Consider the following 55,872-nt stretch of genomic DNA (forward strand, 5'->3'; position numbering starts at 1 on the left):
ACTCGCGACTTCAACCTTGGCAAGGTTGCACTCTACCGCTGAGTTATTCCCGCTCTTGATGGAGGCGGCATCCGGATTTGAACCGGAGGATGGAGGTTTTGCAGACCTCTGCCTTACCACTTGGCTATGCCGCCTCGTCTATTGGAGCGGGAAACGAGATTTGAACTCGCGACTTCAACCTTGGCAAGGTTGCACTCTACCGCTGAGTTATTCCCGCCCAACAGGGGGAACCTTCTACCTGTGCCCCCATCAAGTGTCAAGCCTTGGCGAGCATGTTTTCCATATTCTTCAAAGAGACCGCCAGAATGGGGGTGAATTCGCGCAGGGCATGAGCACAAGGAACTGATATTTCAGATATGGCCTCCGTCAAGACAACCACGGCGCGGCTTTTAAGCCCCTTTACAAGACCTTTGCTTTTGGTTTATCAGGCGCATTCGCATTGCACTCGGAGCGGAGCGGACCCGACGGACGGCCCACCCGCTCCTGTCATTGAGGAGAGTTAGCATGGAAGCCAAAGACATTCAGTTTTTCCGGGAAATGCTCAACGCCATGCTCGATGAAAGCCTCCAGAAAGGACAGGCGACCATCGACGACATGACGGAGACCGTTGAAGTCTACGCCGACCCGGCTGACAGGGCCACGGCTGAATCCGACCGCGCTTTCACCCTGCGCCTGCGCGACCGTGAACGCAAACTCATCAAAAAGATCACGCAGGCCATCCAGCGCATTGAGGACGGCGAATACGGCGTGTGCGTCGACTGCGGCGAAGATATCGGCATCGCCCGCCTCAAGGCTCGGCCCATGACCACGCTGTGCATCAACTGCAAGAGCAAGCAGGAAGAAGACGAGATGGTCCGGGGCGACTAGCCCGCACGCCAGGTTCGTTTAACAGTCCAGCCTGGGAGGCACAGGTGGAAGCCAATTTCTTCCGCTTCCTGGCCGTCGACTTGGCCGCGACGCTAACCGGCCTGCGTTTCGAAAAAATTCATGGCCCTGCGCAAGGGGTCCTCGTTTTCACTCTCCACGGACAAGGCCGCACCGAACACCTGATCTTCAGGCCCGCCAAATCGGCGGGTCTGCTTTTTTTAAGCCCAGAGCGGCCCGCCAATCCCCCAGCCCCCCCGACACGAGTCATGTGGTTGCGCAAGCGCCTCACCGGACGGCGTCTGCTCGAATCTCGCATTGACTGGCCCAACCAGCGCCTGGGCTTTCTGCTTTCCCCGCGCGAATTGCCCGCGGCAGGCAACTGGGCCGTGTTCGACCTGCGCGCCAGCCAGTCTGACGGGCTCACGCTGGACGGCGACTTCACAGCCAGGCCGGATCCCGCCTGGCCGCCGCTGGAGCGGATTCTTGACTCGCTCCACGCAGACGCTGAAATTTGGCGCGAATACCCGCAGATCACCCCGCTGCTGCGCAAACGGCTGAGCGCCTTGGCCATGGAGAACCCTCCCCAGGCGGCACGCCTGCTGGCGCGCCTGGCTCAGGGCGTGTCCGACAGCTTCTTTCTGCCGCCAGCACCTTTGCGTGGAGAGACCCAGGCCATTCCCCCCCTGGCCTGGGATCCCGGGCTGCCGGGAACCGAGCGTTTCGCCAGTTCCATTGAGGCGGCAACTGCTTTCGGGCAGCGCACCTTGTTCCCGCAGATCGCCCGCGCAGAGGACCATGAGCAGGTGGATCAGGCCGTTCAGCAGCGCAAACGGCTGAAACGCCAGGAGGCTCTGCTCGACCAGGACGAGGCGCGACACCAGAAGCTCGCCGGGCTGGCCAAGGCGGCGGAGGCGCTTCAGATCGCGCTCTCCGGGCTCAAAACCACGCCGCAGCAATCCATCATGCAGCTGGAGCATCCAGAGCACGGGCTGGTCGAGGTGCCCCTAGACCCGCGGCTGACCCCCGCAGAGAACATGGCGCACCTCTTCCGGCAAGCGGCAAAGGGCCGACGCGGCCTGGCCCACGTCGAACGCAGGCGCGCCGAGCTCGCCACCGGTACAGGGCCGGAACTGCACGCGGCGAGTTCCACCCGGCAGAGCCCCCCTTCCCCCCGAACGGCGCCGGTGGTGGTGCCCAAGCGCTACCAGGGCCTGGCCGTCGCGCTCTTCCGCACCTCGGACGGCTTTCTCGTGTTGCGCGGCAAGAGCAGCCAGGCCAACCACGACATGCTCACCAAAGCGGCCGGGCCTTACGATCTCTGGTTCCACGTTTCTGGCGGCCCCAGCGCGCATGTGATCCTCAAGCGCGATTTTCCCGACCAGGACGTGCCGGAGCAGAGCCTCCTTGAGGCCGCTGGGCTGTGCGCGCTCAAAAGCTTTCGCAAGGACGACGCCAAGGCCGAGGTGCTCTGCGCCAAGGTCCGCGACGTGCGCAAGGTCAAGGGCGCGGCCATCGGCAGCGTGGCCGTGGACCAGGTCGACAGGACGCTGCTGGTGAGCCTGGACCCCGGCCTTGAAACACGGCTGGCGCTGAAGTGACGTAGCGAGTCGATCAGAAGGGCGTGCAAGTCACGCCCGGCAGAGGCTCTCGTCGTTCTCAACGCACCAGGTAGATGACTCCGACCACAGTGCCGATGCCGATGACCACGCCACGCAGGACCTTCGGGCTGATGCGACCGGCAAGCCTTCCCCCAAGCACTCCACCTGCGACAGCCCCCACGGCCATGACCAAGGCAGCCGACCAGACCACCTGGCCGGAGAACAGGAAGTAGATCGCCGCTGCGATGTTGATGGCGAAGGACACTGCCTGCTTCAGGGCGTTCAGGCGAGCCAGGTTGTCGTGCAGGACAAGCCCCAGGACAGCGATGACGATGATGCTGACGCCCGCCCCGAAGAAGCCGCCATAAATGGCCGCGGGGATGATGGGCACAAGCACCCAGGCGTCGTGCAGCGTGGCGCCAGCGGTCTTGCCGGCAGACCGCAGGATCAGCGCGCGCAACCGGTCCTGCGCCGCCATGAGCGCAACAGCCATGAAGATCAAGTATGGCACCACGGCCCGAAACACCTGCTCGCCAGTGTTCAGGAGCAGAAACCCTCCACCGATGCCGCCAAGGACTCCCGCAGGCAAAAGGAGCCATAGGCGAAAGGACTGGCCCTTCAGGTCCTTCAACTGGGCGAAGGTTCCCCCGAGATAACCGGGACAAAGGGCCACCGTGTTGGTGATGTTCGCGGAGACGGCCGGGACGCCCACGGCCATGAGCACCGGAAAGGTTATGAGCGTGCCCCCGCCAGCCAGGGCGTTCACCACGCCACCGGCCACAGCGGCAAGACCCACGAATATCAGTTGAATTATGTCCATCTAGGGCAACTCCTCGCAAACGAATCGTCTCGGCGCCCCCGCTTCTTTGCGTCTATGCGCAAAGAGAGGTTCCTGTTTTCTGTTTGCCAATTACGCCATTGCAGGTATGGTCGTCTATCGCACACAAGACAATTCATGTCGCCAAACGGACACTCCATGGAACGAATCCTGCCCGGCCTGACGACCCTGCCCCGACCTGTCTTTGCGCGGGTGGAGACGCTTGCCAAACCTTCCTGGGTGCGTGAGCACCAGCACCAATGGGTGCAGCTTTCCTACGCGACCAGAGGCGTCCTTGGCGTTCGCACCCGGTCCGCCAGTCATCTGGCGCCGCCGCAACGTGCCATCTGGGTGCCTCCCGGCGTGGAGCACTCGGTCGTCACAACGGAACGCACCGTCATGCGCAGCCTGTACATCGAACCGAAAGCCGTGGAGGGTACGCCACTTCAGGAGTACAAGGACTGCAGGGTGCTGGTCATCACCCCCCTGGTGCGCGAACTCATCCGCGCGGTGACCAGCGCTCCGGTGGAATATGACGAGGCCGGCCCGGACGGACGCCTCGTGGTCGTCCTGTTGGACCAGTTGGCCAGGCTTAAGGAGGCGCGCTTCTCCCTTCCGCTGCCGGTGGACAGCCGCTTGGAACGATTGAGCGTGAGGCTGGAGCAACACCCTGAGGATGAGCGTGGCCTTGTGGAACTTGCAGCAGAGGCGGGCCTATCCACAAGAACCATGACACGCCTGTTTCTGCGGGAAACCGGCCTGAGCTTCCGCGCCTGGCGGCGCAGATTGCGGCTGCTCAAGTCGCTGAACGGCCTGGAGGCAGGCGAAAGCGTCACCGCCGTGGCGCTTGACTCCGGCTACGCCTCAACCTCGGCCTTCAGCGCGGCATTCCGCAAGGAGTTCGGCATCACCCCGCGAGAGGCTGTGCAGAACGATCCACCCCAAGCGGCGCCCCGCTGCCCCAAATAGGAAAAGGCGCACCAAGGTGCGCCTTCCAACAAAATCAGGATGGTGCAGTCTCCCCAGATCACACAATCCTGTTCATGCCCTTCTTGTCCAACATGGCCAGGACCATGTCTTTCTCCTGCTTGAGCCGACCCCGCACGCTCTGGCGCACGGCCTCGGTGGAGCCCCCGAACTGGTTCTGGCGCTTGTTGTAAACCTCGCTCACCAGCGCCTGCTCGAAGCTTTTGCCCTCAGCGGCGACGGCCTGCGCGGCCTCCGGCTTCTTCAGGAACTTGTCGATGGCCTCGTTGAAGATGCGCGCCGCGCCGCTTGCTCCGTGCTGCACGGCAGTGCTGAACAAGGCCTCGCGCAGGGCGGGCTTGCTCGCCTCGATGTCCACACCGGTCATTTCGCGAATTTTCTCCCGCGCGGGCTGATAGTGGTCCTTCTTGATGAACTCGGTTTGCAAACGCTCAAAGCGCTCTGGACTTTCGGCTGCGATCTTGGCCCACTCAGCAGGCATGCCGCCCTTGGTCGAGCCGGTGTTGGCCGGTCCGGCCTTGCGCAGTCGTTCGGCCATGGCCGGATCCTGTTCGGAAAGGAAATTCAGGAAGCGGCTCATGGTTCCAGCGCGCGAGGAAATCTGGAACTTGCCGTAGCTTGTGCCGCCGGTGCGATCATAGCCGATGGCCGCCACGCCCTTGTCGCCTGATTCGAACAAAGCGGCGATGGAGCCCAGGCCCTTCACCTCGGGATTGCGAGTAAGGACGTTTTCCAGCGGCATGGGCGCGGCAGGAGCCATGAGCCCAGGCATCCGCTGTCCGGTGAGGCGGGCGATGGTGCTCAGCGCGTCCATCATCATGCTGTCGTTGATGATGTTCATGTCGAAATTCATTGCGGTGGAGTCAGGCTGCTGACCATCGGTCTTGAGGCTGTCGATGCCCATGGCCTGCTGGGCCATCTGCATCTGGGCCTCAAAGGCGATGGTCTTTGGGTCAATCGCCTTGGCGCCTGACTGAGACAAGCCGCGCAGGCCGGGATTCAGCCCTTTGCCCATGTCGACGCCCTGGCCGGACTGAGCCTGCTTCAGAATACGGATGGCTTCCGCTATGCTGTTCGAGTCGTTGGACATCGCACTCCCTCCGCCGTCGAAAAATTGACCACGGCACGGTCTTCGAAACCGATAAAGCACATTCCGTGCCTGTCACAAGTACTTGTTTGATGTCAAGAAGATACGCTGTCAGTCAACAGCGCTGAGGAGTGTCTGAAGGCGTACATCCTCCAGCATGCGGGAAGTCAGGCGGGCATGCCCCGAGGGGAAAGCGAAGGTGAGGAGGTCAGTAGGGCTGACAAGACGGGCTTCCACGGCCTCATGCAGGCGGTGGTCGCGCTTCGGGTCCTGTCCGGGCTCCGCTCGGCAGAAGAACCCATGCAGCGTAATGCGGTACCTGGTGTAGCTGGTGCGAACCACCGCGATCTTGCCCTCTGGCCTCACCGAAAGCTCCGTCTCCTCGCGGAACTCGCGCACCATGGCCTCCTCGGGCGATTCGCCCGGTTCGAGCACCCCGCCCGGAAACTCCCACAGTCCTGGCCACACGTCGTTGGGCCTGCGCTTCTGGATGAACACCTGGCCCTCTGTGAGCAAAATGCCGCAGGCCATGTCCACGCGAACGACCTCTGGCTTCGGCTTGGGCACCGGGCGCAGGTTCACTGTACCTCGCGCGCGCGCCAGGCAATGGCGCGAAACGGGGCAACGCTGGCACTCGGCGCTGCGCGGGGCGCAGATGAGCGCGCCCAGTTCCATGAGCCCCTGGTTGAAGGCCCGGGACTCCCCTGGCGGAAGCAACTCCCAGGCAGCGGCCAGGATGCGGCGCTTGACCTCCGGCGCCGACACTGGACGGTCGATGTCGAGCACACGAGAGAACACACGCTCAACGTTGGCATCCACGGCCGGGCGATGAGCGCCGTAGGCAACGCTCATGACGGCACCGGCGGTGTACGGTCCGACTCCCGGCAGCGCACGCACGGCCTCGAAATTGGCGGGAAACGTGCCGCCGTGCTCTTTCAGCACTACGCGCGCAGCACGCAGGAGATTCTTGGCGCGTGTGTAATACCCCAACCCCTCCCACAGCTTGAGCACCTCGTCCTCATGGGCCTGGGCCAGGCTCACAATGTCTGGGTAGCGCAGCAGGAACCGCTCGAAATAACTGACGGCACGGTCCATCTGGGTCTGCTGGAGCATGATCTCCGAGAGCCAGACGTGGTAGGGTTCCAAGGTTTTGCGCCAGGGCAGGTCGCGGGCGTTTTCGTTGAACCAGCGCAACAACTCCGAGCGGAAACCTCCAACATCAAAGGCTCCGGCCAGGGGCGCCGGAGCCTCGACAGGTGCCTTTGCCACTGGCGGCTACCCCTTGGCGCCCTTGGCCTGGTCCGCCACAGCCTGGGCAGCCTTGGCAACGGCCTCGGGATCGCCAAGGTACTCGCGCCCAAGGGACTTCAAGTTCTTGTCCAGGCGATAGACCAGCGGCACGCCGGTGGGGATGTTCAAGCCAGTAACTTCCTCTTCGTTCATGCCATCGAGATACTTCACCAAGCCACGCAGGGAGTTGCCGTGGGCGGCGACAAGCAGGCGCTTGCCAGAGCGTATCTGCGGGTCCAAAACGTTGTGCCAATAAGGCATCACGCGGTCGATGGTCATCTTGAGGCTCTCGCAGCGCGGGAGTTCGTCGGCGGAAAGGGAGGCATAGCGAGAGTCATGGCCGGGAAAGCGCTCGTCCGAGGGGTCCAGTGCGGGTGGCGGCACGTCGAAGCTGCGCCGCCACTGAAACACCTGCTCGTCGCTGTACTTGCGCGCGGTCTCAGCCTTGTTCAGCCCCTGCAGCGCGCCGTAGTGGCGCTCGTTGAGCCTCCAGGTGGTCTCAACCGGCAGCCACATGAGGTCCATGCGATCCAGCACGATCCACAAGGTGCGGATGGCCCGGCGCAGATAGGAGGTATGGCAGGCGTCGAACACATACCCGGCGTCCTTGAGCGCCCGGCCGCCCTCCTCCGCTTCGCGGATGCCCTGGTCAGAGAGGTCCACGTCCGTCCAGCCGGTGAAGCGGTTCTCCAGGTTCCAAACGCTCTGACCGTGCCGGATGAGAACCAGGGTGTGCATGGCTGACTCCTGCCCTTGCGGGGTGTTAGAGTGCTTGGGCGAAGCTACTTCTTGCCCTTGGCGGCCGACTTGGCCGCAGGCTTTGCGGCGGGCTTGCCTGACGGCTTGGCCTCCGCCTTTGCGGGGGGCTTGGCCGAAGACTTCGCTGCGGGCTTCACGGCGCTTTTCTTGCTGGCTGCACGGCGTTCAGCATCCGCTTCGAAAAGCTCCTTTTTCTTTTTCTCAAAGGTCATGACGCTGCGAAGCGAAGCCAGCCCAAGCGAAAAGACCGTGACCAGAAAGATGAGCCCCTTCTGGAAAGCCCATTTCTGGGCCAGGATGCCATCCACGAGCCAGTTGTTGGCGACCTTTGCAGAATAGAAGAGCAGCACGGGAATGGTCAAGAGGGCCAGGGCAAGCCCCACCACTTCCATCCAGATGAAGTTCTTTCCCAGGAGCATGGCGAAGAGCGTGCTGTCGCGCACGATGCGCAACGAGACAAGGCGCTTGGACAGCCCCTGGAGGCGCTCCTCAAGCTCGGGCAGGTTCCTGCGAGCGGTGCGGAAGTTCCCGGCCATGCGCAAAGGCTGGGTCATGACCCAGTTGATGCGCTTGACGCAGTAGTTGAAGTCGCGGTTGAAATCGCGCAGGAGCTTGGGAAAGGGGAACCAGCCCGCTTCGTACTGCACGTCGCGCAACCGGTCGGCGTAAAGCATCACGCGGTCCTTGATGCGCTTGATCTCCTCATCGATCTGCTTCTGCATCTCCTGGAAGAATCCGTCCATGCCGCGCACGACCTCTCGGAAGGCCACGTAGTTCTCCGTGCCTGCCAGGTCGTTCATGCGGTTCAGGTGGTCAAGGCCTGGCTTGCGGAAGTCATGATCCTCATCGAACCACTGCGGCAGCTCCTTGAGTAGAACCTCAACGCGCTTGCCCACCTCCTCCGCCTTGGCCTGAGCGTCCCGCCAGCCGTCGCGCAGGCCCGAGAGCACATGCACGCGCCCACGGTCGATTTCCGTGTCCAGCAGAATGCGGTTGAAGATCTGCGGATCACGCATGACGAGGTCGGCGAAAATTTCCAGGGACTGGCCGGTGAAGCCCATCTTCACCATGCACACGCCCTCGCGGTAGGCAGGCTCCAGCCAACGCGGCGAACCGGTGCGCACTTGTCGATACAAACCCAAGGCCTCCTTGTACTCCCCGCCGATCTCGTGCAGACGCGCCAGGAGGAACAAGGTATAGCCCTGCTGCACGTAGGAGGGACCAAGCCGCCCGGCCTCCTGCCAATAGAACTGCGCCATGTGGGGGTCGTCGGACTCCAGTGAGACGAAGCCCTCCAGGCAGGCGCCCTCGAAGCTGCGCCCCTGCTTGTTGCTCACCGCGCGCAACGATTCCTTGGCCTTGTCAAGATCGCCTGAGAGAAGCGTGTTGTAGGCATCCTTGACGGACAAAGGTTCCTCGGGGTTGAGCTGTTCCGCCTCCACCGGCCACTCCCGGTTCTTGATGCGCGGCAACACGGGCAATAGACCCAGCTGGCAAGGGGTGACGGTGGAAAACATCGCGCGCAGCAAGACAGACTCGATGCTGTTGTTTCCCTTGATGAGAGCGGTGGTCTGCTGAACGAAGCGGGCGCTGTCCGTCGGCTCGTCCAACCCCTTGAAGGCCGTGGCCATGTCGTCCAGGTTGACGTTACTCATGTCGCGCCAGACATCCGCCCGGAACGGCGGCATCGTCCGGCTGGGACACTGGGTGGCGGCATGGTTCTTCAGGCCGCAATAAAAGCATTCCTTCCCGGTTCCGGCCAGCCAGCGGCGTGGCAAAGGCACCTCGATGGATGCGCCGGACTGGGACTCCTCGCCCCGGAAGCTCACGTAGCACCAGGAATCCAGGGTCTCCTGGTCGCCGCCGTAGCTGATCTCGTTGACCTTGAAGCCGTCAAGCAGGGTGAAGGCATCGCGGTAGCGCATGTGCAGGAAGTCCGGTGTCAGCCGGTTCCAGTCCAGGCTGAAGCGATTCGGCAGGTCCATGGAAAAAGGCATGCCTTTCTGATCGGTGAGTGCGAAAACGCAGGGCCAATATGCGCGCTGAGTAGCCTTCAGCTCATTCAGCAGCGTCGATATCTCCACGCAGTACATCCGCAATTGGCGGTAGCTTTCAAGCGGAAAAATGACGAAGCCCAGGGCGTCGTCAGACAGGTAGCGTATGCCCAGACGCTGAAACATGGCCTGTACTTCGGCGAAAAATGCGCGCCAGCCCGCGATGGCTTCGCGCTCGCCGAGCCGCCCCAGCGGACGAATGACCGCGTACCAGTTCGCAGGCGATTCGTAGTCAAGCCCATGGTCGACCTCAAGAGGCATCCACCCGCAGCTGGACAGCCCCTGCATGGTGATCATGCTGCCGAGCGAAAGTCCGTTCACATTCTTGACGGACTCGATGAACTTGGGATGTACCAGTGTTTCAAGGTCTTCGGCCACGCCAGCCTGCTGGCGCGTCAAGTCACGCGGGACGGAAACGGAAAGATTCAGGTCATACCCGACCATGGCGGTGATGGGCACCACCTGGCAGAACAGCGGAAGAGGATTCAGCTTGGACCAGATGTGCAGCTTGGCCAGGGCGCGGTAGATCTCCGGAGTGAACGACACCCAGAAGCTCTGGCAGGGGTCTTCCACAAGCTGAACCAGGCCGTGGTCGCGCAGGGTGTGGCCGATGGCGTTGTTGAACGAGCCGGACCAGACCATCCAAAGGCCGTACCCGGAACTGATGAGCCGCGCCTGGGAGACACTCGGCAGCCTTTCCAACAGCGTCGAAAGAGTATACATTTCTTCTCCAGGTGCAAATTATACCGGAGGTCATCAATGGACATAAGCCAGACCATCGCAGAACTCAAGAAAACACCAGGATTTTCCGAGAATGTGGGCATGATCCTCGTGCACAACGGCGTCATCCGCGGCTGGTCGCGCAAGGACCACAAGAACGTCAGCGCCGTCGAAATCACGCCTGACCACGGGAAAATTCAGGCACTCTGCGAAGAATTCCAGAAACGTCCTGGCATTTTCCGTGCCATCGCACACGCCGAGGGCGGAATCAAACAACCCGGCGACGACGTCCTGTTCATCATTGTGGCCGGGGACATCAGGGAGAACGTCAAATCCGCGCTCTCCGACCTGCTCGATCGCATCAAGAACGAGGCCGTCAGCAAGCGGGAAGTCTTTGCCTAGCAAGGCAGTGACTTCGGCACCCCCGTCCAGTCAAGCGCCCCGCCCAGGGGCGCATCCATAAAGGTCGCGCATGGTCGTCTTTCAGGTCGTCAACGTCCGCTGGTTCAACGCCACCGCCTGGTACGGTCTCTATTTGAGCCGCCTGCTGAAAGAGGCCGGGCACACGGTGGTGGTGCTGACCCAGGGCGGCACAGACACGCATGCCAAGGCCCTGGAATGGGGGCTTGACGCGCAAGCCGTGGACCTGAACAGCGCGAACCCGCTGCGTTTGGCCGCGGCGCTCGCCCATCTCGTCCGGCTCCTGCGCAAGCATCGCCCGCAGGTGGTCAACTGCCACAGGGGCGAAGGCTTCTTCCTTTGGGGACTGCTGAAGGCCGTGGGCTTTTCCTACAGTCTGGTGCGCACGCGCGGCGATCAACGCCCGCCCAGGGCGGACTTCCTGAACCGCTGGCTGCACGCAAAAGTTGCCGACGCTGTCGTGGTCACCAACTCGCGCATGGCCCGCCACTTTCTGAAAGCCATGCGCACACCGGAAAAAAAGGTCTGGCTCATCCACGGCGGCGTGGACCTTGAGCGCTTTCAGCTTGATCCTGAAGGCCGCAACCGCGTTCGGGCGGAGTTCGGGTACACGGACAGGGAAACCGTCCTCACCCTGGTTGGCCGTTTCGACAAGGTCAAGGGACAGCGCGAAACGCTGCAGGCTGTCGCCAAGCTGATCCACAAGCAGGGCTACCGCAAATTGAGGCTCATGCTGCTGGGCTTTGGCAGCGCCACCGGACAGGATGAGGTCGAGGGCTGGATACGCGAGTTCAAACTGGAACGCTTCGTCACCATCACCGGCAAACGTGACGATGTTGCCGCCTGCCTCTCGGCCGCAGACCTCGGTATCGTGGCCTCGCTCTGGTCTGAGACCATAGCCCGCGCTGCCCTTGAGATCATGGCCGTCAAGCGTCCGCTCATTTCGAGCAACGTGGGCGTCATGCCCGACCTGCTCCCCCCCGAGGCCTTGTTCGATCCGGGCGATGTGGACGCGATGGTCCGACTCATCGCAAAAGCCATGGACGAACCGGACTACCGAAAGGAGCTCCTGCGAGCGCAGGACCTCACCCTCACACAGCTTTCCGGCCGCGATTTCCTGCAGCGCACCCTGACGCTCTACGAGGGATTCCTGGACTAGAAGACACGCGCGTTCGGCGGATATGTTCGCGCCGGACTAGAAGCCGCCGCTGGTGCTGCGCAGAAGATCCGCCACGGCCATGATGGTGCGCGTGTAGGTGTGCGAGTGGTTGTAGCGATAGAGAACGGCCAGCTGGCGCTCGCGCGTCAAATTCGCCTTCCAGCCATTGGCATTGAGGAAACGTGCGGTGCTCAACAACGCATCCGCCACGCTGAACAGGTCCACACGCCCGTCACCGTCCAGGTCCTCACCATAGCGCACCGCGTTCGTCGGCATGAATTGGCAGATACCGATGGCTCCGTAGACCGAGCCGGGGATGCTGGCGGGATCAAGCCCGGCAGAGTCGGCGTACACAAGCAGGGCCTTGAGCTCCTTGTACGCCCAGGCGGCCTTCTGGGCCGTCCGCCAGCGAAGCCACAAGGCCATCTTGGACGAAATGTCGCGGCGCTCGATCAGTGGGGCAACCAGGGAGAAATCACCCGCCAGGGCCATGCTGGCCAAGGTCGTCAAGGCGCCCCTGCTGCCAACGTTTCGTCCAAGCTTGGTTTCCACAAGCAGGAGTGCCACAAGGATCTCCTCGGGGACCCCATAGCGCTTGCGAACCTCTCGCAAGGGGCCGCTTTGGCTTTCCAGAAAACTACTGGCCTGCAAGATGAGAATCGGGTTCAAATAGCTCAGGTAAATTTCCGGCGCCTCGGCCTTTGGCTTGCCCTGGGAGAGCTTCACGTCGAGCAGGGCGTTCATCTTGCGAGCCATCACCTGCGGATCGAAGCGCACCTCGGAACGGGCGAAGAGGGACTCCATACGCGCGCGCTCGAACCCGTCCGTCTCCAGTCGGCGCACCAACGGGGACCACTCATTGGCAGCGCAGGCAAGCACAGGAGACAACAGCAACATAACGAAAAACGCGGCCCCGAGGGACCGCGCTCCAGTGGAATACTTCCGCCAGGGATTTCCCAGGGCAGCGAAGATGCCATGCGGCATGTCGCCGTGCTGCTTACAGGCGATCAAGCGGCACAAAGGCCACCTCCTCCTCAAAGGCTTCGTCCAACTGCTCAGAGAAATTTCTCACAGGATGTGTGGCGCCGCAAACCTTGCAGCGAAGCGACACCTCGCGTCAGGCCCGGTTGACGAACATTGCCCCACCGCAAGACGGACAACGCAAACCCTCAAGGGCCTGCGGTTCCGTCCGCCTGCGGTAGGATGACATAAAACCCATGCGCCGCCCCTTACTTCGCGGTGGAAAGATCTGGGTTCTTCTCGCCCATTGCAACGTAAAGGCCGGAGATGGCCGTCTGGTAGTCGGAGAGAGCCTGTGAGAGCTGAGCCTCGCTGCTGCTGACCTTGGCCTGGGCGTCCAGCACGTCGGTGTTGGTGCCGACCTGAGCCTGATAGCGCGCCAGGGCCATGCGATAGGATTCGCGGGCGGCGTCAACGCTCTTCTTGGCCACGCCGATGCGGTCGGCGGCCTCACGCTGGGACAAGAGCCCCTGTTTGACCTCGTAGCCTGCGCTGAGGCGGGTGTTGTCCAAGGCCGCTCGAACCTTGTTCACGGTCTCGTCGGCGCTTTTGTACTTGAAGAAGGTGCTGCCCCACTGGAAGAAGGTCCAAGAGGCGGTGGCGCCAACGGTCATGTATGATTTTCCGGTGTTGGAGAGGTTGGGACTACCGGAAAGACCTGGATGGTCACCCTTTTTGTAGAAGTCGACGTCTGCCCCAACCTGGGGATAAAAGTCGCTGGCCGTGATGCCCGCGTCCTTCTCGGCGATCTGCACGCTCTTGATGCCGACCAGGATGTCCGGACGGCTCGTGAACGCCCGCTTCAGGCACTCGTTCAGGTCCAGGTTGAACGGAGTGAAAGTAAGGTCGCCGACATACTCCACGGGAGCCTCAAGGGGCAGGTTGAGCAGGGAGTTGAGCTTGGCCCTAGTGGTGTCGAGAGAGTTCTTGGCCTTGAGCTGGGCCTGCTCCGCGGTGGCAAGGTCAACCTCGGCCTGGAGCACGTCGAGCTTGGGCTTCAGGCCCACGTCGAAGAACGCTTGCGTGACCTTGAGCTGCGACTTGAGACGCTCCACCGAATCCTCTGCGCTCTTCACGTCCATCTTGGCCTTAAGGTGGGCCAGGAAATTGGTCTGGATGGTGCTGATGAGGGAGAGCTCCGCCTGGGTCAGGTTGGCCTCGTTCTGTTCCTTGGTCAGCCTGGCTTTCTGGTGTGTCTTCAGCAGCTTGAAGCCGACAAACACGGGCTGATGGATATTCAGTCGTCCCGTCCAGGTGGTCTGGTCACCGGAATCGACGCCTGCAGTCGTCTTGGGCTGCGAGCCATAGCGGGAGAAGCCGTAGGAAGCCGTGGCCGTGGGGAAGAAATCCGCCATGCTCGACTTCACCATGTAGTCGGAGCCCTGCAACTGGGCGCGCGCACCGACCATGGTCGGGTTGGCCGCCAGGCCGCGTTCCACGCTCTGCTTCAGGTCAAGGCTTGCAGGGACGGGCTGTTCAGCCGCCTGGGTCTGGGCGGCCATTGCGGCAGCCTGCGAAGCGACCGGGGCAGCGGCCGGGGTTGAGTCCTGAGCGGAGGCCGGGCCGGCAAGGCACAGAGACAGGCCGAAGGTCAGGGCAAATTGAAGTGCTTTGGTACGCATGGTCTTTTTTCCTCTTATCAGGATGATGAGTAACGGGCGAAGTGGGCCCGTTGTTGTTTCGGATGCTTTCAAACAAGTGTTTATACCCGATGGCCGCGAAAACCGCAAGTTGCAGAGGATTACACGCTCGCGCACTCCGAGGGGTCGCCCTGGAGTTTTTCGATAGTGTGGGACAAGGCGGGCAGCACCGCGCCCAGGCACTCGCGCACAGCCTTGGGGCTGCCCGGCAGGTTCACGATGACCGAGCCGCCAAGGGTGCCGCACACAGCGCGAGAGACTGCTCCGTGCGGCGTCTTGGCCAGGCTGGTCATGGTCATGGCCCGCTCAAAGCCCGGCAACCGCTTCTCTATGACGGCCAAAGTGGCCTCAGGGGTTACATCCCGAGGAGCCACGCCAGTGCCGCCCGTGGTGCAAATGAGGTCAAAGGCGTCCTGCAAAGCCAACTGCATCAGCAGTGCGCGGATACCGCGCTCGTCGTCCGGCAGCACGAACCCGCGCGCCAGGGAAAGCGGCATGGCCGTGCGCACCATCTCCTCGACCAGTGGGCCGGAGGCGTCGACTCGCTGTCCCGCCGCGCCCTTGTCGGACAGCGTAATCCAGGCAAGGGCAAAGCCGTTGCGCGAGGCCGACAGCAGGCGCTGATCGTCCAGGCCAACGGGCGCGGGCACAAGGGTCTCCAGAAGCCAGCACTGGGCGTCGGGCAATTGGGCCTGCCCCGGCCACCACATCCGCCCAAGCACCCGATGCTCCTCCTGCTCGCCCTGCAGCACATGGCCGGGCCGCAAGGCCAAGGGACCATCCGCAAAGGCGCAAGGCACGCCGGGATTGAGCGCCTGAGTCGAAGAATAGACCAGAAAACGCTGGCCAGGGGTCTGGCCCGTGTTTTTAGAGAACCGCAGGCAGATGTCGCTCATAAGGGCACCGTTTTCCTAAGCCAGAAGTACGGCGATGATGCCAGCAAGAAAAATGCCATCAAAAGTCCCTGCCCCGCCGATGGACAAGAGCGGCGCGTCAAGCATGGCCCAGGTTCGGCGATTGGCGAGATGCAGAATATCAGCGCCGATGAGCGTGCCGAGCGTTCCCGCCATGTACGCCGCGCGCGGAGCCAGCGACTCGTGCCCTGGCAGGGTGGAAACATCAGGCGACAATAGGATCGCCGTCAGCGCGGCCACGGCGGGCGGCAGCAGCACCGGCACGGCGATGCCGACACCTGGCGTCGGACGCGCTAGCAGGTAGCAGGCCAGGGCCGAAATAACCACACACAGTGCCAGCCAGCCGCCAAGCATCCCTGTGGCGTGGATCTGCCAGAGAAACCAGGCCGAGAGCAGGCAGGGCACCACGCAGCCGCCCACGTTCACCGCCACCACCTGCTCCGAGAGCATCAATTCCTCATCCTGCGCTTGGCCGAAATTCGCCTGGCCAAAATTCATTTGACCAAAACCGACTTGCCCGGGCCGAACGCGCTGCATGCGGAACAGGCGGCTGGCCGGAGCTGCAAGTCCTCGCACAAGACGCGTGCCCTTGTGCAACGGAATGTTCACGCTGCTGCCGAAAATGGTGGCCAGGAACACGGCCATGCCTTGAAACCCGGTGAGCCCGAGCTTGCCGAAGGCCGTGGCCAGAATGCTCATGGGCAGGAAAACGAACAGCCCGAAGAGCACGATGATCACCACGAAGACCAAAAGCAGCGGCGGGCCAGAACGAAAGACAAACATGAGAACTCCCTGCGCGGGCCGGAATCGCAACCGCACGGCTTAACCCATGCGGAATCACGAACAAAGGTGCCGACCAGGCGCGGTCTGTGCGGCCGGGACAGTTGCCAGGGCCGCAGGAATCAGGATATCGACCTGAAAGAATATCAACCCGGACAGGCGTTGTAAACCACGCCAGCCGTTTTAAACACGAGGAAGTGAACACATGAAGGGCATCATACTGGCGGGCGGTTCCGGCACGCGCCTGCACCCGCTGACCAAGGTCATCAGCAAACAGCTCCTGCCCGTGTTCGACAAGCCCATGATCTACTACCCGCTGTCCACCCTCATGCTGGCGGGCATCCGCGACATACTCGTCATTTCCACCCCTTCCGACCTGCCCCGCTTCCGCGAGATGCTGGGCGACGGCTCGGACCTGGGCTTGCGCTTTTCCTACGTGGCCCAACCGAGCCCCGACGGCCTTGCCCAGGCCTTCATCCTCGGCGCGGACTTCATCGGAAACGACACCGTGTGCCTGGTGCTGGGCGACAACATCTTCTACGCCAAGGGCTTGAGCGAAGTCTTGCAGCGCTCGGCGGCGCTGACCAAGGGCGGCAGGATCTTCGCCTACCCGGTGAAAGACCCCGAGCGCTTCGGCGTGGTGGAGTTCGACCGCGACCACAAGGTGCTTTCCATCGAGGAGAAGCCCAAGGAGCCGAAATCGCGCTATGCGGTGACGGGCCTGTATTTCTACGACAACGACGTGGTGGACATCGCGCGGAACTTGAAGCCCTCGGCGCGCGGCGAGCTTGAGATAACGGACGTGAACAACGCCTACCTGGGGCGCGGCGACCTGACGGTGGAACTCACCGGGCGCGGCTGGGCCTGGCTCGACATGGGCACGCACGAGTCGCTTCTGCGCGCGTCCAACTTCGTGCACATGATCCAGGAAAACCAGAGCCTGCGCATCGCCTGCGTGGAGGAGATCGCCTACCGCATGGGCTACATCGACGCCGCGCAACTGGAGAAGCTGGCCTGCTGCATGCTCAAGAACGATTACGGGCAGTATTTGATGGAGGTTCTGCGGGGGTAGAGCCTACCGCCGCCCCTCTCGGCACGCCCGCAGTTCTCCCTCGCACTCCCTCTCGCAGTGCCGCAAGTACATCATGTCGCCGTTCTCGGCGTAGTCGTCCTGGCAGCGGATGCGGCAGACGGCAAGTCTGTCGGCGCAGCAATGCGGATCGGACGGGTCGCGGCCAGGGCGGCAGTCGCTGCGGTAGTTCTTGAGCGAAGGCGAAGAATCTCGCTGGTGCAGACGCCCCTCGGCCGCCACCGGCACGGGGTCGCAGCAAGTGAGCAGAAGTCCCAAGGCAAGCCAGAACAGCAGACGCATGGACGTCCCTCCCGCCTAAGGTTGCGGCCCTACCCCACCAGCCGCCGCGCCAGATCAAGCGCAGCGACGAAGCTCGTCAACTTCGCCTTGCCCGTGCCCACCAGATCATAGCCCGTGCCGTGGTCCGGCGAGGTACGGATTATGGGCAGGCCGAGGGTCACGTTCACCGCCTCGCCGAAGTGCAGAAGCTTTAGCGGCGCGAGCCCCTGGTCGTGGTACATGGCGACCACGGCCGGGTAGCGCCCGCGGGCGGCAAAGTGGAACAGGGTGTCCGCCGGAATGGGGCCTTCGACGTTCAGGCCCTGGGCCCGGGCCTCGCGCACCGCCGGGCCGACGATCTCCTCGTCCTCGCGGCCAATGCGCCCGGACTCTCCCGCATGCGGGTTCAGGCCGCACACGCCGATCGGCCCCGCAAGGCCCAGCCGCTCCACAAACGCGGCGGTGTGGTTGAGCGCGCGAAGAATGCCCGCGCGCGTCACAAGGCGCGGCACCTCGGACAGCGGCGGATGCGTGGTCACAAGGCTCACCCGCAGCACCATCTGGCTGTCGTCGCTCGGCATCGGCCCGCAGAGATGCATGGTGACGTTCTCGCGGCCGACGCCCAGCCCTTCGGCAAGAAACTCCGTGTGGCCGGGAAAGGCGAACCCGGCCTGCTGCAGGCTGGACTTGTTCAGCGGGCAGGTGACAAGCCCCCGGATGATTCCCGCTCTCGCCAGCCTCACGGCAAGGTCCAGGCTGCGACCCGCAGCCAGCCCACCGGCGACCGCGGGCGCCCCCGGCGGATAGTCCAGGTCGGACAGATCCTTGGGCTCCACAAAATACGCGCCCGGCGGACGCGCGGCGAGTTGCTCGGACACGGGCGCGGTGTCGTCAAGCACCTCGAAAAAACGCGGGCGGCCTTCCAGCGCGCGCACCAGCGCGGACAGGGGCCCAATGAGAAGCAGGCGTTCGCCGCGTTCCTGATAGTGCTGCGGGGCGTCGGCCAGGGCGCGCACCACAAGTTCCGGCCCAAGCCCGCAGGGATCGCCCAGAGTGATGCCCAGGGTGGTGGCTGGAATGTGCGAATCCACGAATCCCCCTGCTAGCCCGGCATGAAAGCCATGGCCGACAACGGCGGCAAACTCAGGGTCAGGTGCGTGCCGCCGGGGCTGTCCCAGGCCTGCGCGCCGCCGGCGTTGCCCACGTTGGATCCGCCGTAGATGGCTGCGTCGGAGTTGAACACCTCTCGCCAATGCCCGCCGCCAGGACAGCGCACGCTGTACTCCTGGCGCACCACGGGCGTGAAGTTGAAGACCCACAGGACCGGCGCGTGGCCTGGCGCAAGCCGCGCGAAGGCCAGCACGGAGTTGCTCCAGTCGTTGACGCTCATCCACTCGAAGCCCTTCCAGCTGGTGTCGGCCTCGAACATGGCCGGGGTCTCGCGCAGGATGCGGTTCAGGTCGCCGACGAGGCGCGAAACGCCAGTGTGCGTATGGAATTCGTGCAGGATCCAATCAAGCTCGCGCTTGCAGTTCCACTCGTTCCACTGGCCGAACTCGCAGCCCATGAACAGCAGCTTCTTGCCCGGATGCGCCCATTGGTAGGCCAGCAGCAGGCGCAGGTTGGCAAACTGCTGCCACATGTCGCCGGGCATCTTGGACAGGAGCGCGCCCTTGCCGTGCACCACCTCGTCGTGGGAGATGGGCAGCACGAAATTCTCGCTGAAGGCGTAGAGCATGGAGAAGGTCAGGCTGTTGTGGTGGTAGGCCCGGTGCACGGGATCGTGCGCGAAATAGGCCAAGGTGTCATTCATCCAGCCCATGTTCCACTTGAAGGTGAAACCAAGGCCGCCAGTGTAGGTGGGGCGTGACACGCCGGGCCAGGCCGTGGACTCTTCGGCGATCATCAGCGCGCCGGGATAGTGGGCGTGGACGACGGTGTTCAGCTCCTTGAGAAGCTCTATGGCGGCGAGGTTCTCACGCCCGCCGAACTCGTTTGGTATCCAGTCACCTGCCTCGCGCGAGTAGTCCAGATAGAGCATGGAGGCCACGGCGTCGATGCGGATGCCGTCGATGTGGAATTCCTTGAACCAGTAGAGCGCATTGGCCAGGAGGAAGTTTTTCACCTCATGGCGGCTGTAGTTGAAGATGTAGGTGCCCCAATCCGGGTGCTCGCCCTTGCGCGGGTCTTCGTGTTCGAACAGGGCCGTGCCGTCAAAGCGTCCCAGGCACCAGTCATCCTTCGGGAAATGGCCTGGCACCCAGTCCAGTATGACGCCGATGCCTTCCTCGTGGCAGCGGTTCACGAGATAGCGCAAGCCGTCCGGTTCGCCGAAACGCGAGGTGGGCGCGAAATAGTGGCTGGTCTGATAGCCCCAGGACTCGTCCAGGGGGTGCTCGGCCAGGGGCATGAACTCGATGTGCGTAAAGCCCAGCGACTTCACGTATTCGATGAGCTCATCGGCCAGCTGGCTGTAGGACAAGAAATTGCCGTCGCGCATGCGCCAGGACCCGGCGTGGACTTCATACACCGACTGAGGACGGTTGAGCGGCGGGTCGAAACGCTTGCGGGCGTCCAGCCACTCGGCATCGCTCCACGTAAAGCCGTCAAGGCTCCAGGCCCGGGCGGCGTTTCCGGGGCGCATCTCCGCGTACAGGGCGAAGGGGTCGGTCTTGAAAGTGGTGTGGCCGTGGCGATCCTTGACGGCGAACTTGTACAGCTCGCCCTTGGCCAGGCCAGGCACGAACCCGGCCCAGATGCCGGAGGAGCCCACAGGGTACAGCGGGTGGTCCTTGCCCCACCAGTCGTTGAACGGTCCGACCAGCCGCACCTTGCGCGCGTTGGGCGCCCAGACCGCAAAACGATAGCCCTGGGCTCCCTCCTGCTCATGCGGATGCGCGCCCAGGATGCGGTAAAGATCCCAGTGTTCGCCCTTGCCGAACAGGTAGAGGTCGAAGGGTTCGATAAAGACCGGCTGGGTGACGTGATTGCTCATGCTTGTTGCTCCGGGTTGGGCTGCGACCGTCAGGACCGGGCGGTGCGGACTTCGGCCTATCAATTCCCTACCCTAGTTGCGGCCCGGAGACAACGCCCCACGCACACCAATCCGGTGCGGCATCAGAGCCCGAGCAAGTCAGCCAGGGGAGGCCAGGCGGCAAGCAACCCAGCGATCTCGGCGTAGCCCCCGGCGTCAGGATGGATCGCATCACCGGCGGCAAGTGCGTCCATGTAGCCTTTGGAGGCGGAAAGCGGCGTGAACAGGTCGTAGCCCGGCACGCCCAGTTCGTCGCAGACGGCCAAAAGGGCCAGCCCAAGCTCGCGGTTCCGGGCGGCCCAGGCCGGGTCGCTGGACGGCGGCGGCGCGATGAACACGGTGCGCCCTAGAGAGGCAGCCTCGCGAAGCATGCGCTTCACGGAGGAGGCGGCGTCCTGCACAGGCACCTGTTGCGGCCGGTCCGCGGCGCCGAAGCTGAACACGAAGGCCATGTCCTCGCCTGGACGCGTGCGCCGGGCGGTCTCTTCCTGCCAGCGCGCTGCCACGCGCACGGAGGAGTCGCCACGCAGGCCAAGGTTGCACAAGGTCAGAGCGGTTGCGCGGTTCGGGGCCAAGGCGAAGCTGGCCTGGGCCAGCCGCCCCACCCAGCCGAGCGCCTGGGCATCGCCGATGCCTTGCACGGTCGAGTCTCCCACAAAGCAGATGACCATGCCGTCCTCCTAGGTGAGCTTCAGCCGTGCGGTGGCCCGGTCGATGTCGATGGCCAGAACATAGGTTTTGTCGAGGATGCCCTCGTCGTAGGGGAAGTCATCTCGCCCCGCGTGCTTGCGCATGAGGACGTTCAGCGCCGCCACCTTGTCGCCCGCGAGCGCCACCTCGCGCACATGGCCGGAACCAAGCACGCAGCGGAACTTGTAGCCCCACTGGCAGGCAAGTTCGCCAGTCTTGGGCTCCAGGTCAACTGCTGCGGAAAAGGCCACACGGGTACCGGTGGCCATTGCCAGGCGAAAGGCCTCGGCCTTGCGCCCCTTTTTGGACGAGTGCAAGTAGAGCACTCCCCCCTCCAAAGCGGCGTTCACAGGCACCGAATACGGCCCCTCCTCGTCCACCAGGGCCAGAGTCACATACTCGGCGCGATTGAGAATATCAGCCACAACCGCCTGATCGTCCGTCACATCCTTGCGCATCGATCCTCCAAAAACAATTGATGTTGTCTCCACGCCAGAAAGTATCCTTATTGCGGAGAGGCTTCAAGCGCGCAAAATCATACCCCTTCGGGGTTGCCAGGCCGAGCCCGGGTGCTTACTGTCTGCATCGCCGCCGGAGCGAGGATCGCTCCGCAGCACACTGCCAGCGCCACAGGAGACTTCATGAAATCCGCCGTACTGCTTTTTGCCAACACTCCCCTGCCTGTACTCACGCCTGAGGCGATGTCCGGCGCTGGCCCTGATCCGCTCGCCCTGGCCTTGCTGAAGGACACCCTTCGCAATCTTGCCGACGTCGACGCCGAAGTCTTTCTGTTTCTTGATCCCGGCCAGGACAAGGAGCAGGCCAAGGCCCTGCTCGGCAAAGGGAGATTCAAAATCAGCAACGCCCTGGGCCGCAACATCACCGTGCAGCAGCGCAACGCCTTCCGCCTCGTGTTTTCTCGCCAGTACGAGCGTGCCATCCTTGTCAGCAACGCCACGCCCGACCTGCCGACCCACGCCGTGCAGTCGGCCCTGGACGGACTGGGCTGGAAGAACGCCTGCATCGGCCCGGTGCCGTCGCCGAATGGCGAGCCTGAGGACATCTACGCCCTGGGGTTCCACACCGAGGCCTGGATGACAGAGGCTTTCGATCAGGTGGACCGCGCCCGACCGGCCCTGTTTCGCCGGCTGGAGACGCTCATGCTCTTCTACGAGCGCAAGGTCCATATCCTTCCGGAATACGCGCCAATCACCGACCTGACCCAGTGCCCGGCGCTTGTGGAGCGTTGCAGGGAGACGCGCTTCGCCCAACTGCCGTCGCTCCGCCTTGCCGGGGAACGGTCGGCCTAGCGTTCAGACAATGGCCCGGCCGGGCCGCGGCGCCTGCTGCAGCAGCTCGCGCAGAATCTCAAGCCCACGGCGGAGCTCCTCGTGGCTGCGCGCCGCGCTCAAGGACACGCGCACGGCCATGGGCGCAGAGGTTTGCCCTACCGCAAAAGACTCGCCCGCGACGACGACGACTCCACGTTCCAGGGCCGCGCGCTCGAAGTCTGAACCGCGCCAAGGCTCCGGCAACTCCAGCCAAATGAAGTAGCCGTCACGACGTGAACGGAAGCGCTGCCCGGCCAGCACCTCACGCGCCAGAGCGCTACGGCTCGCGCCCTCGGCCCGCTTGCGCGCCAGCACCTTGTCTGCCGTGCCGTCGCCGATCCAAAGGCAGGCCAGCTCCACGCACAGGGGCGCGGCAAGCCAAGTGGTGCCGGTGATGCCAAGAGACAGGCGCTCCACGTGTTCCTGGGGGCTGGACACAAAAGCCACGCGCAAGCCCCCGGCGATGCTCTTGGACACGCTGGCGATGAAAAACGTACGTTCCGGCGCCAGACTGGCCACAGAGAGTGTCGGGTCTTCGGCAGTCAGGGCGTAGGCCGCGTCCTCCACCACCAGCAGCCCGCGCTGCCGCGCAATTTCGGCCAGCTGCGCCAGCCGTTGCGGACCGGCTCCGGCAGTGGTGGGGTTGTGCACGCCCGGAGCGAAATACAGACCGCGCACAGTCTCTCGGGAACAGGCCTCGGCCAAGGCCTCGGGCAACACGCCCTCCTCGTCGCACGCCAGAGGCAAAAGCCTCAACCCCGCCAATGCAGCCGCGCTCATCATCCCGGGATAGTTCAGCTCAGCCGTGGCGATGCGGTCACCTGGCCGGAACAACGTGGAAAACAGCACCACCAGGGCATGCTGCCCGCCGCTGGTAATCAGAACTCGCTCAGGCCCGGCGTCGAGCCCATAGCGCGACAACCACGCCGATCCCATCTCGCGATGACGGAGCATGCCGCGTGACGGCTGGTAACGCAAAAGCTCCTGCGCATCGCCGCGCCTGGCGATCTCTCGCAGCCCCGCACCGAGGTCAGGGTCCAGGCCGTACATGCCCGTCACCAACCCCAAGTCCACCCGTTCCGGCTGGGCCGTATCGCCGCCCCACCAGGGCATCGCGTCGTCCTTGCCCAGGGAGACGACGGTGCCGCGCCCGACCTCTCCCCGCACCAGTCCGCGCCGCGAAGCCTCGGCGTAGCCGCGCGTCACGGTTCCCACGGTCACGCCGAGAGCGTCGGCCAAATCGCGATGCGTCGGCAGGCGATCGCCCTGCTTCAGCGCGCCCCGCTCCACGTCAGCCAGGATGGCGTCCGCGAGGCCAAGGTACTTGGGCTTGTCGTCGGCAAGTTTCGGCGTCCATATTGTCATGGGTACAATAAATACATTGACCACAAAACAATGTCAACAGTAATGCTGTCTACATCGATTCAGCCATGAATCGTCAAGGATTCTGGATAAGAGAAATCGGTACAATCATGAATTGTATCGATCACTATATCAAAGAGACTCATCGGACCAAGGAAGAGTTCACAATCAGGAGAAGACCATGACTACGCAACTTTTAGTTTCTCTGTGCCTGTTTGCCTTTGTCACGTCCGCCACGCCCGGACCGAACAACGCCATGCTCTTTTCCTCGGGCGTGAACTATGGATTCAGGCGTACATTGCCACACCTCATGGGTGTCACTCTCGGCTTCACGTTCATGCAATTGGCGCTGGGCCTTGGGGTGGGGATTGTGTTCGAGACCGTGCCGGGCCTCTACTCCGTCCTGCGGGTGCTCGGCCTGGCCTACATGCTTTATCTTGCCTGGGCCATCGGCACTGCAGTCCCGCCGCTCGCCAACAATGAAACAAGTGCTGCCGCAAAAGACACGGCCAAGGGCACGCCGATGACCTTCCTGCAGGCCACGGCCTTTCAGTGGGTGAACCCAAAGGCGCTCATGATGTGCATCACCGCGGCAAGCACCTACGCCCCGCCGGACCAACCCATCCTTGGCGCGTTGATCGTCACGGCGGCCTTTCTGGTGGTGGGGATGCCCTGCTGCGGGGCCTGGGCCGCGCTGGGATCGCTCATGCGAGGGTTCATGCAGGACCGCCGCAGGCTCCGCGTCTTCAACGTCGCCATGGCGTTTGCCCTTGTGGCCAGCATGGCGCCCATGGCCGGTGATCTGCTCTCGGGCAATCTGTTTTAACCGGGCAAGCCGGACGCGAGGAGGATGCGAAATGGTGCCGCTGCTTTCGGAACTGTGGAGAGGCATAGAATATGTGCTGCGACCAGATGACGACAGGCCAGGAGGTCGCCAGCGCCACCCGCTGGCGGGAACGGCGAAGGCGATCTTTTGGGCAACGCTCGCCCTTCTAGCCGGCATCGGCCTGGGGCAGCTGGGAGCCTAGCGCCTATTGGCGCGACACTGCCTCGCGGATTGCGCCTTCCAACTCCGCGTTGATCTCAGTGACGGCCTGGCGCAGGGAACGCACCAGTTCCGCCGGGGTGTTGGCGGCCAAGGGCACGGACTTGCGGATGTCGCGGGTCATGATTACGCAGCGCTCAGACCCGACGTTCCTGAGCAGGATGAACTGAATCTCGGCGACGGCCTGGGCGGGCTTGGCTCCAAAATCACCGTGCAGACCGCTGACGTTGCCCTCAAGAATGTACCCGGGCAAAAGCAGGCTCGACGGGTCCACCACATTGGCGAAGAGCCCGGCTGATCCGAGCCAGGTGCGCAGGTCCTGGGTCAGCATGTCCGCGGGAATGACGAAGAACAGGTTGTAGAAGTCAGCGGTCCAGGCCGATTCCCCGGTGCGGTAGACGAGCTCCCGGCCTGAAACGCGCGGCGAGACCTGCAGGCGCCGCACAAGCAGCGTTGCCGCTGAGGCGGAGGTCGTCACCGCCGCGCCCGGGCGAGCCACCTCCAACGCGTAGAAACGCTTGTCCACCGGCTTCTGCTCAAGCTTCACGCAGGAGCCCAGAAGCAGCAGCGCGGCCATCAACACCATAACATTCCAGCGAGTTGCGCGTGGCATAATCCCCCCTACTGCCCGCCCAGGGGCGACTTGCTCGGCGGAGGCCCGAAGAGGACCCCGGAAGGATAGCGTTTGGCCTCGCCGGTAAGCTCCCGCAGATTCTCAATGAGCTGGCGCGTGTTGTCCAGCACTGATTCCACGTTGGCCTGCTGCGAAGCCGTCAGGTTCTCCACGCGGCCCAGCACCGCGTTCAGGCGCGTGGCGGCGCTCTTGAGCTCGACCACGGTCTCGCGGGCCTGCTGCATGGCGCCAGGCATCTCGTCCAACTGCTTCCGCGTCGCCGGGCTGGTCAGGAAGGCCTGCAGGGACTTGGCCGAGGCCTTGAGGCTGGCGGCGGTCTCTCTGGCCTCGCGGACCAGGGCCGCCGCATCGCCGCCGGAGGTTTCCAGAAGCTTGCGCGTGCCGGCCATGGTCTTGGCAGCATCGGGCAGCAGGCTGTCCACGGCGGGGTTCTCAAGCAACGCATTGATGCGCGCCAACAGCTTGCTCGTCTGAGCCAAAGTTTCGGTCAGGCGTTTCCCGGCTTCCTGGCCATTGGCGCTCTCCAGAACGTTGCTGGCGCTGTCGGCGAAGCGGCGGAAGCTTTTCACCGCTTCTGGCAGCTCCGCCTTCTCCAGGCCGGTCATGGTGTTGCTGATGCCGAGCACCGCCTGCTCCACACGAGACAAGGTGCTGGCGGCGGAGGGAATGTAGATGTGGCTCGGCTCCCAGCCAATAGGCAGCGCCGGATTCTGCACGGGGTCAACATAGTCCAGCCCGAGGTAAAGCTGGCCCGTAAGGCCCTGGGAGATGGGCCTGGCACGCAACCCGCGCGCTACTTCGTCCTCGGCCTGCTCCTCAGCGGGCTTGTTGCCCAGGCCGCCGAACAGATCCTTGTCCAGGGTGCATTCCACGTACACGTAGCGATGCCCCTCGGCTTTTTTGCCGTACTTCGAGGCCACGAACCCGATCTCCGAGACGCTGCCCACGCGCACGCCCCGGTACTTCACCGCGGAGCCCAGCTCCAGCCCGTTCACGGATTCGTTGACGTAGGTCTCCATGATGTAGGTCTTCTTGAAGAACCGCCCAGCGCCCAGGGCGAAGAGCACCACCAGCAACAGGGCGACCCCGCCGATGACGAACAGGCCCAGCTTGAAATAGTCGCCGCCTCGGATCATGGCCGGGCCTCCTCCTGTGTGGCTGTCTGGGCAAGGGGCAGGTGCGCGCCACGCGGAGCCACCTCGCGATCGAAGAAGCGGCGCACCTCTGGGTCGAGGCTTGAGGCATTCAGCTCGCGCGGGTCGCCCTCGGCGGCGATGCCCTTGACCCCGTCGTCCATCAGTATGACCCGGTCGGCGATGGAGAGGATGCTCGGCACCTCGTGGGAGACGATGACAAAGGTGATGCCAAGGGTTTCGGCAAGGCTGCGCACCAGGCTGTCCAGCCCTGCGGAGGTCACGGGATCGAGCCCGGCGGAGGGCTCGTCGAGGAAGAGGATGGGCGGGTCCAGCGCCATGGCCCGGGCGATGGCCGCGCGCTTGACCATGCCGCCGGAGAGCTCCGTGGGCATGAAATGGCCGAAGCGTTCAAGCCCCACCAGCGAAAGCTTGACCCGCGCGATGGCGTCGATGGCCTCAGGCGGCAGGTCGGTGTATTCCTCAAGCGGCAGGCCAACGTTGCGCAGGATGCTCATGGACCCGAAGAGCGCCCCGCCCTGGTACATGACGCCGATGCCTTTCAGGATCTCAAGGCGGCGAGCCCCCCGGGCGGTGACGATGTCGCGCCCGTTCAGGACAATGCTGCCGCTCCGGGGCGAGATCAGGCCGATCATGTGCTTGAGCAGCGTGCTCTTGCCGCAGCCGGAACGGCCGATGACCACGAAGACCTCTCCCCGGCGCACGTCGAAGGAGACGTCCTTCAGGACGACCTCGGAGCCGTAGGCGCAAGTCAGGTCGCGCACGGTGATTATGGTGTCGTCTTCGTTCATGTTCTTCTCCACCGCCCAGACCCTATCAAATCTTCAGGTAATAGAACAAGACCGCGAAGAGTCCGTCGGCAATGGTGATCAGGATGAGACCGCTGACCACCGCGCTGGTGGTGCTGCGGCCCACGGCGCTGGCGCCGCCGCCGGTATGCAGGCCGCGCAGGCAGCTCACGCCGGAGACAAGCAGGCTGAACACCAGCATCTTCACCAGGCTGCCGATGAGGTCATTTGCGGTGACGTTGGCGAACACGCGCGAGGTGAAGGTCACCAGCGGAAAGCCGATGGAGAGCATGACCAGCGCTCCTCCGATGAGGCTGGCGAAATTGAAGAACAGCGTCATGAAGGGGACCATGGCGACCGAGGCGAGGATGCGCGGGCCGACAAGAAAGCGCACCGGGCTGATGCCCATGGTGGTCATGGCGTCCAGCTCCTCGTTGACTCGCATGGTGCCGATCTCCGCCGCGAAGGCCGAACCGGAGCGCGCCGCCAACAGGATGGCAGTGGTCAGTGGCCCCATCTCGCGGAACATGACCAGCCCGAGCATGTTCGGAACGAAAATCTCGCCGCCGAAGCGCTGCAGGGTGATGACCGACTGGAAGCTCATGATGAGGCCCATGAGGAACCCCACCAAGAGCAGGATGGGCATGGACTCCACGCCCACGGCCATGGCCGCCAGCAGCACGTCCTTCCAGCGCACCTGCTCCGGGTGGCGCAGCGAATTCCAGACCACCAGCGCGCACTCGCCGACGAACGACACCACATCGACTACACCGGCCACCACGCTGCCAACGCTGCTCCCAAGGAGAGACTTTAGGCCGCGCCGCTCGGCAGGCTTCTTGACGGCCTCTCGCTCGGCGTCACCGGCCAGGCTCAGCAGGTGCATGTGGCTCTCGGACAAGCCCAGCACCTCCACCGTTGCGCCACGGGCCTCGGCCTCGGCACGCAGCTTCACCAGCAGCGCCAGCCCTGCCCCGTCGATGTACCCCGCCCGCGAGAGCTCCAGCCGCACGGCAACGGGTGCCGCCCGGCCCTTGCCGACGCGCAGCAGCGAAAGAGCCGGCCCCCAAATCCGGGCAACGCTCTTGCTGTTCAGGTCGCCGGAAAAGCCGAGCGTCAGGACGCCCGCGGCGTCCTCGCTAACGGTCAGCCCCTTGGGCAGGGCGTCTGGCTTGGGGGCATGCTGCATGATGCCTTCTGGCTAGCGCAAAAGAATGCGAAAGGCAAAGGTTCTGAAATTCACCCGGCCATTTCGAAAATGCAAACTCATCGCTCTTGACATTTTTCATAAAACGAATTTTATTCTGCTGAACGACGGAGGACAGAATGATTGACAAGATCGACAAAAAGATTTTGACGATAGTTCAGGACAATGGCCGCACCTCGAACGCCGAAATCGCCCGCCAAGTCGGCATGGCGCCCTCAGCCGTGCTGGAGCGCATGCGCAAGCTGGAACGCAAGGGCATCATCAAGGGCTTCGAGGCCGTGCTGCGCCCCAAGGACGTGGGCTTCACGCTCACGGCCTTCACGTTCGTCCGCGTCGAGGAAAGCGTCGGCGCCATGGACACCGGCAAGGCCCTGGCCCGCGTGCCGGGAGTGCTCGAAATGCACTACACCGCCGGGCAGGACTCCTATCTGGCGAAGGTCCGGGCGCGCGACACCGAGCACCTGCAGCACATCCTGCAGCAGTTCGGAGCCATCCCAGGCGTTCGCGACACGCGCACCACCGTGGTTCTGACCACCCTCAAGGAGACACGTGTCCTGCCTCTCGACGCCGAAGAGCAGGAATACCCCACTGAAAACGCGCAAGGAGCAAAAGCGTAATGAGCATCGAGATCAAAGCCCTGGACGAAAAGGTCGTCCAGCGTGGCAAGCAGTTCTTCCAGAGCATCGCAGGCGAGGCCCCGTCCATCTTCAACAAGGGCTGGTGGACAGGAAAGGTCATGGACTGGGCCATGCAGAACGAGGACTTCAAGGTCCAGATGTTCCGCTTCGTGGACGTGCTTCCCTACCTGAACACTTCGGAGTCCCTGTCACGCCACATCGAGGAATATTTCGGCGACAAGGACGCGAACATTCCCGACGTGCTCAAGTGGGGCGCAGGCAAGACCGGCTTCGGCGGCGGCCTGGTCGCCATGGTGCTGAACAAGGCCATCCGCTCCAACATCGAATCCATGGCGCGCCAGTTCATCATTGGCGAGAAGGCCTCCGAGGCTGTCAAAGGCATCCGCCAGTTGCGCAAGGATGGCTTCGCCTTCGTCATCGACCTCTTGGGCGAGGCCACGGTGAACGAGAAGGAATCCGACGCCTACCAGCGCGGCTACATGGAAGTGCTCGACGCAATTCAGGGCGAGTACAAGAAGTGGGACGGGCTGGATTCCGGCGGCGACCTCGACTGGGGACATGCGCCCAAGGTCAATGTCGCGGTCAAGCCCTCGGCGTTCTATTCCCAGGCCAAGGCTGTCGATGTCGCAGGTTCCGTTGAGGGCATGTACCGGCGCATCGAACCCATCTACCGCAAGGTCAAGGAGATGGGCGGTTTTTTGTGCATCGACATGGAGCAGCTCAAGTACAAGGAAATCACCATTGAGCTCTACAAGCGCCTGCGCAGCGCTCCGGAGCACCGCGACTATCCCAACCTGGGCATCGTGTTCCAGTGCTACCTGAAGTGCGCCGACGCCGACGTGTCCGAAATGCTCTCCTGGGCGCGCAAGGAGAACCTGCCCATCTCCATCCGCCTGGTGAAGGGCGCCTACTGGGATTATGAAACCGTCATTGCCAAGCAGAACGGCTGGGAAGTGCCGGTGTACACCGTCAAGGCCGAAAGCGACATGGCCTTTGAGCGCATCGCCAAGATGATCATGGAGAACCACGACATCTGCCACTTCGCCTGTGCCTCGCACAACATCCGCACCATCTCCGCCGTGCAGGAGATGGCCAGCGCCCTGAATGTTCCCGAAAGCCGCCTGGAGTTCCAGGTGCTCTACGGCATGGCCGAGCCCGTGCGCAAAGGCCTGCGCAACGTTGCCCGCCGTGTCCGTCTGTACTGCCCCTACGGCGATCTCATCCCCGGCATGGCCTATCTTGTCCGCCGGTTGCTCGAGAACACCGCCAACGAGAGCTTCCTGCGCCAGAGCTTTGCCGAGGGCGCGGAGATGGAGCGCCTGCTCGAAAACCCTGAAAAAACGGCCCGCCGCGAGATCGAGTCCAGGAAGGACGTGGCCCCTGCTCCTGCCCGCGCCAGCAGCATTCCGCCGTTCGTCAACTTCCCCAACGTGGACTTCACTGTCCCGGCCGCCCGCGCCAACATGCTCCAGGCGCTGGACAAGGTTCGCAAGGACTTCGGCAAGACCTATCCGCTTGTCATCGGCGGCAAGGAAGTGAAGACAGGCGAGACGCTGGACTCCTACAACCCGGCCAAGCCTTCCGAGATCATTGGCAAGGTCTGCCAGGCCGGTCTCAAGGAGACCCAGGAAGCGCTCTCCATCGCCAAGAAGGCCTACCTCGCCTGGCGCGATGTGGAGCCCGCCGAGCGCGCAAAGGTGCTGTTCAAGGCGGCGGACATCATGCGCCGCGACATCGACGCGCTCTCTGCCCTGCAGGTGCTCGAGGTCGGCAAGCAGTGGGACCAGGCCCACGCAGACGTGGCCGAGGCCATCGACTTCCTGGAATACTACGGCCGCGAGATGCTGCGCCTGGGCGCGCCGAGGCGCATGGGCAATGCCCCCGGCGAGATGAACCAGTACTTCTACCAGGGCAAGGGCGTCACTGCGGTCATCGGGCCGTGGAACTTCCCGCTGGCCATCAGCGCGGGCATGGCCGCCGCGGCCATCGTCTGCGGCAACGCCGTGGTCTACAAGCCCTCCGGGCTGTCCTCGGTCATCAGCTACGGCCTGTCGAGCATCTTCAAGGAAGCGGGCCTGCCGGACGGCGTGTTCAACTTCCTGCCGGGCAAAGGCTCGGTCATGGGAGACGCACTGGTGGACCACCCGGACGTGTCCGTCATCGCCTTCACCGGCTCCATGGAAGTGGGCCTGCGCATTCAGGAAAGGGCCGCCAAGGTGCAGCCCGGCCAGATCCAGTGCAAGAAGGTCATCGCCGAGATGGGCGGCAAGAACGCCATCATCATCGACGACGACGCCGACCTGGACGAGGCCGTGCTGGGCGTGCTGTACTCGGCCTTCGGGTTCCAGGGGCAGAAGTGCTCGGCCTGCTCGCGCGTCATCGTGCTCGACCCCATCTACGAACGCTTTACCAAGCGCCTGGCCGAGGCCGCCAGTTGCGTCAAGATCGGCCCGTCCGAGGACCCGGCCAACTACATGGGCCCGGTGGTGGACAAGGCCGCCCAGGCCAACTGCATGAAGTACGTCGACATCGCCTGCTCCGAGGGCAAGGTGCTGGTGAAGCGCACGGACATCCCGGCGGAAGGCTGCTACGCCCCGCTGACCATCGTCGAGGGCATCAACAAGACGCACCGCATCGCCCAGGAGGAGGTCTTCGGACCCGTTCTGGCGGTCATGCGCGCCAAGACCTTTGACGAGGCCCTGGACATCGCCAATTCGACGCGCTTCGCCCTCACCGGCGCGGTCTACTCCCGCAGCCCCAAGCACCTGGAAAAAGCCCGCAAGGAGTTCCGCGTGGGAAACCTGTACCTGAACAAGGGCAGCACCGGCGCCATGGTCGAGCGCCATGCCTTCGGCGGCTTCAACATGTCCGGCGTGGGCTCCAAGGCCGGTGGCCCGGACTACCTGCTGCAGTTCATGGATCCGCGCCTTGTCTCTGAAAACACCATGCGCCGTGGCTTCGCCCCGGTGGAGGCGGACGACGACTGGGTTGCGTAACAGCCCGGAATACGTTTGCAAAAGGGCCGGAGGCAACCGCTTCCGGCCCTTCATGTTTCCGGCCTTGCCAGATGCGGCCAAACCAGGGACAATAGCTGTCGTTCACGCTCACTGAGACGCCCCCTTCAATCGACCAGAGGAACCAATGCGCAAGCCCAAGCCTTACGACCATAGCGACCCCCGGCCGCCCAGCCGGTCACAGAAAAAGCGCGACAGCGCCGCCCTGCAGGTGCTCGGCGGCAAACTCGCGGAATTGCCGGAGTCGGCCCTGAAGCGACTGGACCTTGCGCCACGCCTCATGGAGGCCATCATGGACTACAAGGGACTGGCCAAGCACGAGGCCAAGCGCCGCCAGCTCCAGTTCATCGGCGCGCTCATGCGCGAGACGGATTCTGACCCGCTCGCCCGCGCCGTGGAAGACATGGAGTCCGGCAACCGCACACAGGCGCGCGAGTTCCATGCGGTGGAAGCCTGGCGCACGGCCCTGCTCTCCGGGGATGAGTCCGGCCTGGAGGCCATCGTGGCGCTGGCCCCGGAAGCCGAACAGGTCGAAGTTCGCAGCAAGATCCGCCAACTCGTCCGCAACGCCCGCACCGAGGCCGAGAAGAACAAACCGCCTCGCTCAAGCCGTACGCTGTTCCGCCTGCTGCGTGAACTGAGGCAATCCGGACAGGGCGACCTGCCCGAGAGCCTTCCTGGTGAAGATATTGATGACGAAGGCCAGGGTGGTCATCCTGACGACCAAGCGGACTTTGATAATGAGACGGAACTGAGCTCGGACGAGGCACAAGACGGTCTTGCTCGAAAAACCACCTTCTGAAGCCCCTTGACGCCGCGCGTCGACGACTTACCTTTGCTTGGCCTTACCACCCCCAAGCACCAACAAGGAGCAATCCACTGTGATTCATGAATATGCCGGCATCATTACCGAACTGGAAGACCGCGTCTGCCCCCATTGCAACAAGCCCATGGAAGCTTGGCTCGCCCCGCCCGACACCGGCTGGGGGGTCATTGTCGTGTGCTTCAACAACGACTGCGACTACTATAAGGGTTCCGAAGAGGACATCGCAAACAAGCGAGACGCCTCACGCATGGGTTGCCGCTACGCCGAGAACCCGGACAACAACTACACGTCTTTCAATCTGGTCGCCGTCTGCTTCTAGCTGAACAATCACACTTTCATCGTCTGCCGGGGCGCTCAAGACAACCTTGGGCGCCCCGCGTCTGTTTAAAACGCTTGGACAAGAGTTTTGTTTGCGATATATCTTCATATAAACAGGAAGAGCACGTGCCCTTTCAGCACTCACAGCGCCTCCCCACGAATCAGGCCTGTACACATGCTCACATATTTCAGCAGTTTCGAGGGAAGCATGCAGAACGATTTCTACAAGGACCTGCTCGATAATCTCTACGACGGGGTCTACTTCGTCGACACCACGCGCACCATAACCTACTGGAACAAGGGAGCCGAACGCATCTCCGGCTACAGCGCCGACGAAGTCGCAGGGCGCAGCTGCGCCGACAACCTGCTTATGCATGTGGACGATGCTGGCAATCAGCTCTGCACTTGCGGTTGTCCTCTTGCCAGCACCCTGAAGGACGGGAAGTTGCGCGAGGCCGAGGTGTATCTGCACCACAAGGACGGGCACCGTGTTCCGGTGAGGATCCGCATCACCCCCATCACAGACGAACAGGATATCATCACCGGTGCTGTGGAGATCTTTTCAGACAACGCCGGCCAACGAGAAATCCGTCACGAACTCAGCGAGATGAAGCACCTGAGCATGCTCGACACGCTGACCAGGCTGGGCAACCGCCGTGCCGCGTCTGAAGATTTCGAACGCAAAATTAAGGCGCTGCGCAATTTCAAGACCCCCTTCGGCCTACTCTTCGTGGATATCGATGGCTTCAAGCAGATTAATGACAGCCATGGGCACGAGGTCGGCGACCGGGTTCTCGCCATGGTTGCCAAGTCGCTCACCAGCGCACTTCGTGGCGTGGACAAGGTCAGCCGCTGGGGGGGCGAGGAATTCCTGGCGCTGATTCCAGGCGTCGACGCGGCACGTTTCCGGGCCATTGCGGAACGCATGCGTCGGCTGGTGGAGGCAAGCGCCCTGCCCCTGCCCTCCGGGCTGCTCCGCGTCACGGTGTCAGTTGGCGGCAGCATGGCCCAGCCGACCGACACGCTGGAATCCCTCGTCCAGCGGGCCGATGAAATGATGTACCGAGCCAAGAGTTCAGGGCGGAACTGCACCTCGCTCGACTGCGCCTGAGGCTACAGTCCGAGAACCGCGCCACCAGGACCAAGAAGAAGCTCGCGGCCAAGCCCTGCAGCCAGCACCCACATGGTCAGGCAAACGATGGCGTCCAGCACGCGCCAAGCCACAGGCTTGCGCAGCACAGGCGCCAACAAGCGTCCGCCCAGGCTGAGCGAAAAGAACCACAAGGCCGAAGCCAGCACTGCGCCCATACCGAAGCTGAGCCGTCCCGGCGCATCCAAACGCGCTGACAATCCGCCGATGAGCACGACTGTGTCGAGCAGTGCGTGAGGATTGAGCAGGCTCACGCCCAAAGCAGCAAGTACTATGGCGCCGACAGAAGGCGTCGGCGCGGCGAGCTCGAGGCCCAGAGTTTCGCCTCGCAAAGCGTTTTGCATGGCCCTCAGTCCGTAGAGAACAAGAAAGAGCACTCCACCCAAAGCGAGAAGGCTTGAGGCCAGCGGCGTCCGTGACACCGTCAGGCCGACCCCGCCTACCCCAGCGCTGATGAGCAACCCGTCGCAGAGGGTGCAGACTCCTGCCACAAGCCAGGGCCGATGCCCGCGTGCGCCCTGCGTCAGCACAAAGACGTTCTGCGCGCCTATGGCCACAATGAGCCCAAAGCTCAGGGCAAACCCCTGCGCCAACTGCGGCCAGACAAACTCAACTCCAGGCATGTTCGCCTCCTCTTGGCCCGCACATACCCCGCCAAGCACAACAAGTACAATTAATTCTTTTCAAATGTCATTCATTATGCTAATATATACTCATGATCGAAGCCAAACACCTGGAAACGCTAACGGCCGTCATTGAAGAAGGCGGCTTTGAGCGAGCGGCACGGCGGCTCAACATCACGCAATCAGCGGTATCCCAGCGCATCCGGCAAATGGAGGAGGCGACAGGGCAGCCTGTGCTTACACGCACGCAACCTCCACGCCCCACAGGGCCAGGTCGAGCCTTGCTCCGCCATGCGCGCCGTGTGACTCTGCTGGAGGCCGAACTTGAGGCGGAGATGGAGAGGTTGTGCGCTTCGTCGGAACACGCAGACGCAAACGGTCAGCCCTGGCAGCCCTTGGCCCTTGCCGTCAACGCCGACACGTTGGCCACATGGCTGGCCGATGCCGTGTTACCGGTGCTTGCCTCGGAGCGGATAGCGCTTGATCTTCGCGTGGACGACCAGGAAAAGACGCTGGAACTCTTGCGAAACGGCGAGGTGTCTGGGTGCATCAGCGCGCGAAAGACTCCGCCGCAGGGCTGCCGGGCAGAGTTCCTGGGGCATATGACCTACCATTGCGCCTGCAGCCCAGCCTTTGCCCAACGCTGGTTTGCGGACGGCCTTTCTCTCAAGGCCGCGTGGAAGGCACCGGCAGTGGTCTTCAACCGCGACGACAATGTGCATGACAGCTACTTGGCCATGGTCCTGGGCGTGAGCCCGGAAAACGCGCCGCGCCATCACGTGCCCGACTCCGAGCGGTTTGTCGACTTTGTGCTCGGAAGCGCCGGATACGGACTCATTCCACATCTTCAAGCCAAGCCGCACTTCGCCACCGGTTCGCTCGTCGATTTGTCGCCTGTCACCATGCCGGTGCCGCTCTACTGGCACTGCTGGAACATCCCTTCAAGGCTCCTGGCGCGCATGGGCAAGGCGCTGAAGGCCGAGGCTCGGAAACAGCTGCTGCCAGCGCCATGAAAAAGGCCGGAGCAGGTCGCCCTGCCCCGGCCTTTTGCCGATCTATCTGTCTTGCTTCGCCCGTCTCGCCTAGTAGCGGTAGTGGTCGGGCTTGAAGGGGCCGTCCACGGACACGCCGAGGTAGTCGGCCTGGGCCTTGGAGAGCTTGTCGAGCTGCACGCCCAGGCGCTCCAGGTGCAGGCGCGCGACCTCTTCGTCCAGCTTCTTGGGCAGGATCATGACCTTAGGCTCGTACTTGTTGGCGGCCAGGTCGAGCTGAGCCAGCACCTGGTTGGTGAAGGAGTTGCTCATGACGAAGCTGGGGTGGCCGGTGGCGCAGCCCAGGTTCACCAGACGGCCTTCCGCCAGGACAATGAGGGATTTGCCGCTGGGCAGGGTCCACTTGTCCACCTGGGGCTTGATCTCAAGCTTCGTGCACTTGGGATTGTTCTCCAGGAAGCTCATCTCGATCTCGGAATCAAAGTGGCCGATGTTGCAGAGGATGGCCTCGTCCTTCATCTTGAGCATGTGCTTGGAATTGACCACATGGTAGTTGCCGGTGGCGGTGATGAAGATGTCGCCAAGCTCGCAGGCCTTGTCCATGGGCAGGACTTCATAGCCTTCCATGGCCGCCTGGAGCGCGCAGATGGGGTCGATCTCGGTGACGATGACGCGGGAGCCGAAGCCGCGCATGGACTGGGCGCAGCCCTTGCCCACGTCGCCGTAGCCGACAACCACGCTGATCTTGCCGGCGATCATGACGTCGGTGGCGCGCTTGATGCCGTCAGCCAGGGACTCGCGGCAGCCGTACAAGTTGTCGAACTTGCTCTTGGTCACGGAGTCGTTGACGTTGATGGCCGGGAACAGCAACTCGCCCTTCTTGGCCATCTCGTACAGACGATGCACGCCGGTGGTGGTTTCCTCGCTCACGCCGCGCACCTTGGCCGCGATCTTGGTCCACTTCTTGGGATCGGACTTGTAGCCGTGGGCCAGGCGGTCCATGATGATCTGGAATTCCTTATTGTCCACCTTCTTCTTGAGCAGCGCGGGCTGCTTCTCGCATTTCACGCCCTGATGAATCATGAGGGTGGCGTCGCCGCCGTCGTCCACGATGAGGTCCGGGCCGGAACCGTCAGGCCAGGTGAGGGCCTGCTCGGTGCACCACCAGTACTCCTCCAGGCTCTCGCCCTTCCAGGCGAAGACCTTGGCGGTCTTGGCCTTGGCGATGGCGGCGGCGGCATGGTCCTGGGTGCTGAAGATGTTGCAGGAGGCCCAGCGCAGGTCCGCGCCCAGGGCGGCCAACGTCTCAATGAGCATGGCGGTCTGGATGGTCATGTGCAGGCTGCCCATGATCTTCAGGCCCTTCAGGGGCTTCTTCTTGCCATATTTCTTGCGCAGCGCCATGAGCCCGGGCATCTCGTTCTCGGAAAGCTGCAGCTCCTTGCGGCCCCAATCGGCCAGGGACATGTCGGCAACGCGGTAGTTCATCTTCAGGTCAAGTTCCATCATTTCGCTATCCTCCGAAAGTGTTTACGAAAAAGGTTTAACCAGGGCAGTTGCTATGGTCTCGCCGCCTCGGCGAGAAGCACGTTGAGCCCCTGGTTGACTGGGTACAGTTCCACCGGACCGGGCACAAAACCGGCCTCCTCAAACCATGCGCGCAATTGCTGCTGATCCAGGCCGAGACGCGCATCGCCGTATTGCACGCGCATGGCCTCGTTCTCGTGGCGGTCAAAATCGGCGATGATGAGACGCCCGCCGGGACACAGCACGCGGCGCGCCTCCGAAAGCGCGGCCACGGGGTCCGGCAGGTGGTGCAAGACCATGGAAAGCACGGCGGCGTGGGCCTCGCCTTCGCGCAAGGGCAAGTGCGTCAAATCGCCCAGTCGCAAGCTGACCCCGGCCTGACCGCTCTGCGAGGCCTTGCCGTTCAGGCGCTGCCCAGCCAGCTCCAGCATGCGCTGCGAGTTGTCCACGCCGATGACCAGACAGGCGCGCTCGCTCAGGCGCTCCAAAAGCTCGCCCGGGCCGCACCCGAGGTCGGCAACGGCTGCGCCCTCCGGCACTCGTTCGGCGATGATTCCAGGCAGATCCAGCTCGCCCAGGACCTCGCGCGAAAGGTCGCGCCAGCGCCCGGCCACGGCGTCGAAGAACCGGCGCGTGGCCTGTACGCGTTCACGCACAGCGGCGTCGGCTCGTGCGGCGTCGGTAACGAATTCAGGCGTATCCATAAATTCGGCGGAGGTGTCGAGCAGCGTCCTCCCCGGATCGCTGGAGGCCGCGCGGTAAAAGGCCCAAAGCCCTTCGCGGCGGCAGTCAACCAACCCGGCCTCGTCCAGTATCTTAAGGTGCCTGGAGATGCGCGGTTGGCCCATGCCCATGACCGCCACCAGCTCTCCCACGTTGAGCTCATGGCGGCGAAGGATGCCGACGAGCCGCAGTCGGGTTTCATCGGCCAGGGCTTTGTGTATGCGCAAGAGGTCGGTCATTGGTCTCCATCATTATATCAATATATCTTGATAAAGAGTTCTTACGACTCGGTCACCTCTTCGTCAAGCACTTTTTCGTCGAAGGCTGGCTAAATTCTATTCAATGGCACTCAGTGCCAACCTATTGTATTGATAGACTCCATTGCGCCAGCCTATAGCTCGTGTTATGGCGCAGGCAATCATCATCCTCATACCCTGGAGATTCAGATGAAGAACCTGCGCTTGTCCATGAAGTTAGGACTTGGTTTCGGGTCCGTTCTCGTGCTGACCGCCCTGATCGCATTGCTCGCCTGGCAAGGCTACTCCGAAGCGATTGACCGCATGGACAAGTCTGATGCCATGTCCGACATAATAAAGTCGGTACTGGAAATCAGGCGTCAGGAAAAGAATTTCCAGATTCGGCATGACGTGAAGAGCGTCGAGGAAGTCGGCAAGAATGTCGAAGCCATCCAGGCCAAGGCCAAGGTCTACAAGGATCGCTTTTCAGACACTGCAAACAAGGAACAAATGGACCACGTTCTCAAGGCCACCCTCGGATACGCCGCTGCTTTCAAGGGTTTTATCGATAGCTATGAGCAGCGGCTGAACACGCAGAAGACGATGGGGGCCTCAGCGCTGAAGGCCATGCATAAGGCCGAAGAGCTGAACAAGGACCAGAGCGCGGAAATGACTCGGGGCATCCGCTCCAAGTCCAACGCCCAGACCCTGGAACGTCTCCTGCTTAACACAAACGATGCGGGCAAACTTGAAGCCCAATTATGCCTCATGCGCCTCACAGTCATGTACTACATCCAGACCACTGATCCGGCGTACGCCCAGAAGGCCCTGGAAATCGGACAGGGCGTTCTCAACCAAGGTGCAGCCCTCAAGGCGCGCCTGGTTAAGCAGGAGAACATAGCTCTTGCCACCCAGATACTGGCCGAAACGTCTGAGTACATGAACAATATCAACGCATATTCCAAACTTATTGCTAACCAGAAGGCAATGGAACAGCAGTTGATTGCCAGCGCACGTGACATGCAGAAGGTGTGCGAGATGGCGCGAGAGGATCAAAAAAGCAAGATGTTCAGCGGGATCGCGCGCTCGCGCGTCCTGCTCGCAAGCGGCGCCCTCCTGGCCCTGCTGCTTGGCACGGTGTTCGCGCTGTTCATCACCCGGGGCATTACCGGGCCGGTGCGCAAGGGGCTGATTTTCGCCAAAGAGCTTGCCGAGGGCAACCTCGCGGCGCACATCGAGGTTAACCAGAAGGACGAGATCGGGGCATTGGCCGCTGCGCTCACGAACATGGCTGGTCACCTGCGCGATGTTGTCCTCCAGGTCAATTCTTCAGCCGAGGCAGTGGCTTCCGGATCAGAAGAGCTGGCAGCGTCAAGCGAGTCCCTCTCTCAAGGTGCGACGGAACAGGCGGCCAGCGTGGAGGAGATATCCTCCAGCATCGAGGAGATGGCCTCAAACATCCGTCAGAACGCTGATAACGCTCAGCAGACTGAGGTCATGGCCAAGAAGAGCTCAGAAGATGCCCGCGAGGGCGGTGCTGCGGTTGACCAAACCCTGAATGCAATGCGAGAGATCGTTGAAAAGATTGGCTTCATCGAGGAGATCGCTCGGCAGACAAACCTGTTGGCCCTGAACGCCGCCATCGAGGCTGCTCGCGCGGGCGAACACGGCAAGGGCTTTGCCGTGGTTGCGGCGGAAGTGCGCAAGCTGGCCGAGCGTAGCGGGGCTGCGGCCAACGAGATCGGCCAGCTTTCCAACAGAAGCCTTGTGGTGGCCGAGAAGGCTGGCCAGATGTTGGGCAAGATCGTGCCGGACATCGAGCGCACCAGCGAACTGGTGCAGGAGATCAGCGCGGCCTGCAACGAACAGCATAACGGCGCGACCCTGATGAACAAGGCCATCCAGCAGCTCGATCATGTAATCCAACAAAACGCCTCGGCCTCTGAAGAAACGGCCAGCACCAGCGAGGAGTTGGCGGCCCAAGCGCAACGTATGCAACGCGTGATGCAGTTCTTCAAGCTCGACGGCGGCCCGAGTCGCTCAAAGCCGCTCGCGCTGGAGGCCGCGACAGCCAATCCTGAATCGAGCGTGGACAAGTTGGAGGACGACGGCTTCCAGAAATTCTAGCCGACGGCTCAAACGAATGAACGAAAAAGGCCCCGGGGCGGATGCTCCGGGGCCGATTGTTTTCAAAGGGGCACGAAACTCTACCCGTCCCAGTCCTTCACCTGCAACTCTATCTTCGGGATGCCGTCGAAGCGGTCGATCCTCGGCGTGAAGGCGAAGCGCATGAGCTTGCCCTGCACCGCGCTGGTGAGTTCCGCCGCCTTGCGCCAGACCTTGGCCGGAAGCAGCAAGCCGGGGCGGTCCCCTCTGCTTTCCGGCGTCCCCTGCTCAGCCAGCCCGAGCTTCACATGGTCCTTGCCGAATACCCGGTAGGTCTTCACCAGCACCGGCGGCGACACGAACAGCGGCTCCGGGTTGCCCATGCCGAAGGGCTGCAGCATCTCCAGCTCCTTCAACAATGTAAAGGAGATATCGCCGAAGCCCAATTCCCGGTCCAGCTTCAGCGAGGGCCGCAGCGGCACAGGGCCGAGCGCGGCCTCAACGGCCAGGTGGAAGCCCTCGCGCAGGGCATCAAGGTTCTGAAGCGCCATGGACAGCCCCGCCGCCTGCTTGTGCCCGCCGAAGCCCAGAAACAGATGCTCCAACCCGCTCAGCCCTTCGTGCAGGTCGAACTCCGCCACGCTGCGGCCCGAGCCCTTCCAGTGCGCGTCCTCGCCTTCGCCTTCGCGGCACAGCATGAGGACAGGCTTGTAGCAGCGCTCCACCACGCGCGAGGCCACGATGCCGATGACGCCCGCGTGCCAATCCTCGCCCGCCAGCACAAGACCGAGACGGTCCTTCTGCTCCTCGGCCTGGGCCAGCGCCTGTTCCAGAATCTCCTGCTCCGAGCTGCGGCGTTTGGCGTTCAGCCCGTCGAGCTTGCTCGCCAGCGGGTTGGCCGTGTCCATGTCCGGCGCCAGCAGCATCGTCAGCGCGATCTGAGGATCGGCCATGCGCCCTGCGGCGTTGATGCGCGGGGCCAGGCCGAAGCCGATCTGTCCCGCCCCAAGTTCCGCCAGACGGTCATAGCCGCTGTACACCTTGAGCGAGGCGATGCCGGGGCGCCTGGCCTCCTTGATGAGCAGCAGCCCGTTCTTGACCAGGATGCGGTTCTGGGCGGTGAGGTGCACCACGTCGGCCACGGTGCCCAGGGCCACAAGGTCCAGAAACTGGCGCATGTCCACGGGCTCGCCCGGAAGCAGTCGGTTGAGCGCCGCCATGAGAAAGAAGGCCACGCCCACGCCCGCCAGGTCACACAGGCCCGTGCAGTTGCCTTGGCAAATTTTCCCCTGGCACAACTGTGGGTTGCAGATGGCGGCTGCGGCGGGGAGTTCGTCCGGCGGCAGGTGGTGGTCGCTGACGACGACAGTCAGGCCGAGCTCATTGGCGCGCGCCACCTCGGCAACGGAGCTGATGCCGCAGTCCACCGTCAGCAACAGCTGCACGCCCTCGGCAGCCAGGCGCTCGATGCTTGGAATGCTCAGGCCGTAGCCGTGTTCCTTGCGGTTGGGCAGGAAGTGGCGCACCTGGCCAGAGCCGTCCAGGGGCGCGACCTCCGGCCCGAGGCGCTTGTGCAGAAAGTCCTTCACCAGCGCGGTAGAGGTGATGCCGTCCACGTCGTAGTCGCCCCAAACGCAGAACGTGGCGCCCTGGGTGATTTCGCGGGCGAGCACCGCGACCGCCTGCGTCAGGCCGGGAATGGTCTCAGGCGGGAGCAGATGGCGCAGGCCGGGCGAGAGGAAGCGGTCCATGTCCTGCGCAGAGGTGTAGCCACGGCGCCACAGCACCTCGGCAATGACTCGGGTGATGCCGAGTTCCTCGGCAAGCGTTCCGATGGAGTCCGGCACGGGCGCGTCGGACAGGAGTTTCCAGTTGCAGGGCATGTGAGGCCCTATGCCTGGGCCATGCGACGCAATATGTCGCGAGCGCTCTGGGCCGGATCAACAGCGCGGGTGATGGGGCGTCCCACCACCAGATAATCCGAACCGGCGGCCACGGCGGCCTCCGGGGTCATGACGCGGCGCTGGTCGTCGCCCTGCGCTGAGGTCGTCGCCGACGGATCGGGAATGCGAATGCCCGGCGTGAGGCACAGGAAGTCAGGCCCGCACTCGGCCTTGATGCGCGCCGCCTCCTGGCCGGAGCAGACCACGCCGTCCAGGCCCGCAGCACGCGAGGCCTTGGCCAGTTCCAGCACCACGGCGGCGGGTTCCCGGCCGTTCAGCACTGGCAGCGAGGGATCCATCATGCTCGTGAGCACGGTGACGGCGAACAGCAGCGGCTTGGCGGCAAGCGCCATTTCAGCGGCGGCTTCGTCGCGCGCGGCAACAGCCACGCGGGCCATGTCCACCCCGCCACAGGCGTGGATGTTCAGCATGTCCGCGCCGGACTTGACGCACGAGCGCACCGCCCCGCGCACGGTGTTGGGGATGTCCAGAAACTTGAGATCCACGAACACCTTGAAGCCCAGAGCCTTGAGCTCCCGCACGATGCCCGGCCCCTCGGCCACGAACAGCTCCAGGCCGACCTTCATCCAGGGCGCGACGCCCTGGACCTTCGCGGCCATGGCCACGGCCTCGGCCTGGGTCTGAAAATCAAGGGCGACGACAAGCTGGGCCATTACTTCGCCTCCCACTGGGCCAGCAGCGCGTCGAGCAGGCCGGGCCGGTTGATGGTGCGGGTGCGGCCAGCCACGTAAATGGCGCGCAGCTCGTCCGCGGCGGTGTCCAGGTCGTCGTTGACGATGAGGTAGTCGAACTGCCCGGACTGGCTGAGCTCGCCCAGGGCGTTGCCCAGGCGCTTGGCTATGGCTTCCTCGGAGTCGGTGCCGCGCCCGCGCAGACGGCGCTCCAGTTCCTGCCTCGACGGCGGCTGGATGAACACGAACAGCCCCTGCGGGAACACCTTCTTGACCTGTAACGCGCCCTGCACGTCGATGTCGAAGAGCACATCGCGCCCGCTGGCGAGGTGTTCCTCCACCGGGGCCTTGGGCGTGCCGTAGAGGTTGCCGTGAACCTCAGCCCACTCGGCGAAGTACCCAGCGTCGCGACGGGAGAGGAACTCCTCGCGAGTGAGGAAGTGGTAGTCCACGCCGTCCTTTTCCTGGCCGCGCGGAGCGCGCGTCGTGCAGGAGATGGAGTAGGCGAAGTGCGGAAACTCCGCGCGCAGGCGCTCCACCAGGGTGCTCTTTCCCGCGCCGGAGGGCGCGGAGATCACCAGGCACAGGCCCAGTCGCGGCGTGTTCTCGATGCTGCTTGCGCTTGTGGCGACCACTTAATCCTCCTCGCGGCGGGAGCTGGCGTCCTCGGCCTGGAAACGCTGACCAATGGTCTCGGCCTGGATTGCCGACAGAATGACATGGTTGGAATCCGTGACCACGATGGCGCGCGTCTTGCGGCCCTGGGTGGCGTCGATGAGCCGGTTGTCCTGGCGCGCATCTTCACGGAGCCTGCGCATGGGCGCGCTGGCGGGGTCGACAATGGCGACGACGCGAGAGGCCACGACGAAGTTGCCGAAGCCAAGGTTCACCAACCGCTGGCGATGTTTCTGCGCGGTCTTGTCCATACCCCACCTACTCCAGATTCTGCACCTGTTCGCGGCATTTCTCCAACTCCACCTTGAACTCCACGGTCAGACGGCTCAGCTCCACGTCCTGGGCCTTGTTGCCGCAGGTGTTGATCTCACGGAAGGCCTCCTGGATGAGGAAGTCCAGTCGCTTGCCCGCCTCGCCGTCCGACGACACGGCTTCTTCCAGGCGATCCAGGTGCGCTGCGAGCCGGGTAATCTCCTCGCTCACGTCCAGGCGGTCGGCCAGCACGGCAACTTCCTGCGCCAGCCGCTCCTCGGTGAAGGTCATGCCCGCCTGGGCCACCAGGGCGTTCAGACGCTCCGCCGTGGCGGCCTGCTTGTCCTTCAGCACCACGGGCACGCGCTCGCCGACTGCGGCCGCAAGGACGCGCAGCCGGGCAAAGCGTTCCTTAAGGTCGCGGGCCAGCTCCTCGCCCTCAACACGGCGGGAGCTGTTCCAATCCTGCAGCGCCTTCTTGAGCCCCTGCTCCAGGCTGGCCGCAAGGCCGGGGTCAGGCTCGACGGAATCGTCGCGCCAGAGGTGCGAGGCCGAAATGAGGCGGTTCAAGTCCGGCGTGAACTCGACCTTCTGGATGGCGGCCAAGGCCCGCAACTGGTCGAGCATTGCTCCGGCCTGGGCGGTGTTCAGGCTGACGCCCAAAAGCGCGGCCGAGCGCGTCTCCACGCTCAGGGAAACGTCCACGCGTCCGCGCGCGGCGTTCTTGCGCAGGATCTTCTCGAAGCGCGTCTCCAGGCTGCGCAGCACGGAAGGCATGCGCCATTTCATGTCGAGGAAGCGGTTGTTGACGCTCCTGATCTCCCAGACATGGCTGAAGTCGTCGGCAATAGTCTCATGTCGGCCAAAGCCGGTCATGCTCACAGGCATTCGTTTGCTCCTTCGGGCGCGGACTCGTCCGCTGCCTCTACGGTTGTTTTGTACAGCGCGCGCAGTTCCGTCAAGCGCCGTTTCATGTCCTCGGTGGCATAATCCGGGAAGGTCCAAGGCAAGACGACCCAGCCCGACTTTTTGTTGTAGATCATGGTCAGGTCGGCCCAGATGCCCCGCCCCAGGTACACCCGGTGCGTGAAATTCTTGCCCGAGGCCAGCACGAGGCGCTCCAGGGTGATGAGGCCGGGATCGAGGTTCACCCGGCGCGCACCATTGGGAGCGTTGTTCGCGGGACGGGCGTGGGCGCGCTCGTCGTCGTTGGTGGCCAGCTTTACGGCCACAAGACCATCCAGGGGCACCAAACGCGCAAACCCAAGAATGCGCCTGGCCAGGGGAACGCCAAGCTCCTCGTCGTAGTAGGCCGTGTGGTCGAAGAGCAGCGGCGGCGATTCATAGTCGATCGGACCATAGCGCTTCAGGAGCTCCGAGCGGTACCCCGGCCAGGAGATTTCCCACCAGTCGCTTGCTGCCAGCACCGAGAGCACCAGCTTGCCGGGGGTTGGCTCGCGCGGGATGCTCACGCCGGCTCCCCCACGGCTTCGCCCACAAGGCGGCCATCCTCAACGCCTTCAGGACGCATGCGCACCAGGCTGCCGGGCCGCAGCCCCTGTCCCCGAACCTGGCATTGCGCGTAATACTCGCACACGCCGTTGCCCTCGCCAGTCTCCACCAGCACGGTCAGCTCCGGCAGCTCGGCCAAGGACTTGAGGAAGGCGCGCTTGCGGGACTCGGCGAGGCCGCGCAGCCGTGCGGCGCGTGCCGTGCGTTCGGCCTTGGGCAGGGCGTCGGGCCAGTCGGCGGCGGGAGTGCCGGGCCTGGGCGAATAGGGGAACACGTGGGCATAGGTGAGGGGAAGCTCGCGGCAGAAGGCGTAGGAATTCTCGTACTGGGCCTCGGTCTCGCCGGGAAAACCGGTGAGCAGGTCCGCGCCGAGTCCCAGGCGAGGCCAGAAGCGCTTAAGCTGCGCCAGGAACTCCAGCACCTGCTCAGGCCGGTAGTGGCCGCGCCCCATCCGCCGCAACACCTCGGAATCACAGCTTTGCAACGACAGGTGCAGATGCGGAGCCACAAGCCGGGACGTGCCTAAGACCTCCAGCGCCTTGGCGCCGAGCTGCCCCGGCTCGACGGAACTCAGGCGCAGGCGCGCGCGGCCCGCCCACTGCGGCGAAAGCTCATGCTCGATGCGCGCCAGCAGGTCCCAAAAATCCAGCGGGCTCGGCAAGTCGCGGCCGAACTGGCGCAGGTTCACGCCGGAGAGCACAAGCTCCCGGTACCCAGAGTCAAGCAGGCGACGCATTTCCGAGAGGACTTCGTCCGGTTCGCGGCTGACGCTCGCCCCACGGGTGAGCGGAACGATGCAGTAGGTGCAGCCGTGGGAACAGCCGTCCTGCACCTTGACCACGGCCCGGGCGCGATTGAACGCGCCGATCTGGAAAGGCGGAAAGGGACGTGGCTGCGGCAGAGGCTCAGTGGCGTGGGGCTCAAGCGGCCAGTGCAGAAGGTCGGTCTTGCGGTCCTGGGGCACCACAACGTCCACCTCGGGCATGGCGGACAATTCCTCGCGCAGCACCTGGGCCGCGCACCCCGTGACCACGATGCGCGCGCCGGGGTTCGTTTTCCGCAGGCGGCGCACCAGGGCGCGCAGATCACTCACCGCGCGGCTGGTGACGGCGCAGGAGTTCACCAGCAGCACCTGTGCCTCATCCGGCACGGCGGCTTCCACAAGTCCCTGGGCGCGCCAGGACTCTGTCAGCGCCTCGGACTCGTACTGATTGATCTTGCAACCAAGCGTGGATACGTGAAATTTCTGCATGGCCCCAATCTTTTCGTGGAATATTTTCAGCTTCCGGGTCACAATGTAACTCGCTCAACCAACCGGAGACAACGCATGCGCCACATCAACCTCGCCACCGCACTCGCCTTGTGCGCCTGCGCAATGCTGCACCTTTCCGGCTGCGCTGGCGGCACAAACGGCTGGCTCATCCTGACCGACGCCGACCAGCGCCGGGCCATCGAGCGCTACAGGACGGCGCTCGCCAAAGAGCCGGACGACTGGATGCTCCAGAAGCGCCTGGGCCTGGCCTACTTCGACCTCAAGGACTACGCCCTTGCCGAGCACAGCCTTGAACGGGCACAGGCGATCAATCCCGGCGAACCGGAGAGCCTCTTGTACCTGGGCCTGTCGCGCATTGGCAAGGGCGAGCGAGAGACCGGGCTGGACCAGCTTGCCACTTTCCGCTGGCCCTTCAAGTTCTATCACCAGCAGTTCGTGCAGGAGGAGGCCAATCGTTTGCGCAAGCACCCGGAAGAGCCGTCCGAACAGGTCATCAAGGACATCCTGGAGGCCCTGAAGAAAGGCAAGCGCGAACAGTGGGAAATGGAGAGCGACACACCAAGCGGCAGGCGGCCAAACTGGTATTAGGCCTTCGCGCAGCTCAGTCCGCGACCTGTCCGGCCTCTTACGATCCGGCCACCACCGACCCGGCCAGCACAACGCCGGCGGAATCGTAAACCGCGGCCACCTGTCCCGGCGCGGGCTTCAGCTGCGGGTCGAAATACTGCACGACCAGGGAGAGCGCGCCAGGACTTGTCCCGGAAACCTCCACCCGTGCGGGCCGGGCCGACTCGCGGTAGCGCGTCTGCACCTGCACCTCGGTCGGCCAGTGCCGCGGCTCCACCAGCAGGTTGACCTCCGTCGCCAGGAAGGACCGTGCCTGCAGCGCCTCTCGCGGGGCCACCACCAGCACGTTGCGGTGCAGATCCTTATCAAGCACGTAAAGCGGCTCGCGCCAGGCGATGCCCAGCCCACGCCGCTGGCCGATGGTGGTGCGCCAAAGCCCCTGGTGCCTGCCGACCACGGTTCCGTCGGGCAATTCCACCGTCCCGCCCTCCGGAAGCCTGGCGCAACGCCCGGACAGGAAAGCCCGGTAGTCGTCTCCAGGCACGAAGCATATCTCCTGGCTCTCCTCCGGCAGAGGTGACGTGCAATTCCGGCGCTCCAACTCCGCCCGGGCCTCCGACTTCAGGCGAAGGGCCAGGGGAAACACGGCCCGCGACAGCCGCTCACGCGGCACCAGGGACAGGAAGTAGCTCTGGTCCTTGGCCGGGTCCACCCCACGCGCAAGCGCCCAACCGTAGACATCGTGCGTACCGCAGGCCGCGAAATGCCCGGTGGCGAGGCTGTCCGCGCCAAGCTCCAGGGCTCTGTCCAGCACCAGCCCGAACTTGAGGTGCGCGTTGCAGCGCGCGCAGGGGTTGGGCGTGCGCCCGGTCAGATATTCCTCGGCAAAGGGGGCGGCCACAAGGGCCTCGAACTCCGCCCGCAGGTCGAGCAGGTGCAGGGGAACGCCGAGCCGCGCGCAGGCCTCGGCCAGGCCTTTCGCCGCGGCATCGTCGATGTTGGGCAGGAAGAACCCGTGCAATGCCATGACCTCGTGACCGGCATCGCGCAGGGCCAGCAGCGCGGCCAGGCTGTCGCCGCCACCGCTCACGGCAACGGCGATGGTCAAGGCTTCGGCCCCCAGTCCTCGCGCTCGGTGGCGCGCACATACTTGAGGAAGGCGTAGAAGGCGCCGTGCACGGCGTTGATGTACCCTGCGCGGCCGTCCAGAATGCCGAGCTTCAGCAGGTACAGCTTGGCGAAACGCGCCAGGCCGTGGATGGTCCCGGCCAGCACGCCGCCGGGGCGGCCCTTGGCCTTGAGCGCATCCGCACCCTGCTGGGCGTAGGAGTTGATCTTGTCCAGGTGCTCCCGGAAATTGCGGTAGGGATAGTGGATGATGTCGCCGTCGAGCCTGCCGGTGTCGCCCAAGGGGTGAAAGCTGTAGTGCGCCCCGCTTACGTGGACCTCCATGCGCGAGGGCCGGAACAGGCGCAGCAACCGGTCCGGGTACCAGCCGCTGTGGCGCATGAACCGGTCGAAATAAAACGACGAGCGCGGCATCCAATACCCCGCGAGGTCTTCCTCGCGAGTCACGGCGGCGCGGATGCTCGCGGCCAGCTCGTCGGTGAGGTACTCGTCCTGATCCAGGCTGACCACCCAGTCCACTGCCGGTACCAGAGACTTGATGTGCTCCAGCGCGTAGCGGAACTGTGGCCCCGGCCCCTCCCAACGGCGCTCCAGCACCACCGCCCCGGCGGCGCGGGCGATGTCGCAGGTGGCGTCCGTGCTGAGCGAGTCCACCACGATGATCTGGTCGCAGAAGGATAGGCTGGCCAGGCAGCGCGCCAGCAGGCGTTCGCCGTTGTAGGTCAGGATGAGTCCGAGGGTGCGTGGGGCCATGCGCGGGCTTGTACGACGCGCGCACTCGGGGGTCAAGTTGCGGTGCGCTCTGCTGCGCGTGTCCAGGCGTGTTTGTGCTTTTACCCTCGCCGGGTTATAGAGGCGAACCATGAACGAAACGCCTGAATCAAAATGTTTTGAGCGCGCTGCCGCGCCAAACGACGCCGGGACGCGCCTGGACCAGTTCTGGTCGCGCGAGCTCTCCGGCTCCGGCATCTCCCGTGAACGCATCAAGGACTGGATCGTCGGCGGCTTCGCCAAGATCGGCGGCAAGGCCTGCCGCAAGCCCGGCCATCGGCTGGAGGGCGACGAGAAGCTGGCCCTGCTGCCACCGGCCTTCTCCATCAAGGACTCGCCAGGCGCCGAGGACGGCCCACTGCCCGTGGTCTATCGCGACGACGACCTCGTCGTCATCGACAAGCCAGCCATGCTGGCCACCCATCCCGCGCCCGGAAAACCCGACGGAACGCTGGTCAACCGCCTGCTGCACCATTTTCCTCAGCTCCTGCCGGAGACCTCGGGCATGGAGGGCGAGCGGCCGGGCATTGTGCACCGCCTGGACAAGGACACCACCGGCCTCATCATGGTGGCCCTGAACGAGGGCACGCGCCTGGCGTTGTCCAAGGCTTTCGCCGCGCGCGCCGTGAGCAAGACCTATCTGGCCATCGTGCACGGCCGCCCCAAGGCCGAGCTGGTGGACCAGGAGGCGGGCGACGCCAACACGGGCCGCATCGACCTGCCCATCGGCCGCCACCCCTCCATCCGCACCAAGATGGCCGTGCTGCCGAAGGGCGGACGCGAGGCGCGCACCAGCTGGCGCAGACTGTGGACCGACCGCCTGGGCCGCGCGAGCCTCATGGCCGTGCGCCTGCACACGGGCCGCACCCACCAGATCCGCGTGCACCTGGCGCACATCGGCCACCCGCTGCTGGGCGACCCGGTTTACGGTCCGGCCCAGCACGCCCTCTGGGGCGCCCACGGCGGGCCGCTTGCTGGCCTTGCGCCCCGGCAGATGCTCCACGCCTTCCGGCTGGCCTTCCGGCATCCGCGCACAGGCGAGGTGCTGGACATCCGCCGCGACCCGCCGGAAGACTTTTCCGCGCTGCTGAACGCGCTTGAAGCCGACTGCCAGCGCGTGGTGCTTACCGGCATGCCCGGCTGCGGCAAGTCCGCCCTGCTGCGCGCCCTGGGGCGCCAGCCGCAGCCCCCGCCGACCTTCAGCGCCGACGCTTGCGTGGCCGCGCTGTACGCTCCCGGAGCCGACGGCGCGACGCTCATCGCCCGCAGCTTCGGCCGCGAGCTGCTGGACGAGAGCGGCGGTGTGGACCGCCCGCGCCTGCTGGCCCTGCTGCAGGAAAAGCCAAGCTTGCGCCGGGAGCTGGAAGACATCATCCACCCGCTGGTGCAGCATGCCCTGCGGGAGTTTTGGGCCGCCCACGCCAGCGCGCCCCTGGCCGTGGCCGAGGTGCCTCTGTTCCTCGAAGCGGGCTGGCGTTCCGGTTCCGGCGAGGCCAAAAGCTCTCAGCCCGATGTGCTGGCCGATGTGCTTGTGGGCGTTCGCTGCCCAGAGGAAATGCGCCAGGGGGCCATGCGCGAGTCGCGCGGGCTGACGCCGGAAACCCTCGCGGCCTTCGATTCCTGGCAGTGGCCCGCCGAGCGGAAGCTTTCCGCCTGCGATCTCGTCATCGACAACGACGGCGGGCTTGAAGGGCCGGACGGGCTGGACGGCCGCGCCAAGGAGCTGCTCGCGGCCCTGGCGGCCCAGCGACAGGAACGGGCCAGGCTCTTCAAGGCCCGACAGGACGCCTTGCTCGACGCAGTTGCCGGCGAGACGGTGGAACTGCCCGGAGAGGATCTCGACGAGAGCGAGTTGGATTGGGAGGAAGACGAGGCGTGATCCCGCTCAAGGACGACATACCCAGGGTGCATACGCCCTACGCCGTCATTCTCGTCATCCTGGCCAACGTGGTCATGCACGTGCTCGTCAGCAGGCTGCACCCGGTGGGCCAGGAGCACGCCTACTACCTGTTCGGCGTGGTGCCCGCGCGCTACCTGTTTCCCGACTGGGCGGCTTTCGTGGGCTTCCCAGCCTTGGGCGTACTGCCCTTCTTCACGTACATGTTCCTGCACGGCGGCTGGTGGCATCTGGCCATGAACATGTGGATGCTCTGGATCTTCGCCGACAACATCGAGGACGTCATGGGTCCGGGCCGGTTCCTGGCCTTCTACCTGCTCTGCGGCCTGGCCGCGCTGGCCCTGCACATGTTCTTCAACATGGACGCCACCACGCCCATCATCGGCGCCTCCGGGGCCGTGGCCGGGGTCATGGGCGCGTATGTGCTCCTGTACCCGCGCGGGAAGGTGCTCACCTTCATCCCCATCATCATCATTCCCTACATTGTCCGCCTGCCCGCCTGGCTATTCCTTGGGTTCTGGTTCATCTCACAAGTATTTTCAGGGCTCTTCGAGCAGATGGGCGCGCCGGTCAGGGGCATCGCCTGGTGGGCGCACGTGGGCGGCTTCCTGGCCGGCATGGTGCTGGTGCGCCTGTTCATGACGCCGGAGCGCTGCTACTATTGCGAATACAAGGGAACTCGCACGGACTTCCGCTTCGAGTGAATCCACGCAGAAATGGCTACATGCCCTTCCTGGGCTTCCACTTGGCGGCCTGGGCGTCCAGCTTGACGCGCTCCTCGGCCGGAATATCCGGCGCCAGGGAGCGCAGCCTGATGCCGGACACATCGGAACCGTTGCGCGCGCCCACGGCGAACCAATAATAGGCCAGCGACCGGTTCTTCGGCACGCCTTCACCGTCAAGATACAGGGTCCCCAGCCCGTAGAAGGCGTTCTGGTCGCCCTTGTCCGCCAGGCCCTTGAGCATGGCCAGACCGCCCTGCGGGTCCTTGGGCACGCCCTCGCCGAGGATGGTCATCTTTGCAACATCGATCAAGGCGCTCGTGTTTCCCAGGTCCGCGGCCTTGCGGAACCACTTGAAGGCCTCCACCTGGTTCTTCTTCACGCCGAGATCCTCGCTGCCATAGCGAAGAGATATCCCCAAGGTCGTCATGGCCCAGGTATAGCCACGGCCCGCGGCCTTCTCATACCAGGACCACGCCTCATAGGGGTCCTTCTTCACATGCCCGCCGCGCTCGTACAGTTCCGCCATGAGCATCATGGCATCAATATCGCCCAGGCTGGCGGCCCGCCGCGCGTAGGCCACGCCCTTGGCGTCGGCATCAGGCTTCGGCAGAACCTTCTCGGAAAACTCGAGGTAGGCCAACGCAACCTTGGTCCCGTAGGCCGGTCGCTCACGCACGAGGTCGGCAAAGAGCCGCTCGCCACCGGCAACGTCCTTTGGGCCGCCCTTTCCGAGAATGAACAGCCGACCGAGGTCGAGCCTGGCCTCGGGCTCTCCCATGTCCATGGCTCGGCGCAACAGCTCGCGGGCCTCCACCACGTCCGACGGCGACACCGGCTGGTCCGCAAGGAACTCGGCCCGGAGCACCAGGGCCAGGGGAATGCCCAGCTTGGCGGCCTTGGCCACGGCCTGGTTGCGCACCGCCTCGTCCTCGCTCAACCAGCCCTGGGCAAGCAGGCCGTAGGGGCTGCCCTTGGCCGCCAGCGCCTTGGCCCTGGCAATGAGCTTGGCCTCCACATCCTCGTCACGCTTGGTGCCGCGGTATGCGCCCAGGTCGGACATGAGCCGTGATTCCTCCGGGCTGGCTGGCGGCGGCACCTGAAACGCCGGTGCGGACGCAGGCTTGGGAGCAAGGGACGCCTGGAGCGCGGGCGCGGGAGCAGGTGCTGCCACCGGTCCGGCGAGGGAGAATCGTCCAATGAGCGAGGTGTTTTCCCACGGCACCTGCTTCTTGCCGGAATCGCGCACAACGGCCTCGCGAACGCTCATGAACATGTCCGAAACCGAGAGGCCGGGCGTCGCGATGTTGCGCAGCAGGTGCTGGGTGTACAGGCCGTTTCGCCCGTCGCCATCAGAGGCCACCTTGCCGGGGGCCGTGGCGTAGGCGATGATGGAGCCGGTGGGCGCGTCCATGCGCGCCAGGCCAGCCTCCGCGCTACGGAAAGAGCGCGCAAAGGGGTTGTTGCGGCAGGCGTCGAGGATGACGACATTGGGGCCGTTCCCGGCGTCCTCCATCTTGGCCAGCACCAGTCCGGCGTTCAGGCAACCGTATTTCACATCGCCCTCGGACTGGATCACCGCGTTCACAGGCACAAGATAGTTCTCCCCAGCCACCTGCACGCCATGCCCGGCGAAGTAGAACAGGCCAGTGCCGCCTTGGCGCAGCTTGAGCCCAAACTCGCGAACGGCCTCTTCCATCTGCTGCATGGTGGCGTTCTTGAGCAGCACGACGTCGAAACCAAGCTTCTTGAGCGCTGCAGCAACATCCGCAGCGTCGTTGGCGGGGTTTTTGAGCGGGGCGGTGGGATAGGCAGAATTGCCGATGACCAGGGCCGTGCGCGATGACGCCAGGGCTGAACCAGTTGCAAACAGCAGCAAGCTCGTAACAATAACCAGAATGGGCAGCCAAAGAGGCTGGGGAAAATTGCGATGCATGGCGGCACCTCCGAGCTAGCCGATATTTAACGTGATTCCTATCGCATGGCAAGAATACTCAACGGAAGCTGAAACCTGTGGAAAACTCCCTTGACTTAGCGAAAGTACAGGTTATTCTGGCAGACTGGAACAGAAGATTGCGCCCGATGGCGCGCAAGGAGCAAAGCCCGCAATGAGCGTCGAATACAAGGACTACTACAAGATTCTCGGGGTGGCGCGCACAGCCAGCCAGGACGAGATATCCAAGGCCTTCAAGAAGCTGGCCCGCAAGTACCACCCGGACCTGAACCCCGGCAATCCCGAGGCCGAGAGCAAGTTCAAGGAAGCCAACGAGGCCAACGAGGTGCTGAAGGACCCAGAGAAGCGCAAGCTCTACGATCAGCTTGGCGCCAACTGGCAACAGGGCCAGAATTTCCAGCCCCCTCCGGGGTTTGAGAACATGCACTTCCAGTTCAATGGCGGGCCGGGAGGCGGCTTTGGCGGCGGCGGCTTCAGCGACTTTTTCGAGACCCTGTTCGGCGGCGGCGGCCCACGCGGAGGCTTTGGCGGAGCTGGCGGCTTTGGCGGCCAGCACATGCGCGCCAGGCGCGGCCAGGACGCCGAGGTGAGCTACGAGATCGGCCTGGAACAGGCCTACAACGGCGGGCCGCAGTCCTTGAGCCTGCAGGAGCAGGTCTACGGCCCGGACGGACACCCGCGCATGCAGACCAAGACCCTCAAGGTCAACATCCCCCCGGGCGTCAAGGACGGCCAGAAGATCAGGCTGTCCGGCCAGGGCAGCCCCGGCGCGGGCGGCGGCGGCGCGGGCGACCTGTACCTCAAGATCAAGCTGGCGCCGCACCCGCATTTCAAGGTCAAGGACGACAATGTCATCTTCGACCTCAAGCTTGCCCCCTGGGAGGCGGCGCTTGGCGCCACCGTGCGCGTCCCCACCCTGGACGGCGCCGTTGAGATGAAGATTCCGCCAGGCGTCAGCTCTGGCGCCAAGCTGCGCGTGCGCGGCAAGGGCCTGGGCGCGGCCGGGCATCGCGGCGACCAGATGGTGCGCATCATGATCCAGTCGCCCAAGGACCTTTCGGATGCGGAACGCAAGCTGTGGGAAGAGCTTGCAAAGGCCTCCAGCTTCAGCCCCAGGGGTTGAGCCAATACTTAGAGTTGTAACCCGCGAGGGAAAATCATGACGCTTAAAATGAATGATCCCGATACGCTGCCCATTCCATCGGAGCTCATCGCCTGGACCAGGCTGGTGGAAGTGACCTGTGTGGAGCCAGCCACCATGGCTGAACTGCTGGACATGGGCTGGATCGACCCCGTGCGCACCCATGCCGACGAGTATCTGTTCCGCTCGCGCGACGTGTACCGCATCCAGAAACTGCAGCGCCTGTGCCGCGACCTGGAGATTTCCCACGCCGCGGGCTGCATCATCGTGGACCTGATCGACCGCGTTGAGCGCCTGGAGCAGGAGCTCAGCGAATTGCGCAGACTTTTGTAAACGCCTCAACGACTCAACTTTCCCGCCTGGGCGATTCCCCGGCGGCATTACCGGGAGGACACGACGTGGACCCCAACAAGCTGACCCAGAAATCCCAGGCCGCTCTTGCCGAAGCCCAGAACCTCGCCGTGCGTGGCGGCCACCAGCAGATCGA

54 protein-coding genes and 2 tRNA genes (1 of these 56 running past the window's edge) are annotated in these 55,872 nt (G+C 63.9%); 21 read left to right on the plus strand and 35 right to left on the minus strand.

Translation table 11 applies throughout. The features are described from left to right. Positions 1–59: 59 nt before the first annotated feature. Together RDU24_RS01850 and RDU24_RS01855 are read right to left on the minus strand one after the other, a co-directional pair. Positions 60–134 (minus strand) — tRNA-Cys (locus tag RDU24_RS01850). 8 nt (positions 135–142) lie between these two features. Next, positions 143–217: transfer RNA gene (locus RDU24_RS01855), tRNA-Gly, on the minus strand. 287 nt (positions 218–504) lie between these two features. Between RDU24_RS01855 and dksA the strand changes: the two genes are divergently transcribed. Together dksA and RDU24_RS01865 are read left to right on the plus strand one after the other, a co-directional pair. Then, a complete protein-coding gene (gene dksA / locus RDU24_RS01860; RefSeq protein WP_308734020.1) occupies positions 505–867 on the plus strand; it encodes an RNA polymerase-binding protein DksA in 363 nt (120 codons plus the stop codon). Between the two features lie 44 nt (positions 868–911). Further along, the gene (locus RDU24_RS01865) at positions 912–2,465 is read left to right on the plus strand and encodes an NFACT RNA binding domain-containing protein (protein WP_374989736.1); all 1,554 of its coding nucleotides are present in this window, start codon (positions 912–914) and stop codon (positions 2,463–2,465) included. A gap of 58 nt (positions 2,466–2,523) precedes the next feature. Here RDU24_RS01865 and RDU24_RS01870 read toward each other — a convergent pair whose 3' ends face one another. Then, positions 2,524–3,285, minus strand: coding sequence for a sulfite exporter TauE/SafE family protein (locus tag RDU24_RS01870; RefSeq protein ID WP_308734022.1), 762 nt, complete (start codon positions 3,283–3,285; stop codon positions 2,524–2,526). Between the two features lie 156 nt (positions 3,286–3,441). On the opposite strand from RDU24_RS01870, the gene RDU24_RS01875 reads away from it, so the two are divergent. Then, complete coding sequence (locus tag RDU24_RS01875; RefSeq protein WP_308734023.1) at positions 3,442–4,251, plus strand: helix-turn-helix transcriptional regulator; 810 nt, start codon at positions 3,442–3,444, stop codon at positions 4,249–4,251. 58 nt (positions 4,252–4,309) lie between these two features. Here the strand turns inward: RDU24_RS01875 and RDU24_RS01880 are convergent, their stop codons facing one another. The 4 genes from RDU24_RS01880 to RDU24_RS01895 form a co-directional block, all read right to left on the minus strand. Further along, a complete protein-coding gene (locus RDU24_RS01880; RefSeq protein ID WP_308734024.1) occupies positions 4,310–5,359 on the minus strand; it encodes a hypothetical protein in 1,050 nt (349 codons plus the stop codon). Between the two features lie 108 nt (positions 5,360–5,467). Next, the gene (gene mutY, locus RDU24_RS01885) at positions 5,468–6,625 is read right to left on the minus strand and encodes an A/G-specific adenine glycosylase (RefSeq protein WP_308734025.1); all 1,158 of its coding nucleotides are present in this window, start codon (positions 6,623–6,625) and stop codon (positions 5,468–5,470) included. A gap of 6 nt (positions 6,626–6,631) precedes the next feature. After that, on the minus strand, positions 6,632–7,384 hold the full coding sequence (gene gpmA, locus RDU24_RS01890; protein WP_308734026.1) for a 2,3-diphosphoglycerate-dependent phosphoglycerate mutase: 753 nt from the start codon (positions 7,382–7,384) through the stop codon (positions 6,632–6,634). Positions 7,385–7,428: 44 nt separating this feature from the next. After that, positions 7,429–10,182, minus strand: coding sequence for a tetratricopeptide repeat protein (locus RDU24_RS01895; RefSeq protein ID WP_308734027.1), 2,754 nt, complete (start codon positions 10,180–10,182; stop codon positions 7,429–7,431). A gap of 36 nt (positions 10,183–10,218) precedes the next feature. Between RDU24_RS01895 and RDU24_RS01900 the strand changes: the two genes are divergently transcribed. Then, entirely contained in the window at positions 10,219–10,581 is a 363-nt protein-coding gene (locus RDU24_RS01900; protein ID WP_308734028.1) for a molybdenum cofactor biosynthesis protein MoaE, read from the plus strand. Between the two features lie 70 nt (positions 10,582–10,651). Next, complete coding sequence (locus tag RDU24_RS01905; protein ID WP_308734029.1) at positions 10,652–11,758, plus strand: glycosyltransferase family 4 protein; 1,107 nt, start codon at positions 10,652–10,654, stop codon at positions 11,756–11,758. 36 nt (positions 11,759–11,794) lie between these two features. Here RDU24_RS01905 and RDU24_RS01910 read toward each other — a convergent pair whose 3' ends face one another. From RDU24_RS01910 to RDU24_RS01930, 5 genes are all read right to left on the minus strand, one after another. Continuing rightward, a complete protein-coding gene (locus RDU24_RS01910; RefSeq protein ID WP_308734030.1) occupies positions 11,795–12,655 on the minus strand; it encodes a lytic murein transglycosylase in 861 nt (286 codons plus the stop codon). 100 nt (positions 12,656–12,755) lie between these two features. Then, the gene (locus RDU24_RS01915) at positions 12,756–12,869 is read right to left on the minus strand and encodes a dual CXXC motif small (seleno)protein (protein ID WP_308734031.1); all 114 of its coding nucleotides are present in this window, start codon (positions 12,867–12,869) and stop codon (positions 12,756–12,758) included. A gap of 118 nt (positions 12,870–12,987) precedes the next feature. After that, on the minus strand, positions 12,988–14,400 hold the full coding sequence (locus tag RDU24_RS01920) for a TolC family protein (RefSeq protein WP_308734032.1): 1,413 nt from the start codon (positions 14,398–14,400) through the stop codon (positions 12,988–12,990). A 119-nt stretch (positions 14,401–14,519) separates the two neighbouring features. Continuing rightward, on the minus strand, positions 14,520–15,314 hold the full coding sequence (locus RDU24_RS01925) for a MogA/MoaB family molybdenum cofactor biosynthesis protein (RefSeq protein WP_308734033.1): 795 nt from the start codon (positions 15,312–15,314) through the stop codon (positions 14,520–14,522). A gap of 15 nt (positions 15,315–15,329) precedes the next feature. Continuing rightward, positions 15,330–16,115: a DUF1614 domain-containing protein gene (locus RDU24_RS01930; RefSeq protein ID WP_308734034.1), complete on the minus strand. Its 786-nt coding sequence runs from the start codon at positions 16,113–16,115 to the stop codon at positions 15,330–15,332. Positions 16,116–16,317: 202 nt separating this feature from the next. Here RDU24_RS01930 and rfbA point away from each other — a divergent pair, with 202 nt between their 5' ends. After that, positions 16,318–17,184, plus strand: coding sequence for a glucose-1-phosphate thymidylyltransferase RfbA (gene rfbA, locus RDU24_RS01935; protein WP_308734035.1), 867 nt, complete (start codon positions 16,318–16,320; stop codon positions 17,182–17,184). Positions 17,185–17,187: 3 nt separating this feature from the next. On the opposite strand, the gene RDU24_RS01940 is transcribed toward rfbA, so the two are convergent. From RDU24_RS01940 to RDU24_RS01960, 5 genes are all read right to left on the minus strand, one after another. After that, the gene (locus RDU24_RS01940) at positions 17,188–17,484 is read right to left on the minus strand and encodes a hypothetical protein (protein WP_308734036.1); all 297 of its coding nucleotides are present in this window, start codon (positions 17,482–17,484) and stop codon (positions 17,188–17,190) included. 29 nt (positions 17,485–17,513) lie between these two features. Further along, entirely contained in the window at positions 17,514–18,554 is a 1,041-nt protein-coding gene (pdxA, locus tag RDU24_RS01945; protein WP_308734037.1) for a 4-hydroxythreonine-4-phosphate dehydrogenase PdxA, read from the minus strand. 11 nt (positions 18,555–18,565) lie between these two features. Further along, the gene (glgB, locus tag RDU24_RS01950) at positions 18,566–20,458 is read right to left on the minus strand and encodes a 1,4-alpha-glucan branching protein GlgB (protein WP_308734038.1); all 1,893 of its coding nucleotides are present in this window, start codon (positions 20,456–20,458) and stop codon (positions 18,566–18,568) included. A gap of 122 nt (positions 20,459–20,580) precedes the next feature. Further along, complete coding sequence (locus RDU24_RS01955) at positions 20,581–21,168, minus strand: GDSL-type esterase/lipase family protein (protein WP_308734039.1); 588 nt, start codon at positions 21,166–21,168, stop codon at positions 20,581–20,583. Between the two features lie 9 nt (positions 21,169–21,177). Further along, the gene (locus RDU24_RS01960) at positions 21,178–21,645 is read right to left on the minus strand and encodes a pyridoxamine 5'-phosphate oxidase family protein (protein ID WP_308734040.1); all 468 of its coding nucleotides are present in this window, start codon (positions 21,643–21,645) and stop codon (positions 21,178–21,180) included. A gap of 183 nt (positions 21,646–21,828) precedes the next feature. Here RDU24_RS01960 and RDU24_RS01965 point away from each other — a divergent pair, with 183 nt between their 5' ends. Continuing rightward, complete coding sequence (locus RDU24_RS01965; protein WP_308734041.1) at positions 21,829–22,497, plus strand: DUF2064 domain-containing protein; 669 nt, start codon at positions 21,829–21,831, stop codon at positions 22,495–22,497. 3 nt (positions 22,498–22,500) lie between these two features. Here RDU24_RS01965 and RDU24_RS01970 read toward each other — a convergent pair whose 3' ends face one another. Further along, complete coding sequence (locus RDU24_RS01970; RefSeq protein WP_308734042.1) at positions 22,501–23,883, minus strand: aminotransferase-like domain-containing protein; 1,383 nt, start codon at positions 23,881–23,883, stop codon at positions 22,501–22,503. Positions 23,884–24,061: 178 nt separating this feature from the next. Here RDU24_RS01970 and RDU24_RS01975 point away from each other — a divergent pair, with 178 nt between their 5' ends. Next, entirely contained in the window at positions 24,062–24,706 is a 645-nt protein-coding gene (locus RDU24_RS01975) for a LysE family translocator (protein ID WP_308734043.1), read from the plus strand. A 205-nt stretch (positions 24,707–24,911) separates the two neighbouring features. Here the strand turns inward: RDU24_RS01975 and RDU24_RS01980 are convergent, their stop codons facing one another. From RDU24_RS01980 to RDU24_RS01995, 4 genes are read right to left on the minus strand one after another with little or no spacing between them, the layout of a single operon-like run. Next, positions 24,912–25,538 carry a PqiC family protein gene (locus RDU24_RS01980; protein WP_308734044.1) on the minus strand — a complete coding sequence of 209 codons (627 nt, stop codon included), beginning with the start codon at positions 25,536–25,538 and terminating at the stop codon, positions 24,912–24,914. Positions 25,539–25,546: 8 nt separating this feature from the next. Continuing rightward, entirely contained in the window at positions 25,547–26,695 is a 1,149-nt protein-coding gene (locus tag RDU24_RS01985) for an MlaD family protein (protein ID WP_308734045.1), read from the minus strand. Then, the gene (locus RDU24_RS01990) at positions 26,692–27,504 is read right to left on the minus strand and encodes an ABC transporter ATP-binding protein (protein ID WP_308734046.1); all 813 of its coding nucleotides are present in this window, start codon (positions 27,502–27,504) and stop codon (positions 26,692–26,694) included. The genes RDU24_RS01985 and RDU24_RS01990 overlap by 4 nt, the downstream gene beginning before the upstream one ends. Positions 27,505–27,529: 25 nt before the next feature. Then, a complete protein-coding gene (locus RDU24_RS01995) occupies positions 27,530–28,687 on the minus strand; it encodes an ABC transporter permease (protein ID WP_308734047.1) in 1,158 nt (385 codons plus the stop codon). A gap of 137 nt (positions 28,688–28,824) precedes the next feature. On the opposite strand from RDU24_RS01995, the gene RDU24_RS02000 reads away from it, so the two are divergent. The 5 genes from RDU24_RS02000 to RDU24_RS02020 all read left to right on the plus strand — a co-directional run bounded on the left by RDU24_RS02000 (position 28,825) and on the right by RDU24_RS02020 (position 34,612). Then, on the plus strand, positions 28,825–29,322 hold the full coding sequence (locus tag RDU24_RS02000) for an Lrp/AsnC family transcriptional regulator (RefSeq protein WP_308734048.1): 498 nt from the start codon (positions 28,825–28,827) through the stop codon (positions 29,320–29,322). Then, positions 29,322–32,339 (plus strand): L-glutamate gamma-semialdehyde dehydrogenase, encoded by a 3,018-nt coding sequence (gene pruA, locus RDU24_RS02005; RefSeq protein ID WP_308734049.1) that lies wholly within the window; start codon positions 29,322–29,324, stop codon positions 32,337–32,339. Before RDU24_RS02000 ends, pruA begins: the two co-directional genes overlap by 1 nt. A gap of 145 nt (positions 32,340–32,484) precedes the next feature. Beyond that, positions 32,485–33,159, plus strand: coding sequence for a ribosome biogenesis factor YjgA (gene yjgA, locus RDU24_RS02010; RefSeq protein ID WP_308734050.1), 675 nt, complete (start codon positions 32,485–32,487; stop codon positions 33,157–33,159). 148 nt (positions 33,160–33,307) lie between these two features. Beyond that, a complete protein-coding gene (locus RDU24_RS02015) occupies positions 33,308–33,502 on the plus strand; it encodes a hypothetical protein (RefSeq protein WP_374989738.1) in 195 nt (64 codons plus the stop codon). 207 nt (positions 33,503–33,709) lie between these two features. Further along, complete coding sequence (locus RDU24_RS02020) at positions 33,710–34,612, plus strand: sensor domain-containing diguanylate cyclase (protein WP_308734052.1); 903 nt, start codon at positions 33,710–33,712, stop codon at positions 34,610–34,612. 2 nt (positions 34,613–34,614) lie between these two features. Here the strand turns inward: RDU24_RS02020 and RDU24_RS02025 are convergent, their stop codons facing one another. After that, positions 34,615–35,274 (minus strand): LysE/ArgO family amino acid transporter, encoded by a 660-nt coding sequence (locus RDU24_RS02025; RefSeq protein ID WP_308734053.1) that lies wholly within the window; start codon positions 35,272–35,274, stop codon positions 34,615–34,617. A gap of 92 nt (positions 35,275–35,366) precedes the next feature. Between RDU24_RS02025 and RDU24_RS02030 the strand changes: the two genes are divergently transcribed. Beyond that, positions 35,367–36,287 (plus strand): LysR family transcriptional regulator ArgP, encoded by a 921-nt coding sequence (locus tag RDU24_RS02030; RefSeq protein WP_308734054.1) that lies wholly within the window; start codon positions 35,367–35,369, stop codon positions 36,285–36,287. A gap of 69 nt (positions 36,288–36,356) precedes the next feature. Here the strand turns inward: RDU24_RS02030 and ahcY are convergent, their stop codons facing one another. Both ahcY and RDU24_RS02040 read right to left on the minus strand, forming a co-directional pair. Then, the gene (gene ahcY, locus RDU24_RS02035) at positions 36,357–37,775 is read right to left on the minus strand and encodes an adenosylhomocysteinase (RefSeq protein ID WP_308734055.1); all 1,419 of its coding nucleotides are present in this window, start codon (positions 37,773–37,775) and stop codon (positions 36,357–36,359) included. Positions 37,776–37,825: 50 nt separating this feature from the next. Then, complete coding sequence (locus RDU24_RS02040; protein WP_308734056.1) at positions 37,826–38,755, minus strand: ArsR/SmtB family transcription factor; 930 nt, start codon at positions 38,753–38,755, stop codon at positions 37,826–37,828. A gap of 207 nt (positions 38,756–38,962) precedes the next feature. Between RDU24_RS02040 and RDU24_RS02045 the strand changes: the two genes are divergently transcribed. Continuing rightward, complete coding sequence (locus RDU24_RS02045) at positions 38,963–40,879, plus strand: methyl-accepting chemotaxis protein (RefSeq protein ID WP_308734057.1); 1,917 nt, start codon at positions 38,963–38,965, stop codon at positions 40,877–40,879. 80 nt (positions 40,880–40,959) lie between these two features. On the opposite strand, the gene recJ is transcribed toward RDU24_RS02045, so the two are convergent. From recJ to mtaB, 7 genes are read right to left on the minus strand one after another with little or no spacing between them, the layout of a single operon-like run. Then, the gene (gene recJ, locus RDU24_RS02050) at positions 40,960–42,741 is read right to left on the minus strand and encodes a single-stranded-DNA-specific exonuclease RecJ (RefSeq protein WP_308734058.1); all 1,782 of its coding nucleotides are present in this window, start codon (positions 42,739–42,741) and stop codon (positions 40,960–40,962) included. An 8-nt stretch (positions 42,742–42,749) separates the two neighbouring features. Continuing rightward, positions 42,750–43,475 (minus strand): orotidine-5'-phosphate decarboxylase, encoded by a 726-nt coding sequence (pyrF, locus tag RDU24_RS02055; protein ID WP_308734059.1) that lies wholly within the window; start codon positions 43,473–43,475, stop codon positions 42,750–42,752. Beyond that, positions 43,475–44,128 (minus strand): guanylate kinase, encoded by a 654-nt coding sequence (gene gmk, locus RDU24_RS02060; protein WP_308734060.1) that lies wholly within the window; start codon positions 44,126–44,128, stop codon positions 43,475–43,477. The genes pyrF and gmk overlap by 1 nt, the downstream gene beginning before the upstream one ends. Further along, the gene (locus tag RDU24_RS02065) at positions 44,129–44,419 is read right to left on the minus strand and encodes a DUF370 domain-containing protein (protein WP_308734061.1); all 291 of its coding nucleotides are present in this window, start codon (positions 44,417–44,419) and stop codon (positions 44,129–44,131) included. Between the two features lie 7 nt (positions 44,420–44,426). Then, entirely contained in the window at positions 44,427–45,308 is an 882-nt protein-coding gene (locus RDU24_RS02070) for a YicC/YloC family endoribonuclease (RefSeq protein ID WP_308734062.1), read from the minus strand. Then, a complete protein-coding gene (locus RDU24_RS02075; protein WP_308734063.1) occupies positions 45,299–45,892 on the minus strand; it encodes a DUF4416 family protein in 594 nt (197 codons plus the stop codon). The genes RDU24_RS02070 and RDU24_RS02075 overlap by 10 nt, the downstream gene beginning before the upstream one ends. Further along, positions 45,889–47,184 carry a tRNA (N(6)-L-threonylcarbamoyladenosine(37)-C(2))-methylthiotransferase MtaB gene (mtaB, locus tag RDU24_RS02080; protein ID WP_308734064.1) on the minus strand — a complete coding sequence of 432 codons (1,296 nt, stop codon included), beginning with the start codon at positions 47,182–47,184 and terminating at the stop codon, positions 45,889–45,891. Before mtaB ends, RDU24_RS02075 begins: the two co-directional genes overlap by 4 nt. Positions 47,185–47,259: 75 nt before the next feature. Here mtaB and RDU24_RS02085 point away from each other — a divergent pair, with 75 nt between their 5' ends. Next, positions 47,260–47,793 (plus strand): tetratricopeptide repeat protein, encoded by a 534-nt coding sequence (locus RDU24_RS02085; protein ID WP_308734065.1) that lies wholly within the window; start codon positions 47,260–47,262, stop codon positions 47,791–47,793. A gap of 37 nt (positions 47,794–47,830) precedes the next feature. On the opposite strand, the gene RDU24_RS02090 is transcribed toward RDU24_RS02085, so the two are convergent. Further along, entirely contained in the window at positions 47,831–48,880 is a 1,050-nt protein-coding gene (locus RDU24_RS02090; protein ID WP_308734066.1) for a tRNA methyl transferase PRC-barrel domain-containing protein, read from the minus strand. Further along, positions 48,877–49,653: a glycosyltransferase family 2 protein gene (locus RDU24_RS02095; protein WP_308734067.1), complete on the minus strand. Its 777-nt coding sequence runs from the start codon at positions 49,651–49,653 to the stop codon at positions 48,877–48,879. Before RDU24_RS02095 ends, RDU24_RS02090 begins: the two co-directional genes overlap by 4 nt. A 109-nt stretch (positions 49,654–49,762) precedes the next feature. On the opposite strand from RDU24_RS02095, the gene RDU24_RS02100 reads away from it, so the two are divergent. Both RDU24_RS02100 and RDU24_RS02105 read left to right on the plus strand, forming a co-directional pair. Next, positions 49,763–51,550 carry a dephospho-CoA kinase gene (locus RDU24_RS02100; RefSeq protein ID WP_308734068.1) on the plus strand — a complete coding sequence of 596 codons (1,788 nt, stop codon included), beginning with the start codon at positions 49,763–49,765 and terminating at the stop codon, positions 51,548–51,550. Then, complete coding sequence (locus tag RDU24_RS02105; RefSeq protein ID WP_308734069.1) at positions 51,547–52,272, plus strand: rhomboid family intramembrane serine protease; 726 nt, start codon at positions 51,547–51,549, stop codon at positions 52,270–52,272. The genes RDU24_RS02100 and RDU24_RS02105 overlap by 4 nt, the downstream gene beginning before the upstream one ends. 16 nt (positions 52,273–52,288) lie before the next feature. Here the strand turns inward: RDU24_RS02105 and RDU24_RS02110 are convergent, their stop codons facing one another. Next, positions 52,289–54,226 carry a caspase family protein gene (locus RDU24_RS02110; protein ID WP_308734070.1) on the minus strand — a complete coding sequence of 646 codons (1,938 nt, stop codon included), beginning with the start codon at positions 54,224–54,226 and terminating at the stop codon, positions 52,289–52,291. A gap of 172 nt (positions 54,227–54,398) precedes the next feature. Here RDU24_RS02110 and RDU24_RS02115 point away from each other — a divergent pair, with 172 nt between their 5' ends. The 3 genes from RDU24_RS02115 to clpB all read left to right on the plus strand — a co-directional run. Beyond that, positions 54,399–55,367, plus strand: coding sequence for a J domain-containing protein (locus RDU24_RS02115; protein ID WP_308734071.1), 969 nt, complete (start codon positions 54,399–54,401; stop codon positions 55,365–55,367). A 36-nt stretch (positions 55,368–55,403) separates the two neighbouring features. Continuing rightward, positions 55,404–55,718 carry a chaperone modulator CbpM gene (locus tag RDU24_RS02120; RefSeq protein ID WP_308734072.1) on the plus strand — a complete coding sequence of 105 codons (315 nt, stop codon included), beginning with the start codon at positions 55,404–55,406 and terminating at the stop codon, positions 55,716–55,718. A gap of 65 nt (positions 55,719–55,783) precedes the next feature. After that, a protein-coding gene (clpB, locus tag RDU24_RS02125; RefSeq protein ID WP_308734073.1) for an ATP-dependent chaperone ClpB crosses the window boundary here: on the plus strand, positions 55,784–55,872 show its 5' end (the start). The gene runs 2,593 nt beyond the window's last position; the window shows 89 of its 2,682 coding nt (coding positions 1–89); its start codon is at positions 55,784–55,786; its stop codon lies off the right edge, out of view.

It is taken from the genome of Humidesulfovibrio sp., from assembly GCF_031082295.1.
Classification (GTDB): domain Bacteria; phylum Desulfobacterota; class Desulfovibrionia; order Desulfovibrionales; family Desulfovibrionaceae; genus Humidesulfovibrio.

Bases quoted from the DNA above. Each gene is read 5' to 3' on its own strand.
- dksA (WP_308734020.1), top strand. From the start codon at position 505: ATGGAAGCCAAAGACATTCAGTTTTTCCGGGAAATGCTCAACGCCATG.
- RDU24_RS01870 (WP_308734022.1), bottom strand. From the start codon at position 3,285: ATGGACATAATTCAACTGATATTCGTGGGTCTTGCCGCTGTGGCCGGT.
- RDU24_RS01875 (WP_308734023.1), top strand. From the start codon at position 3,442: ATGGAACGAATCCTGCCCGGCCTGACGACCCTGCCCCGACCTGTCTTT.
- RDU24_RS01880 (WP_308734024.1), bottom strand. From the start codon at position 5,359: ATGTCCAACGACTCGAACAGCATAGCGGAAGCCATCCGTATTCTGAAG.
- gpmA (WP_308734026.1), bottom strand. From the start codon at position 7,384: ATGCACACCCTGGTTCTCATCCGGCACGGTCAGAGCGTTTGGAACCTG.
- RDU24_RS01895 (WP_308734027.1), bottom strand. From the start codon at position 10,182: ATGTATACTCTTTCGACGCTGTTGGAAAGGCTGCCGAGTGTCTCCCAG.
- RDU24_RS01900 (WP_308734028.1), top strand. From the start codon at position 10,219: ATGGACATAAGCCAGACCATCGCAGAACTCAAGAAAACACCAGGATTT.
- RDU24_RS01905 (WP_308734029.1), top strand. From the start codon at position 10,652: ATGGTCGTCTTTCAGGTCGTCAACGTCCGCTGGTTCAACGCCACCGCC.
- RDU24_RS01910 (WP_308734030.1), bottom strand. From the start codon at position 12,655: ATGTTGCTGTTGTCTCCTGTGCTTGCCTGCGCTGCCAATGAGTGGTCC.
- RDU24_RS01920 (WP_308734032.1), bottom strand. From the start codon at position 14,400: ATGCGTACCAAAGCACTTCAATTTGCCCTGACCTTCGGCCTGTCTCTG.
- RDU24_RS01925 (WP_308734033.1), bottom strand. From the start codon at position 15,314: ATGAGCGACATCTGCCTGCGGTTCTCTAAAAACACGGGCCAGACCCCT.
- RDU24_RS01930 (WP_308734034.1), bottom strand. From the start codon at position 16,115: ATGTTTGTCTTTCGTTCTGGCCCGCCGCTGCTTTTGGTCTTCGTGGTG.
- rfbA (WP_308734035.1), top strand. From the start codon at position 16,318: ATGAAGGGCATCATACTGGCGGGCGGTTCCGGCACGCGCCTGCACCCG.
- RDU24_RS01940 (WP_308734036.1), bottom strand. From the start codon at position 17,484: ATGCGTCTGCTGTTCTGGCTTGCCTTGGGACTTCTGCTCACTTGCTGC.
- glgB (WP_308734038.1), bottom strand. From the start codon at position 20,458: ATGAGCAATCACGTCACCCAGCCGGTCTTTATCGAACCCTTCGACCTC.
- RDU24_RS01955 (WP_308734039.1), bottom strand. From the start codon at position 21,168: ATGGTCATCTGCTTTGTGGGAGACTCGACCGTGCAAGGCATCGGCGAT.
- RDU24_RS01960 (WP_308734040.1), bottom strand. From the start codon at position 21,645: ATGCGCAAGGATGTGACGGACGATCAGGCGGTTGTGGCTGATATTCTC.
- RDU24_RS01965 (WP_308734041.1), top strand. From the start codon at position 21,829: ATGAAATCCGCCGTACTGCTTTTTGCCAACACTCCCCTGCCTGTACTC.
- RDU24_RS01970 (WP_308734042.1), bottom strand. From the start codon at position 23,883: ATGACAATATGGACGCCGAAACTTGCCGACGACAAGCCCAAGTACCTT.
- RDU24_RS01975 (WP_308734043.1), top strand. From the start codon at position 24,062: ATGACTACGCAACTTTTAGTTTCTCTGTGCCTGTTTGCCTTTGTCACG.
- RDU24_RS01980 (WP_308734044.1), bottom strand. From the start codon at position 25,538: ATGCCACGCGCAACTCGCTGGAATGTTATGGTGTTGATGGCCGCGCTG.
- RDU24_RS01985 (WP_308734045.1), bottom strand. From the start codon at position 26,695: ATGATCCGAGGCGGCGACTATTTCAAGCTGGGCCTGTTCGTCATCGGC.
- RDU24_RS01990 (WP_308734046.1), bottom strand. From the start codon at position 27,504: ATGAACGAAGACGACACCATAATCACCGTGCGCGACCTGACTTGCGCC.
- RDU24_RS01995 (WP_308734047.1), bottom strand. From the start codon at position 28,687: ATGCAGCATGCCCCCAAGCCAGACGCCCTGCCCAAGGGGCTGACCGTT.
- RDU24_RS02000 (WP_308734048.1), top strand. From the start codon at position 28,825: ATGATTGACAAGATCGACAAAAAGATTTTGACGATAGTTCAGGACAAT.
- pruA (WP_308734049.1), top strand. From the start codon at position 29,322: ATGAGCATCGAGATCAAAGCCCTGGACGAAAAGGTCGTCCAGCGTGGC.
- yjgA (WP_308734050.1), top strand. From the start codon at position 32,485: ATGCGCAAGCCCAAGCCTTACGACCATAGCGACCCCCGGCCGCCCAGC.
- RDU24_RS02015 (WP_374989738.1), top strand. From the start codon at position 33,308: ATGGAAGCTTGGCTCGCCCCGCCCGACACCGGCTGGGGGGTCATTGTC.
- RDU24_RS02020 (WP_308734052.1), top strand. From the start codon at position 33,710: ATGCAGAACGATTTCTACAAGGACCTGCTCGATAATCTCTACGACGGG.
- RDU24_RS02025 (WP_308734053.1), bottom strand. From the start codon at position 35,274: ATGCCTGGAGTTGAGTTTGTCTGGCCGCAGTTGGCGCAGGGGTTTGCC.
- RDU24_RS02030 (WP_308734054.1), top strand. From the start codon at position 35,367: ATGATCGAAGCCAAACACCTGGAAACGCTAACGGCCGTCATTGAAGAA.
- ahcY (WP_308734055.1), bottom strand. From the start codon at position 37,775: ATGATGGAACTTGACCTGAAGATGAACTACCGCGTTGCCGACATGTCC.
- RDU24_RS02040 (WP_308734056.1), bottom strand. From the start codon at position 38,755: ATGACCGACCTCTTGCGCATACACAAAGCCCTGGCCGATGAAACCCGA.
- RDU24_RS02045 (WP_308734057.1), top strand. From the start codon at position 38,963: ATGAAGAACCTGCGCTTGTCCATGAAGTTAGGACTTGGTTTCGGGTCC.
- recJ (WP_308734058.1), bottom strand. From the start codon at position 42,741: ATGCCCTGCAACTGGAAACTCCTGTCCGACGCGCCCGTGCCGGACTCC.
- pyrF (WP_308734059.1), bottom strand. From the start codon at position 43,475: ATGGCCCAGCTTGTCGTCGCCCTTGATTTTCAGACCCAGGCCGAGGCC.
- RDU24_RS02065 (WP_308734061.1), bottom strand. From the start codon at position 44,419: ATGGACAAGACCGCGCAGAAACATCGCCAGCGGTTGGTGAACCTTGGC.
- RDU24_RS02070 (WP_308734062.1), bottom strand. From the start codon at position 45,308: ATGCCTGTGAGCATGACCGGCTTTGGCCGACATGAGACTATTGCCGAC.
- mtaB (WP_308734064.1), bottom strand. From the start codon at position 47,184: ATGCAGAAATTTCACGTATCCACGCTTGGTTGCAAGATCAATCAGTAC.
- RDU24_RS02085 (WP_308734065.1), top strand. From the start codon at position 47,260: ATGCGCCACATCAACCTCGCCACCGCACTCGCCTTGTGCGCCTGCGCA.
- RDU24_RS02095 (WP_308734067.1), bottom strand. From the start codon at position 49,653: ATGGCCCCACGCACCCTCGGACTCATCCTGACCTACAACGGCGAACGC.
- RDU24_RS02100 (WP_308734068.1), top strand. From the start codon at position 49,763: ATGAACGAAACGCCTGAATCAAAATGTTTTGAGCGCGCTGCCGCGCCA.
- RDU24_RS02110 (WP_308734070.1), bottom strand. From the start codon at position 54,226: ATGCATCGCAATTTTCCCCAGCCTCTTTGGCTGCCCATTCTGGTTATT.
- RDU24_RS02115 (WP_308734071.1), top strand. From the start codon at position 54,399: ATGAGCGTCGAATACAAGGACTACTACAAGATTCTCGGGGTGGCGCGC.
- RDU24_RS02120 (WP_308734072.1), top strand. From the start codon at position 55,404: ATGACGCTTAAAATGAATGATCCCGATACGCTGCCCATTCCATCGGAG.